We start from the raw sequence: 56,079 nt of genomic DNA on the forward strand, positions 1-56,079 counted from the left end.
CCACTCCTCGCGACCGAAGCGCGACTGGTAGCTCATCAGCCAGGCGTCGTCCTCCAGCCCCAGCGCCTCGGCCAGCGCCCGGCTGGTGGCCGCGCACTGCTGGGGGTAGGGGTCGCCCGACTCGGCATAGCGCTTGGGAATGCCGTGATAGGACATCAGCAGCCGCCCCCGCTGGCCGCCCTGGCTCGCCCAGTGCTCGCGCACGCTGGCCGCCAGCGCCTCGATGTAGGCCGGATGAGCGTGATAGTCGTTGACGAACCGCAGCTCGGGCAGGTGCGGGCAGGGCTTGAGCGCCCGCGCCAGACGGTCGAAGACCGCCGCGGTGGTCGAGCGCGAAAACTGCGGGAACAGCGGCAGCACCAGGATGCGCGACACCCCGGCATCGCGCAGGGCCTGGCCGGCCCGCTCCATGCTCGGGTTGCCGTAGGTCATCGCCAGCTCCACGGGAATCGTCTCGCCGAAGCGCTCGGCGAGACGCTCGGCCAGGGCGCGCTGCTGGCGGCGGCCGATCGCCAGCAGCGGCGAGCCCTCGTCCTGCCAGACCGCGGCATAGTTGCGGGCCACCCGCCCCGGGCGCACGCGCAGGATCACGCCGTGCAGGATCAGCCACCACAGCGGCCGCGAGACATCCACCACCCGTTCGTCCCACAGGAACTCCGCCAGATAGCGGCGCACCGCCGCCGGGGTCGGCGCATCGGGGGTACCGAGGTTGGCCAGCAGGACGCCGAAGCGGGGCTGAGACATGAACGACTCTCCTTGAACGCAAGCAGGTGACAGTCCGGGCAGTCTACCAAGCCCCCGGCTCGCCGGGGGAATGAAGCGTGACTATCTCGGCCATTTGTACAACGATTGAACAACTGGACACCGGGGCAGCACGCCTGCCCGGCAACGTCTCGGAGGACGCATGACCTCACCCGCCACCGCCCGAGCGCCGCTGACGATGCTCTACGACGGCGACTGCCCGATCTGCCGACGTCAGGTCGCCTGGATCCACCGGCAACGCCATCGCGAGCGCATCCGCTGCGTGAACATCCGTGCAGCGGAGTTCTCGCCGGCGGCCTGGGGGCGCGACTGGGAGGAGCTGCTGGGGCGCATGTTCGCCCGCGACGGGCGAGGCGAGTGGTTCGCGGGAATGGAGGCGGTTCGGGCGATGCTCGCCCTGCTGGGCTATCGCCGGCTGGTATGGCTGTCACACCGGCCGGGGCTGAAGGGGATTCTCGATCGGGGCTACCTGTGGGTGGCGCGGCACCGCTTCACCCTGGGCCGGCTGCTGCCGACCCGGTACTGACCCTCAGAAGACCAGCGGCATGCGCGAGGCCAGCGGCTCGTGATAGTGGGCCTCGTGGCCGATCATCTCGTCGTGGGCGACGAACTGGACCAGATAGGCGCGGTGGATGCCGGCCCGCTTGAGCTCCAGGTAGACGTCGTCCAGCGCGCGGAACAGCATCGGCTTGCCCTGCCGGGTCAGCAGGTGACGCTGGCCCTCGAGGTCCTCGAGCTCGACCTGGTAGAAACGGCTGCCGGCGTGGCTGATGACGCGAACTTCGAAATTGTCGTGCTCGTGCACGTAGTGCTTGAGTGCGTGAAGCTCCATGAGGCTCCCTCCTTGTGCTTGTCGATCCATTGGCGGGCCTGCTTATCCAGTCAGGCTAGCCATCGGGTGTGACAGGTCCATGTCAGCGGTCAATCTTTGCAGACCACGCAACGCATCTGAAGTTCACGCCGGGTAACGGGCCACCACGCGCCCCGTGGCGTCGCGCTTGGCCTGCGCCTTGAGGCTGCGCCAGCAGTCCCCGAAACTCGCCGGCCGGCGCGTACCGGAGAGCATCAGCGCGGCGATGGACAGCCGCGGCAGGCCGAAGACGCGACGCTGGCCGAAGCGGTCCACCCCGTCGAAGCCGTCGGCCCGGACGATGGCTTCGGGCATCAGCGCCTCGCAGGCGCGTCGGAAGCGTCGCTGGATGTCGGCCAGGCGGGCGTGGCGATCGCGAGGGTCGTCGAGCAGCAGCACGAAGTCGTCGCCGCCTAGATGCCCCAGGAAGTCGCCATCGCGCAGCGACTCGCCGAGCAGCTCGGCCAGCGTCAGCAGCAGGCGGTCGCCGAGGGCATAGCCGAAGCGGTCGTTGAACGGCTTGAAGTGGTCCAGATCCAGATAGGCGGCGATGAAGGGCCGGGCGCGCCCGGCGAAGCGGTCCAGGGCGGCGCGGATCGGCGCATTGCCGGGCAGTTGGGTCAGGGGGTTGGCCTGGCGGGCGATCTCGACGCGCTGCTCGGTGATGACCTGCAGCAGGTCGACCACCCGCCCCATGCCGCGATAGCGCCCCGCCTCGGTGATCACGAAGTCCTCGTCGCGCAGGTCGCGCTCGCGCCCGGTGACCTTGCGCGAGACCTGGTCGAGCGAGGCGCTGCCCTCCACGCACAAGGGAGCGTGGCGCATCACCCGGGTGACCCGCTGACGCCCGTGGAGGTCGAAGCCGAAACGCTTGCCGAGCAGCGCCAGGATCCGCTGGCGATCGAGCACGCCGATGGGGACGGCCTGCTCGTCGACTACCGCCAGGCAGCGCGAGTCGGGCTCGGCGGCGAAGCGTTCGCTGGCCTCGGCCACGCTGGCGTCCGCCGGCAGCGGCGTCACCGCGGTGCAGAGCCGCTCGATGATCACCGCCTCCAGCGGCCGACGGTGGCGTCGCGTCAGGGTCGCGAGCCGCTCGTCCAGTGCCGGCCGCCGCCGGGCCGGGTCCGGCGCCGGATGGGCGAAGAGCCAGCCCTGGCAGTAGTCGGCGCCCAGCTCCCCCAGGCAGGCCAGCTCCGCCTCCCGCTCGACGCCCTCGGCGATTACCTGCGAGCCCATGCTGTGGGCGATGTCGATGATCGCCCGCACGAAGCGACGCTTGACCGGGTCGCCGTCGAGCCCGCTGACGAAATGCCGATCGAGCTTGACGAAATCCGGGGCGATCTCCGACCACAGGCGCAGCCCGGCATAGCCCTCGCCGAGATCGTCCAGGGCGATGGCGAAGCCCATCGACTGGTAGTGGCGCACCGCCTCGGCCATCAGCGTCGGGTCGATCCCCGGCGACTGCTCGGTCAGCTCGATCACCACACGGTGGGGCGGCAGCCCCAGGGTCTCGAGCAGGCGGCGTGTCTCGCCGCTGCGATGCTTCGGATCCAGCAGCACTTCCGGCGAAACATTGATGAACAGCCGCTCGTCGAGACCCTCGCCGACCCAGCGGGTCATGGCCCGTTCGCGACACACCGCCTCCAGCGGCGCCAGCAACCGGCGTTCCCGGGCGGCCCGGAAGAGCGCCAGCGGCGGCTCGAGCGCCGTGCCGGCCGGCCCGCGGGACAGGGCTTCATAGGCGAAGACATGCCCGGAATGCACCGACACGATCGGCTGAAAATGGACCGCGATGGCCGACGTGTCGATGAAGCTGTCCAGGGCGGAAATGGGCGAGATGCAGGCTGTATCGAGAGTCATGCCGCCATTGAGCGACACGATGATGACATCCTTGTGACAGGCAGCGCCCGCCGGCGACGCCGGCCCTCAGGCGTCAGGCTGGTAGGTCGAGGGGTCGATGGCGATGCCCAGCGAGTTGCGGTCGACCCAGTTGCCGGCCTTGGTCTGCTTGTAGCGAAACACCACGTAGTCGCCCTCGCCGACCGGCAGCTCGGCATCCTCGGTCTGGTAGCTGTAGGTCTCGCCGTCGACCACCAGCGTATAGCGGTACAGGTCGGGCATGCCCAGCCATTCCTGAAAGGGACCCTCGCGCTCGATGCTCTCGAGCGTGCCGCGTGCCTCCAGCTTGGGTGCGCGCTTGCGATAGCCGCGACGATATCCGCCCGCCATGCGTCTCTCCTCTGTCGTCTGTGCCGTCGATGGTCGGCCCGGGGCCGGTTGACGCCCGAGGGGCGGCATTATACGGCCGCACCGCCCGGCCTCAACCCCGGACTATTCGCCGAAGTGCTGGCCGTAGCTGTCGGGGGCGAGGTCCTCGAAGCGCGTGTACTTGCCGATGAAGGCCAGATGCACGGTGCCGATCGGCCCGTTACGCTGCTTGCCGATGACCAGTTCGGCCAGCCCCTTGTTGTCGGGATTATCCGGATTGTAGACCTCATCACGATAGACGAAGGTGATCAGGTCGGCGTCCTGCTCGATGGCGCCGGACTCGCGCAGGTCCGACATCACCGGGCGCTTGTTGGGCCGCTGTTCCAGCGAGCGGTTGAGCTGCGACAGGGCGATCACCGGGCAGCCGAACTCCTTGGCCAGCCCCTTCAACGAGCGCGAGATCTCGGAGATCTCGCCGGTGCGGTTCTCGGAAAAGCCGGGAATCTGCATCAGCTGCAGGTAGTCGATCATGATCAGGCCGAGGTTGCCGTGCTCGCGGACGATGCGGCGGATGCGCGAGCGCATCTCGTTGGGCGACAGCGCCGCCGTGTCGTCGATGAACAGCTGCTTGTCCTTGAGCAGGTTGACCGCCGAGGTCAGCCGCGGCCAGTCCTCATCCTCGAGCTGGCCGGTACGCACCCGGGTCTGGTCGATCCGCCCCAGCGAGGAGAGCATGCGCAGCATCAGTGCCTCGGCGGGCATCTCCATCGAGAACACCATCACCGGCTTGTCGCTGGAGATCACCGCATGCTCGACGACGTTCATTGCGAAGGTGGTCTTGCCCATCGACGGGCGTCCGGCAATGATCACCAGGTCGGAGGGCTGCAGGCCCGAGGTCATGTCATCCAGGTCGCGGAAGCCGGTGGACAGCCCGGTCATCTGCCCCTGCATGTTGAACAGCTCGTCGATGCGATCCACCGCCTTGGTGAGCAGGTCGCTCATGCCGACCGGCCCACCCATCTTGGGGCGCGACTCGCTGATCTGGAAGACCAGCCGCTCGGCCTCGTTGACCAGCTCGTCGGCCGGGCGCCCCTGGGGAGCGAACGCGCCGTCGGCGATCTGGCTGGCGGCCTGGATCAGCTTGCGCAGCGTGGCGCGCTCGCGAACGATGTCGGCATAGGCGCGAATGTTGCTGGCCGAGGGCGTGTTGCGGGCCAGCTCGGCGAGGTACGCCAGCCCACCCACGGTGTCGAGCTGGTCACGGGACTCCAGCGCCTCGGACAGCGTCACCACGTCGAGCGGGTGCGCGCTCTCGGCCAGCTGGATCATCACGTTGAAGACCAGGCGATGCTCGTAGCGGTAGAAGTCATCCGCCACCAGGCGCTCGGAGACGGTATCCCAGGCAGCGTTGTCGAGCATCAGGCCACCCAGCACCGACTGCTCGGCCTCCAGCGAATGCGGGGGCACCTTGAGGGCGGCCGCTTCCGGATCCAGTTCCAGGGAGTCACTCATGGGCTCGTTCCGACATCGGGGGCATGGCGGCCGCAACGACCGCCGCGCCATTCTAGCCTATCTCGTCTCGCCGCGCCGCCGACCCGAACGCCGACGCGCGCGCAAAAGAAAGCGCGACCCCCCGGAAGGCGTCGCGCTGTTTCTCGACCGGCCGGGCCGGCCGTGGCGGGGCGTGTTACTCGGCCACCACCACGATACGCACGGTGGCGTCGACTTCCGCGTGCAGGTGCAGCTGGACGTCGTACTCGCCGGTCGCGCGGATCGGCCCTTCGGGCATGCGGACTTCGCTCTTGGCGACGTCGAGACCGGCCTGGGTCAGGGCATCGGCCAGGTCGCGCGGCCCGATGGAACCGAACAGCTTGCCTTCGTCGCCGGCCTTGGCGACCAGCGACAGCTCGATGTCGTTGAGCTGCTCGGCGCGCTCCTCGGCTTCACGCTGGCGCTCGACGGCCTGGGCTTCGAGCTCCGCACGCTGCGCCTCGAAGGCGGCGACGTTGTCCTTGGTCGCCGGCACGGCCAGGCCGTAGGGGACCAGATAGTTGCGGCCGTAACCGGGCTTGACGGTGACCTTGTCACCCAGCGCACCCAGCTTGCCGATCTTGTCGAGCAGAATGACTTCCATCTCGTTAACCTCTTGTCATTGGCTGCGGGCCAGCCGGCCGCGGAAATCCGCGAAGGTATCGACCAGGCCCAGCAGCAGCACGATCAGAATCATGGGCCAGGTGGTCAGCAGCAGCGCATAGAAGGCGACCAGCCATAACCCGTTCATCCCTTTGAGACCAATCAGGCCGTGAATCAACGCAATGCCACCGATCAGCAGCGGCACCCAGCTCATGAACACCAGCGCCGGCCAGGTCACCAGACCACCGACGATGGCCATGGCGAACAGCCCCAGCAGTTCCCGGCGGGTCAGGCGCAGGCCGTGAAACTCGCTGCGGAAGCCGCCCGGGTTGTAGAGCCCGGCCTGCCAGCTGCGGGCCAGCGCCAGGCAGGCCACGCTGGCCAGCATGACGATCAGCCCGGTGATGCCACCGATCAGCAGCGTGGCCAGCCGTTCGGTGGACACCCCCTGGGCGGCCAGCTCGTCGAGCATGCGGGCGAACTCCGGCGAGCTCTGGCGCAGCGTCTCGAGCAGCGGATCGACGCCGCCCGGCGGCAGGAACACGCCCAGCTGCACCATGACGGCCGCGGCCAGCGCACCGACGATCAGCGTCTCGCTCCACCGACGGCGTGCACGCAGCACGACCGCCATCAGCGTCACCAGCAGCAGCGTGGCCAGCGGGATGCTGTCGCCCCGCGTCCACCACCAGCCGGTGGGCAGTGCGGCGGCGATGATCACCGGCATGGCCGGCGCCAGGCCGCGGCGCAGCGTCACCAGCGAGGCGATCGCGGCGCTCAGCCAGAACAGCCACGGCACGAGGGCGGCGGCGGCAGCGGCACCCGCGGCATGCGGCGTGCCGCGCATGACCCAGCGAGCCAGGGGTAGCATTGCGTGGTATCGGCTTACTGGTGGCTATCGGTGTACGGCAGCAGCGCCAGGTAGCGGGCCCGCTTGATGGCGGTGGACAGCTGACGCTGGTACCGCGCACGGGTGCCGGTGATGCGGCTGGGAACGATCTTGCCGGTCTCGGTGATGTAGGCCTTGAGCGTATCGATATCCTTGTAATCGATATACTTCACGCCTTCAGCGGTGAAGCGGCAGAACTTGCGGCGACGGAAAAAGCGTGCCATGGATTATCCTCCTGGACGGGCAGCGATTCAGTTGGCGGCGGCTTCGGTGCGCTCGGCGCGGGGCTTGTCGGACTTCTCGTCGCGACGACGGCCCTTGTCCTCGGCGGCCTTCATCATCGGCGACGCCTCGGTCACGGCTTCCTTGCAGCGCACCACCAGGCTGCGGATGATGGCATCGTTGAAGCGGAAGATGTTCTCGATTTCCTCGAGAGTCTCGCCGCGGCACTCGATGTTCATCAGCACGTAGTGGGCCTTGTGAATCTTGTTGATCGGGTAGGCCAGATGACGGCGCCCCCAATCCTCGAGACGATGCACGGTGCCGCCGTTGTCGGTGACGAGGCTGGTGTAGCGCTCGACCATCGCCGGAACCTGCTCGCTCTGATCCGGGTGGACCATGAACACGATTTCGTAATGACGCATGGTATCTCCTTTCGGTTTGACAGCTTCCCGATGGCGACAGTGGAACCGGCCATGCGGAAGCAAGGAGTCTTGAGTACGGGGTGAGGGTGTTCAAAGAACCGCACAATTGTAGTGATGCACCCTACCCCATGCAAGCGGCGTTCAGCCGCCGGCCGCCCCGCGGCGCTGGCGCACGGCCTCGAACAGGCACACGCCGGTGGCCACCGAGACGTTGAGGCTGGAGACGCTGCCCGCCATGGGCAGCTTGATGAGGGTGTCGCAGGCCTCGCGGGTGAGCCGCCGCAGCCCCTTGCCCTCGGCACCCATCACCAGCGCCACGGGGCGGACGAAGTCGGCCGCGAAGACGTCGTCGGTCGCCTCGCCGGCGGTGCCCAGCACCCAGACGCCGGCGTCCTTGAGCCGGCCCAGGGCGCGCGCCAGGTTGGTGACGCGATAGACCGGCACGCTCTCGGCGGCCCCGCAGGCCACCTTGCGCACGGTGGCGTTGAGCGGCGCCGACTTGTCCTTGGGCACCACCACGCCGTGCACGCCGGCGGCGTCGGCACTGCGCAGGCAGGCGCCCAGGTTGTGCACGTCGGTGACGCCGTCGAGCACCAGCAGCAGCGGCGGCTCGGCATGCGGCCAGCCGCCGAGGCGATGCCACAGCGTCTCCTCGCTCTGCGCCTCGAGCGGCGGACAGAAGGCGATCACCCCCTGATGACTGGCGCCCTGGGCCAGGCCGTCGAGCACCTCGCGGGGCTGGGCGACGAGCCGCGCACCCGCCTCGCCGGCGCGGGCGAGCAGCTCGCCGAGCCGGCGCTCGGCCGCGCCCTCCTGATACCAGAGTTCGCGGGGAGACTCGCCGCGATCGAGCAGCGCCTCGACGGCATGCACGCCGAACACGCCGTCCAGCCCGGGCGGGGTCGCAATGCGCGGCGCCTTCGCCGGCCCGCGCCCGCGGCCCTTGCCGCCGGCGGGCGCGCGGGCCTGACGACGACTCACGACGACTCCCCGCCGCGACGCTCGCGCTTGCCGGGCCGCGACTTGCGCCGCGAGCGCTTGCGCCCGCTGCTGTCGTCGCCGCCACCACTGCCGCGCGGCCCGCCGGCCTTGCGCGGCGGCTTCTGGCGGCGCGGGTGCTCGTCGACCAGCTCGAAGTCGATCTTGCGCTCGTCGAGGTCGACCCGGGCCACCTGAACGGTGACGCCGTCGCCCAGGCGGTAGGCGAAGCCGCCCCGCTCGCCCTTGAGACGATGCTTCTCGGGCTCGTAGTGGTAGTAGTCGGAGGGCAGCGAGGTGACGTGCACCAGCCCCTCCACATAGACGTCATCGAGACGCACGAAGATGCCGAACTGGGTCACCGAGGCGATGGTGCCGTCGAAGGTGTCGCCGACCTTGTCGGACATGAACTCGCACTTCAGCCAGTCGGTGACGTCGCGGGTCGCGTCATCGGCGCGGCGCTCGGTCATCGAGCAGTGCTCGCCGAGCTCGATCATCTGCTCGAAGGTGTACGGGCACCAGGTGGAAGGCTTCTCCACCGGCGTCCCTTCGGCGCGCAGCACGTTGCTGGTCTGGCGCGGCCCGCGGATCACCGAACGGATCGCGCGGTGCACCAGCAGGTCCGGGTAGCGGCGGATCGGCGAAGTGAAGTGCGCATAGGCCTGGTAGGCCAGGCCGAAGTGACCCTCGTTGTGCGGCGAATAGACCGCCTGGCTCATGGTGCGCAGCATCACCGTCTGGATGATGTCGGCGTCGGGACGGTCCTTGATCGTCTCGCGCAGGGTCTGGAAGTCCTGCGGCGTGGGCTCGTCGCCGCCCGGCAGGGTCAGGCCCAGCTCGTTGAGGAACAGCCGCAGCTTGTCGAGGCGCTCGGCGGCCGGCGGCTGGTGGATGCGATACAGCGCCGGCAGGTCGTGCTTGTCGAGGAAGCGCGCGGTGGCCACGTTGGCGGCCAGCATGCACTCCTCGATCAGCTTGTGGGCGTCGTTGCGCGAACGCGGCACGATGGTCTCGATCTTGCGCTCGGCGTTGAACAGGATCTCGGTCTCGGTGGTCTCGAAATCGATGGCGCCGCGCTCCTCGCGGGACTGGCGCAGCAGCTTGTAGAGGGCGTGCAGGTTGTGCAGCGAGGGCAGCAGGTGGTGATAGCGCTGGCAGAGCTCCTGGCCCAGCGGGCTGTCGGGGGCTTCGAGCATCTCGCCGACCTGGGTATAGGTCAGCCGGGCGTGCGAGCGGATCACCGCCTCGTAGAAGCGATGGCGGCTGATCGCCCCGGTCTTGGAGATGTTCATCTCGCAGACCAGCGTCAGGCGGTCGACCTCGGGGTTGAGCGAGCACAGCCCGTTGGAGAGCAGCTCGGGCAGCATCGGCACCACCTGGCCGGGGAAGTACACCGAGTTGCCGCGGACGTGCGCCTCCTGATCGAGCGCCGAGCCGGGACGCACGTAGTGCGAGACGTCGGCGATCGCCACGAGCAGCTTCCAGCTGCCCGACTTGGTCTTCCACGCGCAGACCGCGTCGTCGAAGTCCTTGGCGTCCTCGCCGTCGATGGTCACCAGCGGGGTGTCACGCAGGTCGATGCGATGGTGCTTGTCGGCCTCGGCCACCTGATCCGACATGCCGTCGATCTGGGCCTCGACCTCGGGCGGGAAGGCATCGGGGATCTCGTAGCTGCGGATGGCGATGTCGATCTCCATCCCCGGGTCCATGCGCTCGCCGAGCACCTCGGTCACCTCGCCCACCGGCTGCACGCGGGTCTCGGGCTGCTGGGTGATGCGTACCGACACCACCTGGCCGTCCCGGGCGCCGCCGGTGGCGCTGTTGGGAACGATCACCTCCTGGGTGATGCGGGTGTTCTCGGGGATCAGCACGCCGAACTCGCTCGAGCGCTCGCGGAACACGCCGACCAGCGACTGAGTGTTGCGGGACAGCACCTCGACGATGGTCGCCTCGTCGCGGCCGCGGCGGTCACGGCCGCTGATGCGCACCAGCACGTGGTCGCCGTGGAACACCCGGCGCATCTGGCGCGGCGGCAGCACCAGGTCGGGCTTCTTGCCGTCGTCGCGGAGGAGGAAACCGATGCCGTCACGATGGCCCAGCACCTTGCCCTTGATGAGGTCGAGCTTGTCGATCAGCGCGTAGGCGCCGCGACGGTTGCGCAGGATCTGGCCGTCACGCTCCATGGCCGCCAGGCGGCGACGCACGGCCTCGACCTGATCGTCGTCGGTCAGGCCGAGCATGCGGCTCATGTTCTCGTCGGTGATCGGCTTTCCGTATTCCTCGAGCCGGGCCAGCAGGTATTCGCGGCTGGGTACCGGCTTGTCGTATTTCTCGGCTTCGCGCGCGGCGTGCGGATCGTCATTTAACGTCCAGTGATTCATGTTGTTGCTTCCTTGATTGTCGTTGCGGGCGATGACGGACGCGGCGCGGCTGATAAGGGGCTTGTCATGCGCGCAGTATAGCGCCGTGCGCAAGGCGACCCAACCACCGGCCGGCAACCCGCGCCCGGCATCCACCCGAAGAATTGTCGCCGAGGGACTTGCATTCGCGTCAGGAATCGGTATGATTCGTGGCCACTTGCCCCGGCCCAGGTGGCGGAATTGGTAGACGCGCTAGCTTCAGGTGCTAGTGTCCTTACGGACGTGGAGGTTCAAGTCCTCTCCTGGGCACCATCGGCATGTCGGCGACAGCGGCATGAAGGTGGCATTCTCGAGGCAGGTATCGGCAGGTTTTCGCCCAGGTGGCGGAATTGGTAGACGCGCTAGCTTCAGGTGCTAGTGTCCTTACGGACGTGGAGGTTCAAGTCCTCTCCTGGGCACCACGCGAAAACCGCCGAACGACATGATGCGCCCAGGTGGCGGAATTGGTAGACGCGCTAGCTTCAGGTGCTAGTGTCCTTACGGACGTGGAGGTTCAAGTCCTCTCCTGGGCACCATCCGCATCATGCTCTCCCATCTCGTGATTTCCCGAATTTACTGATCTCGCATCATGGCTTTGCCCATGCCCGTGCGATGCCGACATGTGGCCCGAACACGCCTCACCACCGAAGCCTTCCCGCTTTCGCTTCTCAGCTTCCTTGGGCCTCAACTATTACCGACCTCGATTCGCCAGCTCGCATCTCTTGCGCACTTCAGTAGCGCGGCGGCTGGTCGGCGACACGCGCCAGCGCCCAGCCCTGCGTGCTGACACGCGACTCCAGCGCATGCTCCACCGGCCCCGGCAACTGCGGGAAGAAATCCAGCCCCGTCAGCGCCTCGATGCGATCGATGGTCACCAGGTAGCGATCCAGCGGCTCGCTGCCCTGCACCCGCTGCGGCATCAGGAAGGCCAGCGCCCGAGGCTGCGGGCCCGGCACGACGATGATCTTGTAGAACATCGTCGGCACCTGCACGTAACCCACCCGGTTCAGCAGTGCCCCCCAGCCCGGCGAAAACACCGGCCCGGTGATCACCTGCAGGGTGCCGAAACGCGGCGCGAAGTCATCGATGACCACTTCCTCGAGCCGCTGCCACAGGCGTCGGTTGAGATTGGGCCGCTGGGGCGTGATGTTCGACATCAGGAAGGTGTCGCGCTGCGCGCTGCGGCCGTAGTTGGCGGCGATCGCATAGTTGGGCGCCAGATGCCCACGGTCATAGCCGCTGCGCAGGTAGTCATCGGGCGCCACCGGCCACAGCGTGCGCCAGTCACGCTGAAAGTCCGGGCGCTCGCCGATGTGCGTGCCCTTGGCGACAGGATGTAACTGGTAGCCGACCCACAGCGGGCTCGCCCGCAGGTCCGACCAGCCCAGCAGGACCCCCTGGTTGCGCAGCACCCGATGCAGCGCCAGCCAGTCGGTGGCCTGCCGCTCGGGCAGCCCCATCCACACCAGGCGCTCGCGAACATCGCGCTCCTGCCAGTACCACAGGCCGCTGGCCACGACCACGAAGACCAGCGAGACGGCGAGGCGCCGGGCACCCCGCCCGGCCCAGTCGAGAACGTCGTCGATCACGCGGCGGCCTCGGACGACGGCATCATCCTGTTACGGTGCATCGCCTCAGAGCCCCACGCTGAACATCGTCTCCAGATCGTGGCGCGAATGTACCTGCAGCGCGTTGAGGGTCTCGGTCTCGCGAACGCCCTCGACCTGGGTCAGGCGCCCGGTGACCAGCTCGGCCAGCGTCTCGAAGTCCCGGGTCCGGGCGATGGCCACCAGATCGTAGCGGCCACAGGTGGAATAGACTTCACTGATCCCCGGAACCTCGGCCAGACGCTCGGCGACGGCCTTGATGCGGCCCTTTTCGGCGTTGATCAGAATCACGGCGTTCTGCATGGCTCTCCTCCCTGCCTGAATGCGACCGGTGAGCCGACGGCTCACGTTGGCGGCAGTATATCAGCGCAGATCACCCCGCGGCAGCGTCGCCGGCCTCCAGCGCCAGCAACCGACGCTTGAGCGATGCACCACCCGGCCAGCTACCCGGGCCGCCGGTGGTCACCAGGCGATGGCAAGGCACCAGCAACGGCAGGGGATTGGCCGCCACCGCCCGGGTCACCGTGATGACCGCCACGTCGTCGCCCAGCCGTCGCGCCAGCTCGCCATAGGTTCGCGTCGTGCCGTAGGGAATGCGCCGCACCGCCGCCCAGACCTCACGTTGCGCCTGACTGCCATGGGGCGCAATATCGACACTGAACTGACGCCGCCGCCCGGCCAGATAGGCCAGTATTTCATCGCGCGCCCTGGCCAGAGCCGTATCGTCGTGCTCCCACCCCGGCTCGATACGCTCGGTATCGAAGCGCAGGTGGCGAATGCCGGCCTCGTCGCCGGCCAGCAGCAGATCGCCGAGCGGGCTGGAAAATGTCGTGAAACGCATGAGGCCTCCTGTTCCTCCGGCAACCGCCCGCTCTCGGGCAATGGCGCATGACTCGCCAAAAGTGTATACACTTTTGCCAGGAAAAATGTATACACTTTGACTAGGGTATGAAGAAGGAGGCCTGAACCTCCCCCGCAGTTCGGCATCCCGGCTGCGTAAAAAACGACAGGCGCCCCGCGCCAGGCACGTGACCGCCTTCCGCTCGCACCGGGCGGGAAAACATTCGGCAACCCTAACGCTGACCAACGAGGAGCTACCATGGCCGACCAAAATCGCCGCGACTTCATCCGCCACAGCCTGCTCGGCCTCGCCGCCCTGCCACTGGGCGCCGGCATTCTGTCACAACGGGCTCTCGCCCAGGAACTGCCGCCTCTGGACCCGAGCAACCCGCAGGCCAAGGCGCTCAACTATGTCACCGTGGCCAGTCAGGCCAGCGACAACCCCGCCTACTCGAAGGGCGAGAAGTGCGCCAACTGCATGTTCTTCAAGGAGGCCAACAACGGCTGCCAGCTGTTCCCGCAGAACAGCGTCGCCCCGGGTGGCTGGTGCCAATCCTGGACCAAGAAGGGCTGAACCTCGCCGGGGCGCCGCCATGGCGCCCCGGCACTCACTCGTCATATCAGCCGCGACCTTCAAGGTCGGCCGGCAGCGGCCACTGGTAGCGGCGCACCACTTCCTCGCCTTCCATCGACAGCAGCTTGACCGGGAAGCCCCACAACTGATGCAGGTGACGCAGCACCGGGTAGACGCTCTTGGCCAGCGGCCGCCGCCGATCCTGCACATGGTGCAGCGTCAGGGAGCGGTCACCTCGAATGTCGGCCTCCCAGACCTGAATATTGGGCTCGCGCACCGATAGCGCGTACTGGGTCGACAGCGCCTCGCGGATACGCCGGTAGCCACGCTCGTTGTGGATCGCCTCGATGGTCAGCATCTCATCCTGGTCGTCGTCGACCAGAGTGAACAGCTTGAGATCGCGGATCACCTTGGGCGACAGGAACTGCTGGATGAACGACTCGTCCTTGAAGTTGCGCATGGCGAAGTGCAGCGTCTCCAGCCAGTCGCTGCCGGCGATGTCGGGGAACCACTCGCGGTCCTCGGCGGTGGGCTCCTGACAGATGCGCTTGATGTCGCTGTACATCGCGAAGCCCAGCGCATAGGGGTTGATGCCGTTGAAGTAGGGGCTGTCGAAGCTTTGCTGGCTGACCACCGCGGTGTGCGACTGCAGGAATTCGAGGATCACGCCCTCGTCGACCAGCCCCTCGTCATACAGCCGGTTCATGAGCGTGTAGTGCCAGAAGGTCGCCCAGCCCTCGTTCATCACCTGGGTCTGGCGCTGCGGGTAGAAGTACTGGGCGAGCTTGCGGACGATACGCACGATCTCGCGCTGCCAGGGCTCGAGCAGTGGCGCGTTCTTCTCGATGAAGTAGAGCAGGTTCTCCTGGGGCTCGGCCGGGTAGCGCCCGTACTGATGCAGGCCGAGCGGATCCTCCTCGTCATGCTCCGGGCCATGCGCGGGGCGATGCTCGGGAATCGTGCTCCACAGCAGGTTGACCTGCGACTGCAAGTACTCGGCACGCTCGGCCTGACGCCGCGCTTCCTCCTCGGCGGAAATCGGTGACGGGCGCTTGTAGCGATCGACGCCATAGTTCTGCAGCGCATGGCAGGCATCGAGCAGTTGCTCCACGGCGGCAACGCCGTGGCGCTCCTCGCATTCGGAAACGTACCGGCGGGCGAACACCAGATAGTCGACGATCGCCGAGGCGTCGGTCCAGGTACGGAACAGGTAGTTGCCCTTGAAGAAGGAATTGTGGCCATAGCAGGCATGCGCCATGACCAGCACCTGCATCATCAGGGTGTTCTCTTCCATGAGATAGGCGATGCAGGGGTCGGAATTGATCACCAGCTCGTAGGCCAGCCCCATCTGGCCGCGCCGATAGGCCTGCTCCACCGCCAGGAACTGCTTGCCGAACGACCAGTGATGATAGCCGATCGGCATGCCCACGCTGGCATAGGCATCCATCATCTGCTCGGAGGTGATGATCTCGATCTGATTGGGATAGGTGTCCAGCCGATACTCGTCGGCCAGGCGGGCGATCTCCCGCTCGTAGGCCGTGAGTGTCTCGAAGTTCCAGTCCGAGCCGGTGGCAATGGGCTTGCGTCGGGTCATGATGCTGCCTCCTGGGCCGAGCTCAGTGCTCGGCGCGACGCCGGAAGAGTTCACGGAACACCGGATAGATGTCCCCTGCCTCGACGATCTGTCGCATGGCGAAACGCTGGGGAAACTCGGCCTGCACGCTCTCGTACTCCTCCCACAGCGCCTGGTGGGCGTGGGGGGTGATCTCCACGTAGGTGAAGTACTGCAGGCGCGGCATCAGGGACTTGACCAGCAGCTCCCGGCAGGTGGTGGAATCGTCGTCCCAGTTGTCGCCGTCCGAGGCCTGGGCGACGTACAGGTTCCACTGGTGCGCCGGATAGCGGTCGCGGATGATCTCGTCGACCAGGGTGAGCGCACTGGAGACGATGGTGCCGCCGGTCTCGCGGGAGTAGAAGAACTCCTCCTCGTCGACCTCCTTGGCCGCGGTGTGGTGGCGCACGAAGACCAGCTCGACCTTCTCGTAGTTGCGCTCGAGAAAGAGGTAGAGCAGCAGGAAGAAGCGCTTGGCGATGTCCTTGTGCGACTGGGTCATCGACCCGGAGACATCCATCACGCAGAACATCACCGCCTTGTTCGACGGCTGCGGCTGGTTGATCAGGTTGTTGTAGCGCAGGTCATAGGTGTCGATGAACGGCACCGCGTCGAGGCGCTTCTCGAGCCGCTCGATCTCGGCCTTGAGCTCGGCGATGCGCGCCGGGTTGCGCAGCACCGGGTCCTTGCGCTCCTCCGCCTCGAGCGCCTCGGTCGCCTCGCGCAGGGCCCGCTTGATCGGCGCCCGCATGGCGATGCGCCGCGCCTGGGCCTCGCGCATCGAGCGCACGATGTTGATGCGCGCCGGCACCCCCTCGCGGGCGATCCCGGCCCGCACCGGGCGCACCTCCTCGAGGTCGAGCAGCGCCTTGCGCTCCAGGTGCGGCAGCTCGAGGCCGTCGAAGACGAAATCGAGGAATTCCTCGCGGGTCAGCGAGAAGGCGAACTCGTCCATGCCCTCGCCCTGGTTCGAGGCGCTGCCCTCGCCGGCCCCGCCACCGCCGCCCCCGCCGGGGCGGCGCAGCCGGTCGCCCTCGACGAATTCCTTGTTGCCGGGGCTGACCACGGTACGCTTGCCGCCGGGACCATGCTGGAAGACCGGCTCGGAGATGTCACGAGCCGGGATGGAGACCTTCTCGCCGCGCTCCATGTCGGTGATCGAGCGCTTGTTGACGGCCTCCTCCACCGAGCGCTTGATGTGGGTGCGATAGCGATCCAGGAAGCGCTGTCGATTGACCTCGCTCTTGTGGCGGTCGTTGAGCCGCCGATCGATGAAATAGCTCATGCCTGCCTCCCTCCGGGAGTCTCGGGGGCACTGGCCGCCGGACATCGCCTGCCGTGTCCGGCCGACCGGACCGCCGGGGCGCGGGTGATACCGCCGTCCGCGCCCCGGGCGGGAAGGCTCAGTGCGACTTGCGCACGCGCAGGTACCATTCGGAGAGCAGGCGCACCTGCTTCTCGGTATAGCCCCGCTCGACCATCCGGGCGACGAAGTCCTCGTGCTTGCGCTTGTCGGCCTCCGAGGCCTTGGCGTTGAACGAGATGACCGGCAGCAGCTCCTCGGTGTTGGCGAACATCTTCTGCTCGATCACGCCCTTGAGCTTCTCGTAGGACTGCCAGCTGGGGTTCATGCCGTTGTTCTGGGCCCGCGCCCGCAGCACGAAGTTGACCACCTCGTGGCGGAAGTCCTTGGGATTGGAGATCCCCGCCGGCTTCTCGATCTTCTCCATCTCCTCGTTGAGGGCCTGACGATCGAACATGTGGCCGGTCTCGGGGTCACGGTACTCCTGGTCCTGGATCCAGAAGTCGGCATAGGTCACGTAGCGGTCGAAGATGTTCTGGCCGTACTCGCTGTAGGACTCGAGGTAGGCGGTCTGGATCTCCTTGCCGATGAAGTCGACGTAGCGCGGCGCCAGGTACTCCTTGATGAAGCGCAGGTAGCGTTCGTGGGTCTCCTTGGGCAGCTGCTCGTGCTCCAGGCGCTGCTCGAGCACGTAGAGCAGGTGCACCGGGTTGGCGGCGACCTCGTGGGTGTCGAAGTTGAACACCTTGGAGAGGATCTTGAAGGCGAAACGCGTGGACAGCCCGTCCATGCCCTCGTCGACCCCGGCGGCATCGCGGTACTCCTGGATCGACTTGGCCTTGGGATCGGTGTCCTTGAGGTTCTCGCCGTCGTAGACCCGCATCTTGGAGTAGATGCTGGAGTTCTCCGGCTCCTTGAGCCGCGAGAGCACCGAGAACTGGGCGAGCAGGCGCAGGGTGTCCGGCGCGCAGGGCGCCTCGGCCAGCGAGGAATGCTCGAGCAGCTTCTGGTAGATCTTGATCTCCTCGGAGACCCGCAGGCAGTAGGGCACCTTGACGATGTAGACGCGGTCCAGGAAGGCCTCGTTGTTGCGATTGTTGCGGAACTGCTGCCACTCGCTCTCGTTGGAGTGGGCGAGGATGACGCCGTCGAAGGGAATCGCCCCCATGCCCTCGGTGGGGTTGTAGTTGCCCTCCTGGGTCGCGGTCAGCAACGGATGTAGCACCTTGATCGGTGCCTTGAACATCTCGACGAATTCCATCAGTCCCTGGTTGGCCTTGCACAGCCCGCCGGAGAAGCTGTAGGCATCCGGGTCATCCTGGGAGTAGAGCTCGAGCTGGCGGATGTCGACCTTGCCGACCAGCGAGGAGATGTCCTGGTTGTTCTCGTCGCCGGGCTCGGTCTTGGAGACCGCGATCTGGTTGAGCCGCGAGGGATGCAGACGCACCACGCGGAACTGCGAGATATCGCCGCCGTACTCCTTGAGGCGCTTGGCCGCCCAGGGCGACATCACGCTCTTCAGGTAGCGCCGCGGAATGCCGTACTCCTTCTCGAGCTGCTCGCCGTCCTCCTCGGGGGAAAACAGCCCCAGCGGCGATTCGAAGACCGGGGACCCCTTGATGGCGTAGAAGGGCACCTTCTCCATCAGCAGCTTGAGCCGCTCGGCCAGCGACGACTTGCCGCCGCCCACCGGGCCCAGCAGGTAGAGGATCTGCTTGCGCTCCTCGAGCCCCTGGGCGGCGTGACGGAAGTAGGCGACGATCTGCTCGATCGCCTCCTCCATGCCGTAGAACTCGAAGAATGCGGGATAGCGACGGATGACCTTGTTGGTGAAGATGCGGGACAGGCGCGGGTCCTTCGACGTGTCGATGACCTCGGGCTCGCCGATGGCTTTCAACATGCGCTCCGCGGCGCTGGCATAGGCACCGGGGTCCGTGCGGCACAGTTCCAGGTACTCCTGAAGACTCATCTCTTCCTGCTGAACCTGCTCGTAGCGGCTCTGCACATGGTCGAAGATACTCATTGAGGCCTCCTTGAATCGCGACACCCGGTCGCCGACAACCGTCTGGGTTTTCCGGGCTGGCGTAATGATCAGCGTAGACGGATAAACGACTGACGATGGAGAGCTTGCCATGAGGTCTTTCAACGCAACCGCGCGGTGCTCCTCTTTTCAGGGTATGAGCGCGAACGCCGCGATTGGTTCGATCACGGCGCGGAAAAAACTCGCGAACGGCATCGATCTGTCAGCGATCGAGCGCCATCCGGATATCGCTCAGCAGGCCGTCGAGCAGTTCGGTGGTGGTGTTCCAGGCGCACACGAAGCGCGCCCCGCCGGCTCCGATGAAGGTATAGAAGGTCCAGCCCCGGTCCCGCAGGTGCTTGAGGACCGCCGGCGGCAACTCCACGAACACGCTGTTGGCCTGGGCGGGGAACATCAGGCGCGCGCCGGGCAGCCCCTCGAGACCGTCCGCCAGGTAACGGGCCATGGCGTTGGCGTGAACGGCATTGTCGAGCCAAGCCCCGGACTCCAGCAGCCCCAGCCAGGGTGCGGCAATGAACCGCATCTTGGAGGCCAGCTGGCCGGCCTGCTTGCAGCGGTAGTCGAAGTCCTCGGCCAGCTCGCGATTGAAGAACACCACCGCCTCGCCCATCGGCAGGCCGTTCTTGGTGCCGGAAAAGCACAACACGTCGACGCCGGCCTGCCAGGTCAGCTCGGCCGGCGAGGCCTCGAGCGCGGCACAGGCGTTGGCGAAGCGCGCGCCGTCCATGTGCAGGCGCAGGTCGTGCTTGTCGGCCATGGCGCGGATGCCGAGCAGCTCATCGCGGGTGTAGACAGTCCCCACCTCGGTGGCCTGGGTGATCGACACCACCTTCGGCTTGGGGTAGTGGATGTCGCGGCGCCGGGTGACCAGGCGCTCGATGCCCTCGGGCGCCAGCTTGCCGTGCTCGCCGCTGGCGGTGAGCAGCTTGGCACCGTTGGAGAAGAACTCCGGGCCGCCGCACTCGTCGGTCTCGATGTGCGCCAGCTCGTGACAGATCACGCTGTGATAGCTCCGGCCCATGGCGGCCAGGGCCAGCGAGTTGGCCGCCGTGCCGTTGAAGACGAAGAAGACGTCGCAGTCGTAATCGAACAGGGTGCGGAAGCGGTCGGCCGCCCGCTGGGTCCAGGCATCGTTGCCGTAGGCGAGATCATCGCAGCGGTTGGCATCGAGCAGGTATTCCAGCGCCTCCGGGCAGATGCCGGAGGTGTTGTCGCTGGCCAGGAAACGCGGCGAGCAGTCGGGGGGCATGGCGGGGTCCTCTCGCGAGACTGTTGTTGTTGGCGAACGCGACCGGGTGCCATCGCGTCCGGCTGTCGGCGTGGATCGCACGCCGTTGGGGCCCGTTGAGACTCCCCCGCGAGCCGCGCCGGGAATCTCAACAGGCCCCAGTCTAGCACCCCGCCCGACGGGAAAAAGCGCGCCGTCAGAGGATGGCGGCGAGGCGCGTTCCCTGGTCGATGGCGCGCTTGGCATCCAGCTCGGCGGCCTTCTCGGCCCCGCCGATCACGTGCACCTCGGTGCCGGCCCCGTGCAGCGGCGCGAGCAGCTCGACCACCGACTCCTGACCGGCACAGATCACCACGCTGTCGACGGCCAGCAACCGTTCCTCGCCGGCAACGCGCAGGCGCAGGCCGCCGTCCTCGATGCCCCGATACTCGCAGCCGGCGAGCATCTCGACGCCGCGATGACGCAAGGCCGCCCGATGCACCCAGCCGGTGGTGGTGCCCAGGCCCTTGCCGGGCTTCGAGGTCTTGCGCTGCAGCAGGGTGACCCGACGCGGCACCGCCGGCGCCACCGGCGGCTGCAGCCCGCCCGGCTCGCTGACGGCGAGATCCACGCCCCACTCCGCGCACCATGCCTCGCGGTCGAGCGCCGGGTGTCCGGCATGGGTCAGCAGCTCGGCGACGTCGAAGCCGATGCCCCCGGCGCCGATGATCGCCACACGCCGGCCGACACGCTCGGGGTGGCGGATTGCGGTCGGGTAGTCGAGCACCATCGGGTGATCGATGCCCGGCAGGTCGAGCGCGCGCGGACGCACGCCGGTGGCCAGCACCACGGCATCGAAACCCGCCAGCCGTTCCGCCTCGACCGGAGTGTTCAGGCACAGCTCGACGCCGTGGCGCTCGAGCATCACCCGGTAGTAGCGCAGCGTCTCGGCGAACTCCTCCTTGCCGGGAATGCGCCGGGCGAAATTGAACTGGCCGCCGATCTCGTCCTCGCGCTCGAAGAGCGTGACACGATGGCCGCGCTGCGCGGCGCTCACCGCGCAGGCCAGCCCCGCCGGTCCGGCCCCGACCACGGCGATCGCGCGCGGCGTCGTCACCGGCGTCAGGTTCAGTTCCGTCTCGTGACAGGCACGCGGGTTGACCAGGCACGAGGTGAGCCGGCCCTGGAAGGTATGCTCGAGACATGCCTGGTTGCAGGCGATGCAGGTATTGATCGCCCCGTCATCGCCCTGCCCGGCCTTGGCCAGCCATTCGGGATCGGCCAGGAAGGGACGCGCCATCGACACCATGTCGGCGACGCCCTCGGCGAGCAGGCGCTCGGCGACATCGGGCATGTTGATGCGGTTGGTGGTGATCAGGGGAATCGTCAGCTCGGCCTTCATGCGCTGGGTGACCTCGCTGAACACGGCGCGCGGCACGCTGGTAACGATGGTCGGCACCCGCGCCTCGTGCCAGCCGATGCCGGTGTTGATCAGGTTCGCCCCCGCCGTCTCGATGGCGCGACCCAGCGCCACCACCTCCTGCCAGGTACTGCCCTCCTCGACCAGATCGATCATCGACAGCCGGAAGATGACCAGGAAGTCCGGACCCAGCGCCGCGCGAATGCGCTCGACGATCGCCACCGGGAAGCGGATGCGGTTGGCGAAGTCGCCGCCCCATTCGTCGTCGCGCTGATTGGTGCGCCGACAGATGAACTGGTTGATCAGGTAGCCTTCGGAGCCCATCACCTCGACGCCGTCGTAGCCGGCCTCGCGGGCCAGCCGGGCGCAGTTGACGTAATCGTCGATGGTCCGCTCCACCTCCTCGGCGGTCAGCGCCCGCGGCGGATAGGGGTTGATCGGTGCCTGGATCGGCGAGGGCGCGACCAGTGCCGGCGAGTAGGCGTAGCGCCCGGCATGCAGGATCTGCAGGCAGATGTGCCCGCCCTCGGCATGCACGGCCTCGGTCACCCCGCGGTGCCGGTCGATCTCCGCGGCATCGGTGAGCCTGGCCGCGCCGTGGAAGACCGCGCCCTCGGCATTGGGCGCGATGCCGCCGGTGACGATCAGCGACACCCCGGCCCGCGCGCGCTCGGCATAGAAGGTCGCCAGCCGTGCGAAGCCCTCCGGCGCTTCCTCCAGGTTGGTGTGCATGGACCCCATCAGCACCCGGTTGGGCAGGGTCAGCGGGCCGACGGCGAGCGGCCGAAAGAGATACGGGTAGCGGGCGGTCACGGCGGAGCCTCCGAAACATCGGTGATCGGGCAGATTCCAAACAATCGTTTGAACGAGTGTACTCCGTCACTCGAATCACGCAACGTCGAAGGCCGCCTCGACCAGCCGTGCCGCCATGCCGATTCCACTCGGACACGCACCCGCGAACCGATACCGACGCCACAGACGCAGCCGACGGGCGACGGGCGACGGGCGACGGGCGACGGGCGACGGGCGACGAAAACAGGATCGAACGAGGGTCAGGATGCAGGAAACGCAAACACGCCAAAGCCCGGACGAGGGTGGCGACAGGCGAAAAGCCAGCAGACGGGAAAGGCGAAGAGGGGGACCCGGAAAGGGAATGGCGGACCGGACGGGACTCGAACCCGCGACCTCCGGCGTGACAGGCCGGCATTCTAACCGACTGAACTACCGGTCCGCATTGGTGGGTGGTACAGGACTCGAACCTGTGACCCCCAGCATGTGAGGCTGGTGCTCTAACCAACTGAGCTAACCACCCGGATCCCGATGAAGCGCTGCAGCAGACAAGTGGCGGACCGGACGGGACTCGAACCCGCGACCTCCGGCGTGACAGGCCGGCATTCTAACCGACTGAACTACCGGTCCACATAACGTATCCAAGGTTATCAACCCAAAGCACGCTTACCTGACTGATGCGACAATCCAAGGATTGTCTGGATGAAAAAGACTGGCGGACCGGACGGGACTCGAACCCGCGACCTCCGGCGTGACAGGCCGGCATTCTAACCGACTGAACTACCGGTCCGCATCTTTTTCTACGTGATTGGTGGGTGGTACTGGGTTCGAACCAGTGACCCCCAGCTTGTAAGGCTGGTGCTCTCCCAACTGAGCTAACCACCCGGTCACGTGGCGCTGCATTCTACAGGCCACCCGAGGAATGTCAACGCCTTTTGCGACCCACTCCCAAGCTATCGTCGTTAGTGTTGTCGCCAAGGGCTGATCCGTCGACAGGTCTATGAGGGGGCGCTGTGAACCCATCCATGGACGCTACCTACGCCATCCATGGCGTAGGACCCCCTCTTCGACCTATCCCCGGCGCCCTTTGCTAGAGCCAGCCGCAATTGCTTTGCGACCTGCACCGGCTCGGTTGTCGACGCGAAAGCTCGCCGGCGGGACAACCCCGCATTATCGCCCGACCCTCGCCATGGCAGGGACCACCCGATCCGCCGCCTCGTCGATCAGCGCCTGCCGGGTGCGCCCCGAGGCCTTGCGCGGGCGCCAGTCGTGCTCGCCGTCGGCGAGAAAGTGCACCTCGGCGCAGTCCGGCAGCGCATAGTCCTCGACCTCGTCACGCCGGCCGAACGGGTCCCGGTCGCCCTGCAGCACCAGGGTCGGGCAGGCCAGCCGCGGCCAGTGCGCGAGCCGTGTCCGCTCCGGCTTGCCGGGCGGATGAAAGGGATAGCTGCACAGCACCAGCCCTGGCGCGCCGTCCTCCGCCGCCAGCAGGCTGGCCACCCGGGCGCCCAGGGACTTGCCGCCCAACCACAGCGGGGCCTCGCCGAGCGGAGCCACTGCCGCACGCCAGGCGCGAAACTCTTCGACCAGCCGCTCGGCACGCGGCGGCGGCCGGCGGCGCTGCTCCGTGCGCATGCGCTGCAGGTAGGCGAACTCGAAGGCCAGCACCTGCACACCCCGCCCGGCCAGCGCCTCGCGCAGCGCGACCAGCATGGGGGCATCGTGACCGGCCCCGGCACCGTGTGCCAGCAGCAGGCGGCCGTGGCGCGGCTCGCCGCGGACGATCAGCGGCCCCAGCCCTGCGATGTGCTCCACCCGCTCTCCGGGCTCCTGCGGCGTGGAGGCCGTCGCCTCAGCCTGCTCCGTTTTCATACTGTATCCATTTGTTGTATACATAAAGTGTAGACAGCCACTATACTGGCGTGAGCGTATCCTCGCCCCACCGTCATCGCCGGGCTTGACGGAGATCAGCGCAGGCGCCGAGCGTGCCGGGCATGCTCCGCGTCCGGGTACGCCACCACCGCGCCAGATGGAAACCGACATGAGCCAAGCACTGGAACACCCAACCTACAACTACAAGGTCGTTCGCCAGTTCGCGATCATGACCGTGGTGTGGGGCATCCTGGGCATGAGCCTGGGCGTGCTCATCGCCGCCCAGCTGATCTGGCCCGAGCTCAACCTGGGGCTGCCCTGGACGAGTTTCGGCCGCCTGCGTCCCATGCACACCAACACCGTGGTCTTCGCCTTCTCCGGCTCCGCGCTGATGGCCACCTCCTACTACGTGGTGCAGCGTACCTGCCAGGCGCGGCTGGTCTCCGACCGCCTGGCGGCCTTCACCTTCTGGGGCTGGCAGGCGGTGATCGTCTCCGGCCTGGTGACGCTCAACCTGGGCTGGAACACCTCCAAGGAGTACGCCGAGTTCGAATGGCCCATCGACCTGCTGCTGGCCGCGGTGTGGATCGCCTACGCCGCCGTCTTCCTGGGCACCATTCGCCGGCGCCGCACCTCGCACATCTACGTCGCCAACTGGTTCTATGCCGGGTTCATCCTCACCATCGGCGTGCTGCACATCGTCAACTCGGCCGAGATCCCGGTGTCGCTGTCCAAGTCCTACTCGGCCTACGCCGGCGCGGTCGATGCCATGGCCCAGTGGTGGTACGGCCACAACGCCGTGGGCTTCCTGCTCACCGCCGGCTTCCTGGGCATGATGTACTACTTCGTGCCCAAGCAGGCCGGGCGGCCGATCTACTCCTACCGGCTGTCGATCGTGCACTTCTGGGCGCTGATCACCACCTACATGTGGGCCGGCGCCCACCACCTGCACTATACCGCACTGCCCGACTGGGCCCAGTCGCTGGGCATGGTGATGTCGATCATCCTGCTGGCGCCCTCGTGGGGCGGCATGATCAACGGCATGATGACGCTCTCCGGCGCCTGGCATAAGCTGCGCACCGATCCCATCCTGCGCTTTCTGGTCGTCGCCCTGTCGTTCTACGGCATGTCGACCTTCGAGGGCCCGATGATGGCGGTGAAGACCGTCAACGCCCTGTCCCACTACACCGACTGGACCATCGGCCATGTCCACTCCGGCGCCCTGGGCTGGGTGGCGATGATCACCATCGGCTCGCTCTATCATCTGTTCCCGCGCCTCTACGGGCAGCAGGAAATGTACTCGGTGAAGCTGATCGCTGTGCACTTCTGGATGGCGACCATCGGCACGGTGCTCTACATCACCGCGATGTGGGTCAACGGCGTCCTGCAGGGGCTGATGTGGCGCGCCGTCAACGACGACGGCACGCTGATGTACACCTTCATCGACACGCTCGAGGCCAGCCATGCCGGCTACGTGGTGCGCTGGATCGGCGGCGGCTTCTTCCTCGGCGGCATGCTGCTGATGGCCTACAACGTCGCCATGACCGTCCGCGGCGCCGCTCGCGACGCCCAGCCCGCCGCTCGAACCGCCTGAACCAACGGGGACGCCGAGACGCATGAAACACGAGATCGTTGAAAAGAACGTCGGCCTGCTCGCCGTGCTGATCCTGGTGGTGATCAGCCTCGGCGGCCTGGCCGAGATCGTCCCGCTGCTCTTCCAGAAGGAGACGACCCAGCCCGTGGAGGGGCTCGAGCCGCTGCCCGCCCTGGCGCTGGAGGGCCGCGACATCTACATCCGCGAAGGCTGCAACAACTGCCACTCGCAGATGATCCGCCCGTTCCGCGCCGAGACCGAGCGCTACGGCCACTACAGCGTGGCCGGCGAGTTCGTCTACGATCACCCCTTCCTGTGGGGCTCCAAGCGCACCGGGCCGGACCTGGCGCGGGTCGGCGGCCGCTACAGCGACGAGTGGCATCGTGCGCATCTCTACAACCCGCGCGACGTGGTGCCCGAATCGATCATGCCGGCCTACCCCTGGCTGTTCGACGACACCCTGGATGGCGCGCACACCGCCGACAAGATGCGCGCCCTGCGCGAGCTCGGCGTGCCCTACCGCGACGCGCAGATCGCCGGGGCGCGGGAGGCCGTGCAGGGCAAGAAGGAGATCACCGCGCTGGTGGCCTACCTCCAGCAACTGGGTACCGTCATCGAGGACAGGCGCTGAGTCATGGATATCGGAACCTTCCGCGGCGTGATGACGCTGCTGATCATGATCGCCTTCCTGGGCGTGGTGGCCTGGGCCTTCTCCCGGCGCCGCAGGGACGACTTCGACGAAGCCAGCCGGCTGCCCTTCGCCGATGACGACGAAGAACCGCCCCGGGCACGGGACAAGCAGGAGGACAACGACGCATGAACGACCTGTGGGGCAACGCCCTGTCCGACTTCTGGAGCGGCTGGATCATCGTCATTACCCTGGGCACCATCGCCTTCTGTGCCTGGGTGCTGTTCGGCAACCGCAAGACCGACAAGCGCCCCGACGCCCAGGGCAACGTCGAGACCACCGGCCACAGCGCCGACGGCATCGACGAGTACGACAACCCGCTGCCGCGCTGGTGGTTCATCCTGTTCATCGGCACCCTGATCTTCGCGCTGGGCTACCTGGCGCTCTACCCGGGGCTGGGCAACTTCCGCGGCCTGCTGGGCTGGACCCAGGAAGGCCAGTGGCAGGCCGAGATGGACCGCGCCGAGGCGCGCTACGCACCGATCTTCGAACGCTACCGGCAGACCGCGATTCCCGAGCTGGCCGAGGATAACGAGGCCATGCGCATCGCCGAGCGGCTCTATCTCAACAACTGCGCCGCCTGCCACGGCTCCGACGCCAAGGGCGGCTTCGGCTACCCGGACCACACCGACGATGCCTGGCTCTACGGCGGCTCGCCCCAGGCGATCACCCAAAGCATCGCCCAGGGGCGCGGCGGCGTGATGCCGGCCTGGAACCAGCTCGGCGACGCCAACCTGCGCAACCTGGCCAACTATGTCGCCAGCCTGTCCGGCGCCGAGCATGACGCCCCCCGCGCCGCCAAGGGCAAGGCGCTGTTCTCGGCGACCTGCATCGGCTGCCACGGCGTCGACGCCACCGGCAATCCCGCCCTCGGCGCGCCGGATCTCACCGATGATGCCTGGCTCTACCGCCACCCCGGCCAGCCGGTACGCGAGGCCGTGCTGGCGACCCTGCACCAGGGGCGCAAGGGACGCATGCCGGCGCAGGCGCCGTTCCTCGGCCAGGACAAGGTGCACCTGGTGGCCGCGTACATCTACAGCCTGACCCACTGAGCGAACGGCCGGGTCATCCCGGCCGATGCCTCCAGAGTCGAGGGGGTTTCATGACCGACCGGATACCGCTCCACGACACCACGACCCGCGTCTCGCTCTATGCCAAGCGCGAGCCGATCCACGTGCGGGCTGTCAAGGGCCGCTTCCAGCGGCTGCGGCGCGGTCTCGACTGGCTGCTGCTGGCGCTCTACGCGGGCCTGCCCTGGCTGACCTGGGATGGCCGCCAGGCGGTGTGGTTCGACATCCCCGCGCGCCAGTTCCACATCTTCGCCACCACCTTCTACCCCCAGGACGCCACCCTGCTCGCCTGGCTGCTGATCCTCGGCGCCTTCGGCCTGTTCCTGGTCACGGTGATCGCCGGACGGGTCTGGTGCGGCTACGCCTGCCCGCAGAGTGTCTGGACCTGGCTGTTCATCTGGGTCGAGCAGCGCCTGGAGGGCTCGCGCCATCGCCGCATCCGCCAGGCCGCCGGTCCGCCGGATGCCGCCGTCCGCGCGCGCAAGCTCGCCAAGCACGTCATCTGGCTGCTCATCGCCCTGGCCACCGGGGTGAGCTTCGTCGGCTACTTCACGCCGATCCGCGAGCTGGTCGCCGACCTGGCGACGCTCTCGGCGGGGGGCTGGGCGCTGTTCTGGACCGGGTTCTTCACGCTGTTCACCTACCTCAACGCCGGCTGGCTGCGCGAGCAGGTCTGCCTCTACATGTGCCCCTACGCCCGCTTCCAGTCGGTGATGTTCGACAAGGACACGCTGATCGTCTCCTACGACGCCGCCCGGGGCGAGCCACGCACGGCCGGCCGGCGCCGCGCCTCCACCGCGGACACGACGCCGGGCGACTGCATCGACTGCCGGCGCTGCGTGCAGGTCTGTCCCACCGGCATCGACATCCGCGACGGTCTGCAGTACGCCTGCCTGGGCTGCGCGGCCTGCATCGATGCCTGCGACGACGTCATGGACCAGCTGGGCCGGCCCCGCGGGCTGGTCCGTTACACCACCGAGCACGCCCTCGAGGGGCGCCCCACACGCTGGCTGCGCCCGCGCCTGATCGGCTACCTGGCGGCGCTGCTGGCCATGGTCGCGCTGCTGGCCTGGCAGCTGGCCGAGCGGGTGCCGCTCGACGCCGACCTCGAGCGCGACCGCCACCAGCTCTACGACGTCACCGCCGAGGGCGGCATCCGCAACGCCTACACGCTCCGGGTGCGCAACATGGACGCCCGCGCCCACCGCTACCGGCTGACGCTGCGCGGCATCGACGGTCTGCGCCTGAGCGACACCCAGCGCCTCACGCTCGCCCCCGGTGCCGGGCGCAGTCTGGCACTGTCGATCATCGCCCCCGCCGAGTCGCTGGACGCGCCCAGCCAGGCGTTTATCCTCGCGATCACCGCCATCGACGCCCCACGCATCCATCTGGCCAAGGAAGCCCGCTTCCTGGGGCCGGCAAGGAGATGACCATGCAACCTCCGGCACGCCCCTGGTACAAGGAATTCTGGCCCTGGTTCCTGCTCGGCATCCTGGCCATGGCGGTGGTCATGGGCACCACCACCCTGGTGCTGTCGATCACCAGCTTCGACGGCATGGTGGTGGACAACTATTACAAGAAGGGCCTGGCCATCAACCGGGTGCTGGAGCAGGACAAGAGGGCGCGCGAGCTGGGCCAGCGCGCTCGGCTGCGCATCGACGACGTCACCGGCGACGTCACCGTGACCCTCGAGGGCGACGCCCGCCCCGAGCGCCTGCGTCTCGCCCTGTTGTTCCCCACCCAGGACGGCCGTGACCGGCACATCACGCTGCGCCGGCTGCGCGGCGGCCAGTACAGCGGGCAGCTGCCCAGCGCGCTGCGCTATCGCTGGTACGTGCAGCTGCACCCGGACGTCCCCGAGCCCGCCTGGCGGCTCACCGGCGAGATCCACCTGCCGCAGACCCGGGCACAGTGGCTGGCCCCGCATGCGGAGTCGCCATGACCGGGGCGACAGCCACGCCCTGTTTTCACTGCGGTGCGCCGGTCCCGGCCGGCGCCCCCTGGCGGGTCAACGTCGACGACACGCCGCAGCCACTGTGCTGTCCCGGCTGCGAGGCCGTCGCCGGGGCCATCGTCGCCGGCGGCCTGGATGGCTACTACCGCTTTCGTACTCGGCTGCCCGAGCGCCCCGACACCGGCCGCCGCGCCCGGCCGGAGACCTGGCGGGTCTTCGACGACCCCGAGCTGCAGGCCGATTTCCTGCACCCCCTCGACGACGAACGGGCGGCCGTCACCCTGGCGGTGGAGGGCATCACCTGCGCGGCCTGCGCCTGGCTGATCGAGCACCGCCTCAACGCCCTCGACGGCGTGACGCGCAGCGCGGTCAATCTCAGCAACCATCGTCTGTACCTGGAGTGGGATCGCCGCCATCTGGCATTGTCGCGGATCCTCGCCGAACTCGCGGCGATCGGCTATCCGGCCCAGCCCTACGTGCCCGACGCGGCCCAGCAGCACCAGCAGCGCGAGGAGCGCCGGGCGGCGCGGCGGCTGATCGTCGCCGCCATCGCCATGATGCAGGTGATGATGTTCTCGATCCCGCATTACCTCCCCGGCGACGGCGGCATGAGCCCGCGCTTCCAAGCGCTCTTCCACGCCCTCTCGCTGGCCCTGGCCACGCTGGTGGTGGGCTACTGCGCCCAACCCTTCCTGCGTGGCGCCTGCCGCGACCTGCGCAGCCGCCACCTGGGCATGGACGTGCCGGTCACCCTGGCCATCCTCGCGGCCTACCTGGCCAGCGCCTACGGCGTCGCCACCGGCGGACCGGTCTACTTCGACTCGGTGACCATGTTCACGGCACTGCTGCTGGGCAGCCGCTATCTCGAGATGCGCGCCCGTCATCGCCACGGCCGCAGCGGCAATGCCCTGGCCGGCGTGCTGCCACGCAGCGCCCTGCGTCTCGATGCCGGCGGCCACGAGCAGGTCGTGCCCGCCACGCGGCTCGTGCCCGATGATCGCATCCGCGTGCTCCCCGGCGAGAGCGTGCCGGTCGATGGCGTGATTCTCGACGGCGCCTCGAGCCTCGACGAGGCCCTGCTGACCGGCGAGTCGCAGCCCGTGCCCCGGGGGCCGGGCGAGGCCGTCACCGGCGGCAGCCTCAACCTCGACACCACCCTAACCGTACGCGTCACCCGTACCGCCCGCGCCTCGCGGGCCGCCGAGATCCTCGCCCTCACCGATCGCGCGTTCAGCGAACGCCCGCGCCTGCTGGACACCGCCGCCCGACTGGCGCACCGCTTCGTCATCGGCGTGCTGCTGACCGCCCTGGGCGTGGCCCTGGCCTGGCTGGCGATCGACCCGTCGCGGGCGCTGTGGGTGACGATCTCGGTACTGGTGGTCACCTGCCCCTGCGCCCTGGCGCTGGCCATGCCCGCCGCCCTGTCCGCCTGCCATGGGCGGCTGCGCCGGCGGGGGGTGCTGCTCACCCGGGCCGATGCCATCGAGCATCTGGCCGACGCCACACGGGTCATCTTCGACAAGACCGGCACCCTGACCCGGGGCCGCCCGCGACTGGCCGAGACACACCCCCTCACTGCCGGGATCGACGCCGCCCGAGCGCGGACGCTGGCCGCCGCGCTGGAGGCCCACTCTGAACACCCCATCGCCCACGCCTTCGCCCCCTATCGCGTTCCCGGCATCACGGCGTGCAATGTCACTCGCCAGACAATGGGCAGCTTGAGCGGCGAGGTGGCGGGCCGCGCCCTGCGGCTGGGGCGTGCCGATGCCGTCATGAGCGCCCCGCCCGCACCGCCGCCCGGCGACGGCCAATGGCTGCTGCTGGCCGAGGCGACGACCCCGCTGGCCTGGTTCCGGCTCGAGGACACCCTGCGCGACGGCGCCGAGCAGGCCGTCGCCGCGCTCCGGGAGGCCGGGCTTGCCGTGGAACTGCTCTCCGGCGACGATACCCCCGCCGTGGCCGCCCTGGCCCGCCGGCTGAGCGTGACCGACTGGCAGGCCCGGGCCACCCCGGAGGCCAAGCTGGCCCATGTGCAGGCCCTGCAGGCCACCGGCGAGCGAGTGATCATGGTCGGCGACGGCATCAACGATGCCCCGGTGCTCGCCGCCGCCGATGTCTCGCTGGCGATGAACGAGGCCACCGACCTCGCCCGCACCCGCGCCGATGGCGTGCTGCTCGCCCCGCGGCTGGGGCGGCTGGCCGAGGCCGTGACGCTGGCGCGCCGGACCCGGCGCCTGATCCGCCAGAACCTCGCCTGGGCGCTGGGCTACAATCTCTGCGCGCTGCCGCTGGCCGCCACCGGCCTGGTGCCGCCCTGGGCGGCGGCACTGGGCATGGCGGGCAGCTCGCTGGTGGTGGTGGGCAATGCCCTGCGCCTCGGCCGTGACGCCGCCACATCGCTCCCCGATCCCGAGGAGACCGCACCATGAGCATCCTGTACCTGCTGATTCCGCTGTCGCTGCTGCTGCTGGGGCTGGCCGTGTGGGCGTTCTTCTGGGCGGTACGCTCGGGCCAGTTCGATGACCTGGAAGGTCCCGCCCATCGCATCCTGTTCGACGATGACGAGGGCGACCTGCCGGCCGCCCGCCAGCGCCGCCGCGACGGCACGTCCGACCCGGCGCCGGAGGAGGATGACACCCGCCGGGGACCGCGTCAGGGTCCGCCGCCATGATGCCCGCGGCCGTCCCCGACCTGCCGCCACTCGCCGCCGCCTTCGTGGTGGGGCTGCTCGGCGGCGCCCACTGCATCGGCATGTGCGGCGGCATCATGAGCGCACTGAGCTTCGCCGTGCCGCCCAGCCTGCGCAGCCCGCTGCGCCTGGGCGGGCTGCTGTTCGGCTACAACCTGGGGCGCATCGCCAGCTACATGCTCGCCGGGGCGCTGGTCGCCACGCTGGGCGGCTGGGTCGGTGACGGCGTCCCCCGGGCCCGCTTCGTGCTGCAGGGCCTGGCCATCGTGCTGCTGGTGATGATGGCCCTCTACCTGGCCGGCTGGTGGCGCGGGCTGACCCGCCTGGAAGCCGGCGGGCGCCACCTGTGGCGCCACCTGGAGCCCATCGGCCGGCGCCTGATGCCGGTGGTGCATGTCCCCCGGGCCGTGGCGCTGGGCGCGATCTGGGGCTGGCTGCCCTGCGGGCTGGTCTATTCGATGCTGGCCTGGAGCCTGGCCGCCGGCGGCGGCTGGCACGGCGCCCTGCTGATGGGCGCCTTCGGGCTGGGCACCCTGCCGGCGCTGCTGGTCACCGGCGCCGCCGCCCACCGGCTGACCCGGCTGGTCCGCCACCCGCTGGGCCGCACCCTGGCCGCGCTGCTGCTGCTGGGCTTCGCGCTGTGGCAGCTGTGGGGGCTTGTCGCCGTCATGGCGGGCCACCATGCGCCCCCCGCTTGACGCAGGTCAGACGCCCGACGGGTGCGGCGGCGTAGCATGAGACTGTCGTTTCCGGTTCGAGAGTCCGTCATGTCCGCCACCGCCGTCGATCCCCCCGTTGCTGCCGCCCCCGATCCGCGCGAAGCCGAGCTGATTCGCCGTTACGCGCACACGGGGCCGCGCTACACGTCCTATCCGACCGCGCTGGACTTCTCGCCGTCGTTCGGCGCCGAGGATTACACTGCGGCCCTGAAACGCAGCAATGCCGCGCGGCGGCCGCTGTCGCTCTACGTTCATATCCCGTTCTGCCGCAAGATCTGCTTCTACTGCGCCTGCAACAAGATCGCCACCAAGGACACGTCGCTGAGCGTAGGCTACCTCAGCCGCCTGGACCGCGAGATGGTGCTGACCTCGCGCCACCTCGATACCGGCCGCGAGGTGCGCCAGCTGCACTGGGGCGGCGGCACGCCGACCTTCCTGACCCTGGACCAGATGAGCGATCTGATCGACCGCCTGCATGCCCGCTTTGGGCTGTCCAGTGCGTCCGACCGTGACTATGCCATCGAGATCGACCCGCGCGAGGCCGATGTCCTCACCCTGCGCCACCTGCAGGCGCTGGGCTTCAATCGCATCAGCCTCGGCGTGCAGGACCTGGACCCCGAGGTGCAGCGCGCCATCAACCGCGTCCAGCCCCGCCAGCTGACCGAAAGCCTGGTCGAGGAGGCGCACCGGCTGGGGTTCCGCTCGCTCAACCTCGATTTGATTCTCGGCCTGCCGCACCAGACCCGCACCACCTTCGCCGAGACCCTGGAGCAGGTCATCGCCATGGCTCCGGCGCGGCTGTCGATCTTCAACTACGCTCACCTGCCGGAGCGCTTCAAGCCCCAGCGGCGCATCGATGCCGGCGCCCTGCCGGCGCCCGAGGAGAAGCTGGCCATGCTCATGGACACCCGGGAGCGCCTCGATGCGGCCGGCTACGTGCACATCGGCCTGGACCATTTCGCCCGTCCCGACGACAGCCTCGTTGTCGCCCAGCGCGAGGGGCGGCTGCACCGCAACTTCCAGGGCTACACCACCCACGGCGAATGCGACCTGGTGGGGCTGGGCGTCTCGGCGATCAGCCATCTCGACGACTGCTACGCTCAGAATCCGGTGCGCCTGGACGACTACGAGGCCGCCCTGGACGCCGGCCGCCTGCCCACCGCCCGGGGCCTGCGCCGCACCGCGGACGACCGCCTGCGCGCCTTCGTGATTCAGCGCCTGATGTGCGACCTGGCGCTCGACCTGGACGCCGTCGGCGAGCATTTCGGCCTCGACGCCGCGGCCTACCTGGCCGACTCGCTGCGCGCCCTGGAGCCGGCCGAGCGCGACGGCCTGATCACGCGGCACGGCAACCGGCTCGAGGTCACGCCGCTGGGTCGGCTGCTGGTGCGTCATCTGGCGATGGCCTTCGATACCCGCACCAGCGGTCATCGGGGTCGCCACTCCCGAATTCTCTAACAGTAAACTTTAATGAATCCCTCATCGCTTATTGCCCCGCATAGGGACTACCATAGGGAACGAGTCTTGATCGTTCGGGAGACCAACATGGCGAGTCACGCCCTTCATGCCGGCCGCCCCCGGCTGCAGGAAGCCCGCTGCCAGACCTGCAGCCTGAGTTCCCTGTGCCTGCCGCTCGCGCTGGAGTTCAATCAGATGGATCGCTTCGAGGCGATCATCCAGCGCCGTGCGCCACTCAAGAAGGGGGAGGCGCTGCTGCGCCAGGGGGATGCCTTCACCAGCGTCTTCGCGGTGCGCTCGGGGAGTCTCAAGCAGATTACCAGCGAGGGTGACGGCGAGGACCAGCTGACCAACTTCTACCTGCCCAGCGAGCTCGTGGGGCTCGACGGCATCGACGAGAAGCACTATCCCGGCAGCATCGTCGCGCTGGAGACCACCACGGTCTGCGAAATCCCCTTCGACCGTCTCGACCAGCTCTCCGAGACCCTGCCGGAGCTGCGCAACCAGCTCTATCGCAGCATGAGCAAGGAACTGCGCGACGACCGTCGCATGCTGCGCCTGCTGTCGCGCAAGACCGCCGACGAGCGCCTGGCCAGCTTCATCGTCAACCTGTCGTCACGCTTCCGCCGCCGCGGCTACTCGCCCTACAGCTTCCGGCTGTCGATGGCCCGCGCCGATATCGGCAACTACCTGGGCCTGGCCGTGGAAACCGTCAGCCGCATCATCGGCCGTTTCCAGCAGCACAAGCTGGTGGATGTGCAGGGCCGCGAGGTGCATATCCTCGACCTCGACGCCCTGGAAGCCCTGGCGGAAGGCGACCACGAGCACTGATCCGGCGCGCATCGCGCGCCGGCGGTTCAGGCCTCCCGGGCCAGCAGGTCCAGCGCGTCGATGCGTGAGGCGTTCAGTCGCTGCTGCTTCGCCTCGAGCCCCGCGAAGTCGAACAGTTCGCGATCGGCCAGCTGCGACGGCGCGACGTTGGTCACCGCCTTGAACATCGTCTCCAGCCGGCCGGGGTGCTTCTTCTCCCACTCGGCCAGCATCTCCTTGACCACCTGACGCTGCAGATTGGGCTGCGAACCGCATAGATTGCAGGGGATGATCGGGAATTCCATCAGTCGCGCGAACTCGGCGATGTCCGCTTCGCGGCAGTAGGCGAGCGGGCGGATGACGATGTTCTTGCCGTCGTCGGAGAGCAGCTTGGGCGGCATCGCCTTGAGGCTGCCGCCGTAGAACATGTTGAGGAACAGCGTCTCGAGGATATCCTCGCGATGGTGGCCCAGCGCCACCTTGGTCGCACCGATCTCTTCGGCGAAGCCGTACAGCGAACCGCGCCGCAGCCGCGAGCACAGGGCACAGGTGGTCTTGCCCTCCGGCGTCTTCTCCTTGACCACCGAATAGGTATCACGCTCGAGGATGTGGTAGTCGACGCCGATACCGTCGAGGTATTCCGGCAGAACATGCTCGGGAAAGCCGGGCTGCTTCTGGTCCAGATTGACCGCCACCAGCGAGAAGTTCACCGGCGCATTGCGCTGCAGGTTGCGCAGGATTTCCAGCATGGTGTAGGAATCCTTGCCGCCCGACAGGCAGACCATCACCTTGTCGCCCTCGCCGATCATGTTGTAATCGATGATGGCGTTGCCGACCTGGCGACGCAGGCGTTTCTGCAGCTTGTTGAACTCGCGTTTCTGGGTACCAGTAAGTGCTTGCATGGGAAAGGCGACACGCGGGGAAATGGAAGGCGCGCCTATGCTACCACCCCCTCCGGTGAGTTGCGACGCCCACGACCCGGCGTCACAGCCCCTGCAGCACCATCAGATAGCGCAACGCCACGCCGAGCGACAGCAGCAGCACCCCCGCCCGTTGCAGGTGAGTTTCCTGGCGGGTCAGTACCAGCCGGCGTTCCCAGAACAGCACCACGCTGCGCAGCTCCTGCGTGCGACGGGCGTACCTTGCACACACGAACAACATCAGGCCCAGCCCCGCGATCAGACACAGATTCTGCAATTCCAGCACCCTGGCTCTCCTCCTCATTGTTGGCATTGTCGCCGGGTTCACGCCCGGGCATCAGACCGCGTCACAGGCGCCCTGTTTCAGACGCACGTACATCAGTGCGGTGGTCACCGCATCCCCCAGCGCGGTATGGCGCTGCATCAGCGGCACCTTGAGCGACCGGGCCACGCTCTCGAAGGCCATGTGCGGCTCGACCTGCGGCTGGGTGCGGCGCATCCGGCGACGATACTCCTGCGCCAGATCGACGGTGGCGTTGGGCAGGTCGAAGCCGAAGCGTGGGCGCAGGTGGCGGTTGATCACCGCGATGTCGAAGTCCACGCACCAGCCCAGCAGCGGCCGATTACCGATGAAGTCGAGCAGCGCCTCCAGCGCCTCGCCCACCGGCAGGCCGTCGTTGAGATCAACGCCGCGCAGTCCGTGAATCTTGATCGAATCGGCACCGAGACTGTCCGGGCGCTGCAGGCGCAGGTCCAGCGCCCCGCTGGTCAGCACCCGGTCGCCCTTGATGCAGACGGCCGCCAGCGACACCAGCTCGGCGGTGCGCGGATCCAGACCGGTGGTCTCGCAGTCGATGGCCACCAGCTCGTCGCCGGTGTACGGGTTGAACAGCCACCCGTAGCGCCCGTTGATCTGGCGACGGCGATCGGCCGCCCGGCGCAGGGATCGCAGCATCACGAATACTCCAGATGAAAGCGGTACGACAGGCGCTGCTTGAACTCCTTGACCAGATGCAGCGCCTCGCGCAACAGGTCGCGCTCCAGTGTCGACAGTCGCTGGACCACCACCAGGTTGGCGTCGTCACCGGGCTGGCCGGCCTCTTCGAGGCGGGCCAGCTGCTGGTTGAGGCGCAGCTCGGCGAACAGCGACAGCGCCTCGCCGAGATCCGCGGCGAAGGCGGCTTCCAGGCGGCCGTCAGCCACCAGGGCGTCGAGCCGGGCCAGCGTCGAGGTGGGTCGGATACGCCGCTCGAGCGCCAGGGTTCGCACCCCGTGGACGATCGGAAAGATGCCGCCCTTCTTGATGTCGATGCCGTGGGTCGGCCGCTTGAGCGAGCCGAACAGCGTCAGGGGCGTGGAGAAGCTCAGCACGGCGCGGGCGAAGTAGGACAGCAGCAGCTCGTCGTGGGAGCAGCGCGCGAACAGCGCCTCGCGCAACGTCTCGAGCAGCGCCGGGTTGCCGCCCACGGCATGGGCGTCGAGCAGGATGGTCAGGTTCATCAGCGCAGGGCCGTCGCGCTGCTCGGCCCAGCGGTCGATACGCTGCCGCCAGCCTTCGAGGCCGTCCACCCACTGCGGGTTGCTGACCATGATGTTGCCCGGACAACGCGGATAGCCCAGCGTCAGCAGCCGTTCGGTGAACCGGTCCATCTGCTCGGCCCGCTCGGGCCAGTCGGCCCCGTCGGCGAGGATCAGGCCGTTGTCCTGGTCGGTCTTGAGAATCTGTTCGCCACGCCCCTCGCTGCCCATCACCATCAGACAACAGTCACGCCGGTGCTCGGCCGGCACGGTCAGATCGAAGGTCTTGCTGATGATCCGCCCGTTGAGCGCTGCCAGCAGCTCCATGGCGAAGCGCAGCTTGACGCCCTGAGCCATGAGCGACCGGACCAGCCCCGGCAGACGCGCACTGGCGCGGGCCAGGGCCTCGAGATCCTCGGCCTGCTCCAGTTCGAGGCTGACCGTGTAGGAGCGGCTGGAGAAGAAGCTCAGCACATCGGTCAGCTCGACCACCCCCACCGGCTGCTCGCCTTCGACCACCACCACCCGCTCCACTTCGTGACGGGTCATGGCGATCAGTGCCTGGAACAGATAGTCGTCGGGGCGCACGGTGATCAGCGGAAAGTGGGCGATGCCCAGCACGGGGGCGGCGCGATCGAGCGACTGGACGATCAGCGCATCGAGCAGATCTGTCTTGGTCAGCATGCCGTGACGCCCGGCCGCCGCCACCAGCAGGCTGTCGGCGCCGATCTCGCGCAGGCGCAATGCCGCCTCGGCAATGCTGGTGTCGCCGTCGATCAGCCGGGGCGCTCGCATGCACTCGGCGACTCGCGCCAGCATGAACCCGGCCATGGTGACACCCCCCGTGGTGCGCCGCTCGGCGAGCAGGCGCGTCTTGTCGGCCAGGTTCTGCCGAAAGTAGTCGGCGAAGGCCGGATACTCGCTGCACAGTGTTTCGAACAGCGAGCGCGGTAGCAGATAGCACAGGCTTTCCTGCTCCGCGATGAAACGATAGCGGCTCTGGCCGTTGAGAATGCTGATCGCGCCGAACAGATCGCCGGCGGTGTAGTGGCCGATGCGCTCGGAGGTGGCCGTGTCCAGCTCGGCGACTTCCCCCTTGTGGATGAGGAAGACGTATTCGCCGGGCTGGCCGGCATCGAGGATGATCTCGTCGGTGTCATAGTAGGCCAGGTCCACGCCGCGACGGACACGTTGCCGCCCTGCCTCGTCGAGCAGCGAGAACGGTGCCTGCGAGAGATCGATGTCGACCATCATGTCGCCCTCGTCGTGACAGCCTCGCCTGCCCGGCAACCCCGGACAGACGAGCCCTTGAATCAATTACCCTGGCCTTCATCGATACCGGGACTGCCTCGACAGGCTTCCGACACAACGAGGCCTCGGAAGGGCGAGCGGGGAATGCCGGCGTCACCGCCACCCGGGTCTCGACAGGGCCGCCGCAAGTTCATGGCATCTTCAGAACGTATCGCGACATCCACGACACCCAACCTAGAATACCAGCTTATCGTCTTTCAAATGAACATAGACCAATGTTCTATCAGCACCTTGCGTTAGACTATTTGCCTACCCCGAAACGGCTATACCATCGTTCTATGCTCAGCCCCCTTTCAAAGACCCACCGCCGAAAACGACACCCAACCATTTGATAAAAAACAGAAAATTGAAAACGTTTTTTCACCCTTTCATTTTATAATACCAAAGTATGGGATTTTATTTTTTCCGACTGTTGACCACTATTGCCTACGCAACCGGACACCGCGACCCTTTCCGAGTTCCATGAAAAACACAGGTTTCATGACAGCGGAAAACGCTTCCCGTCGCGACAATAAACAAGACCGCCAGGGAGACCTTTTCTTGGCATGAATCGTCACTATTCTGACGCTCCATTGCCATCCAATGGTCGAGAGCAAATGGCATGACGAGCAAGGAGAGCCAGGTTCCCCGCCGGACCTGAATTCCCCTCGAGGCCATATCTTCCTAATTACAAGCACGCGGAGAGCACCACCATGGCAGAAGAAAAAAGCAACGCGGAGGCCTACTGGAAGGCCAACCTTCGCCTGATCACCGGCTGCCTGATCGTCTGGGCACTGGTGTCCTACGGCTTCGCCATCCTGCTGCGCCCCATGCTGGCCGGCATCCCTGTCGGCGGCACCGACCTGGGCTTCTGGTTCGCCCAGCAGGGTTCCATCCTGACGTTCATTGGCCTGATCTTCTTCTACGCCTGGAAGATGAACCGGCTGGACAAGCAATACGGACTCGGGGAGTAAGCCAGCATGAGTCAGTTCGCGATCAACGTTCTCTTCGTCGGCGCTTCCTTTGCCCTCTACATCGGCATCGCCATCTGGGCCAAGGCCGGGTCGACCAAGGACTTCTACGTCGCTGGGGGCGGGGTGCACCCGGTCACCAACGGCATGGCGATCGGCGCCGACTGGATGTCGGCGGCCTCGTTCATCTCCATGGCCGGCCTCATCGCCGCCGGCGGCTACGCCAACTCCACCTTCCTGATGGGCTGGACGGGCGGCTACGTGCTGCTGGCCATGCTGCTGGCCCCCTACCTGCGCAAGTTCGGCAAGTTCACGGTGCCGGAATTCATCGGTGACCGCTTCTACAGCCGCACGGCGCGCATGGTGGCGGTGGTCTGCCTGATCGTGGCCTCGGTGACCTATGTCATCGGCCAGATGGCCGGTGCCGGCGTGGCCTTCTCGCGCTTCCTGGAAGTCGACGCGACCACCGGCCTGATCATCGCCGCCATCGTGGTGTTCTTCTATTCGGTGCTGGGCGGCATGAAGGGCATCACCTACACCCAGGTGGCCCAGTACATCGTGTTGATCATCGCCTACACCATCCCGGCGGTGTTCATCTCGCTGCAACTGACCGACAACCCGATACCGGCCCTGGGCCTGTTCTCCGACCACACCGCCTCCGGCGAGCCGCTGCTGTCCAAGCTCAACGAGGTGGTCACCGCGCTGGGCTTCAACTCCTACACGGGCATGGTCGACAACAAGCTCAACATGGTGCTGTTCACCCTGTCGCTGATGATCGGTACCGCCGGCCTGCCCCACGTCATCATGCGCTTCTTCACCGTGCCCAAGGTGGCCGATGCGCGCTGGTCCGCCGGCTGGGCGCTGGTGTTCATCGGTCTGCTCTACCTGACCGCACCGGCCGTGGCCTCCATGGCACGCCTGAACCTGATGACCACCATCTACCCGGACATGGCCGGCCAGGTCGAGAACTACGACGCCGCGGCCGCCGACTCCATCGCCTATGCGGATCGCCCCAACTGGATCCGTACCTGGGAGGAAACCGGGCTGATCACCTTCGAGGACAAGAACAACGACGGCAAGATCCAGTTCTACAACCCCTCCGCCGACTTCTCCGATCGCGGCTGGAAGGGCAACGAACTGACCGTCAACAATGACATCCTGGTGCTGGCCAACCCGGAAATCGCCAACCTGCCCGGCTGGGTGATCGGCCTGATCGCCGCGGGCGGCCTGGCAGCGGCGCTGTCCACCGCCGCCGGTCTGCTGCTGGCAATCTCCTCGGCGATCAGCCACGACCTGATCAAGGGGGCCATCAACCCCAACATCACCGAAAAGGGCGAACTGCTGGCGGCGCGCATCTCGATGTCGGTAGCCATCGTCGTCGCCACCTATCTCGGTGCCAACCCGCCGGGGTTCGCCGCCCAGGTGGTGGCCCTGGCCTTCGGCATCGCCGCCGCCTCGCTGTTCCCGGTGCTGATGATGGGGATCTTCTCCAAGCGGGTGAACAACAAGGGGGCCATCGCCGGCATGCTTTCCGGCCTGATCTTCACCCTGGTGTACATCTTCGTCTACAAGGGCTGGTTCTTCATTCCGGGCACCAACAACCTGGCAGACACCCCGGCCAACTGGGTGATGGGCATCTCGCCGCTGTCGATCGGTGCCGTGGGGGCGATCATCAACTTCGCCGTGGCCTACGCCGTCTCCAACGCGAGCGAGCAACCGCCGCAGGAGATCCAGGACCTGGTGGAAAGCGTGCGCTATCCCAAGGGTGCTGGTGGGGCCGTCGACCACTGAGCCATAATGGCCCTTCGGCCCGGCTGGCCCGGGCCGCGGGATCACACTTCATCGGGCTTCCTGCGGGAAGCCCGTTTGCGTCTTGACAAGGGAACGACATGCTTTGGCAACTGATCGCGGCGATCTTCGCCGGTCTCGGCGCCGCGGGGATCGGCCTGATCCTGCGACAACTCAGCGGCAAGCGCCTGCCGCGCTGGATCGTGCCGGCGCTGGGCGGGCTGGGGATGCTCGCCTACCAGATCCACTACGAATACACCTGGTTCGACAACAAGCAGGCCCGACTGCCGGCATCCGCACAGGTGGTCTCGAAGCAGAAGGAGCGGATGTTCTGGCGCCCCTGGACCTACATCGCCCCCCTGACCACCGGCTTCGACGTCATCGACCGCGACAATCTCGTCACCCGGCATGCAGACGGCGAGCGCCTCGTCGAGTTCATTCTCTACCACTTCGAGCGCCAGCCTGCCGACCAGGTCTCGCACCATGGCTACCTGCTCAACTGCGACGCCCGGGACCTGGTGCCGCTGGCCGACAAGACACAGCAGCCGCAGACGCAGTCGATGCGTCACCTCGAGACCTCGGCACCGCTCTACCGGGCCCTCTGCGCCGGCAGCTGAGGCGCTTCTCCACGCATACCGCGAACCCGGCACGGCCATGACTGCCCTCGTGCCGGGCATTCCCCTAGAATGGCGGCAAACCAAGGGGGAGTGTCCATGTTTGCTGGCTGGCTGCTGATCGCCGTCTCGCTGTGTTACATCGCCATCCTGTTCCTGATCGCATGGCGTGGCGACCGGCACGCCCGTCGCCACGGCCCGGCCAGCCGCCGTCCGGTGATCTACAGCCTGGCGCTGGCCATCTACTGCACCTCGTGGACCTACTACGGCGCCGTGGGCCAGGCGGCCACGTCCGGCTGGTCGTTCGCCAGCATCTTCATCGGCCCGCTGCTGACCTTCGGGCTATTCTGGCCGGTGCTGGCCAAGATGATCCGCATCGCCAAGCGTCAGAACGTCACCTCGATCGCCGACTTCATCGCCTCGCGCTACGGCAAGACCCAGTCGCTGGCGGCGTTCGCCAGCCTGGTGGCACTGATCGGCACGTTGCCCTACATTGCCCTCCAGCTCAAGGCGGTATCGTCGGCCTTCACGGTGCTGACCGCGTCCACCGACGTCACCCGGGCGCCGCTGTTCGCCGACACGGCCTTCTATGTCGCCGTGGTGATGGCCCTGTTCGCGATTCTCTTCGGCACGCGCCACACCGACGCCACCGAGCACCATGAAGGGCTCATCCACGCCATCGCCTTCGAGTCGGTAGTCAAGCTGGGCGCCTTCCTGGCGCTGGGCGCCTACGTCACCTGGGGGGTGTTCGACGGCCTCAGCGACGTGCTCGGGCGGGCCGACCATTACCTGCAGCTGGAGCGCCAGCTCACCGAGCAGGACTTCGGCCAGAGCTTCTGGGCGCAGACCCTGCTGGCGATGCTGGCGGTCTTCTGCCTGCCCCGCCAGTTTCACGTCACCGTGGTCGAGAACACCCACCGCGACGACGCCGCGCGGGCACGCTGGCTGTTTCCCCTGTATCTGGTGGCCTTCGGCTTCTTCGTTCTGCCGCTGGCCGCCGCCGGGCTCACCCTGTTCCCGGACGGCAGCATCGAGCCGGATACCTTCGTGCTGGCCCTGCCGATCGCCCTGGGCAACGACTGGCTGACCCTGTTCACCTTCATCGGCGGCTTCTCGGCGGCCACCGGCATGGTCATCGTCGCCACCGTGGCGGTGTCGATCATGATCTCCAACGAGATCGTCATCCCGCTGCTGTTCCGGCTGCGCTGGTTCGACACCAAGGCCCGCGACTACGGCCGACTGGTGCTGCGCGCGCGCCGGGTGACCATCGTGGTGATCCTGGCGCTGGCCTACGTCTTCTACCAGCTGATCGCCGAGTTCAGCTCGCTGGCCTCCACCGGCATGCTCTCCTTCGCCGCCGCCGCGCAGTTCGCCCCGGCGCTGATCGGCGGGCTGTACTGGAAGCGCGGCAACCGCCTGGGCGTGATCGTGGGCATGAACCTGGGCTTCGCCATCTGGGCCTACACCCTGCTGCTGCCGGCGCTGATCAAGGCCGGCGTGGTGCCCGGCGACTGGCTGGCCGGCGGCCCCTTCGGCATCGACTGGCTGTCCCCCGCGCAGCTCTTCGGGCTGAGCGTGGGCAGCCCCTTCACCCACGGCGTGATGCTGTCGCTGGGGGCCAACCTGATCGGCTACATCTTCGTCTCGCAGATCACCCCGCAGCGCGTGGTCGAGCGCATCCAGGCCTCGCTGTTCGTCGACAGCGTCGAGACCCGCCAGACGTCGGTCAACCGGCCCTGGACCGGCGCCACCACGGTGGGCGACCTCAAGGTGCTGTGCGAACGCTTCCTGAGTGCCGATCAGGTCGAGCGCGCCTTCGACGACTTCGCGCGGCGCAACGGCAAGACCCTGGACTACAACGCCCGCGCCTCGATCGACGTCATCCAGTTCACCGAGCGCTTTCTGGCCTCGGTGCTGGGTGCCTCCTCGGCGCGTATCGTCGTCAACTCGGCGCTGCAGGGCCGCGGCATCGGCATCTCGGATGTGATCTCGATCGTCGACGAGGCCTCGCAGGTCCTCGAGTTCAACCGCGCCCTGCTGCAGGCCACCATCGAGAACATCAACCAGGGCATCAGCGTGGTCGACCAGAACCTGCGCCTGGTGGTGTGGAACCAGCGCTACCTGGAGCTGTTCCGCTTTCCCGACCACCTGATCCGGGTCGGCGCGCCCTTCGACAAGGTGCTGCGCTACAACGCCCACAACGGCGAGTACGGCCCCGGCGATCCCGAGGAGCACGTCGAGCTGCTGATGGACAACATCCGTCAGGGCCATCCGCACCGCTACGTGCGCTACCGCCAGGACGGCACCGTGCTCGAGGTGCAGGGCAATCCCATGCCCGGCGGCGGCTTCGTCTACACCTACCAGGACATCACCCAGCAGAAGCGCACCGAGGAAGCGCTGATCCGCTCCGAGAACAACATCCGCATCTACACCGACAACGTGCCGGCGCTGATCGCCTACTTCGACAAGGAGTGCCGCTACCTCTTCACCAACCGCGCCTACGAGCAGGTCTTCCACGTCGACCGCAACGACGTGATCGGCAAGCGCGTGGAAAACGTCATGTCGGCGACCGTGGCCCGCGAGCGGGCGCCGTGGATGCGCCGCGCCCTGGAGGGCGAGCGGGTCAGTTTCGAGATCTCCCTGGACGACGGCGACGGCGGCGTCCGCTACATGCTGGTCACCTACACCCCGCACTTCGGCGACAGCGGTTCGATCCTCGGCTTCTTCGCCCTCTACCAGGACATCACCGAGCGCCGCCTGGCCGAGATCGCCCTGAAGGAAACCAACGAGAATCTCGAGGAACGCGTGCGCGAGCGCACCCAGGCGCTGTCGGAGGCCAACGCCGCGCTGCGCCAGGAAAACCGCGTACGCGCCGAGGCCGAGCAGGCCCTGCGCCAGGCCAAGCAGGTCGCCGAGGACGCCAACGCCTCGAAGACCCGCTTCCTCGCCGCGGCCAGCCACGACCTGCTGCAGCCACTCAACGCCGCCCGCCTGTTCACCTCGGCACTCTCCCAGGAGCAGCTCGATGACGATCATCGCCGCACCATCGGCCATATCGACAATTCGCTGCAGGCCGCCGAGGAGCTGCTGGGCACCCTGCTCGACATCTCCAAGCTCGACGCCGGCGCTCTGACGCCGCGGCGCAGCCAGTTCGCCCTGGCCGACATCTTCCGCCCGCTGCGTGCCGAGTTCGAGGTGATGGCCGAAGAGCGCGGGCTCGACCTGGACGTGGTGCCCACCACCTGCTGGGTGGACAGCGACGCCCAGATGCTGCGACGCATCGTGCAGAACTTTCTCTCCAACGCCCTGCGCTACACCCAGCAGGGCCGCGTGCTGCTGGGCTGCCGGCGTCACGGCCGGCGGCTGTCGATCGAGGTCTGGGACACCGGCCCGGGCATCCCCGCCGCCAAGCAGGCGGAGATCTTCCAGGAGTTCCGCCGCCTCGACCAGGCCTCGCGCCACAAGGAGAGCGAGAAGGGGCTGGGGCTGGGGCTGTCGATCGCCGACCGCATGAGCCGCGTGCTCGACCATCCGATCCGGGTGCGCTCCTGGGAGGGCGTGGGTACCGTCTTTTCCGTCGACGTGCCGATGGTCGAGGCCCGGGCGGCGGAGGACGCCCCGAACGAGCCCGTCGCCCGGCGGGCCGGCAACAAGCTCGAGGGCACGCGGATCGTCTGCATCGACAACGAGACGCTGATCCTCGAGGGCATGAAGGCGATGCTCACCGGCTGGGGCTGCGAAGTGTTCACGGCTACCTCGATCGGCGGCGCCAAGTCGATCCTGCGCCACCTCGGCGGCGACCCCGACGCGATTCTCGCCGACTACCACCTCGACAACGAGGTCACCGGCCTGATGGCGCTGGAAGCCCTGCTCGAACGCTGTCAGGGCCCGGTGCCCGGCATCGTGATCACCGCCGACCGCACCGAGGAGGTCGCCGAGACGATCAAGCGCGGCGGCTACCAGCTGCTGCTCAAGCCGGTGCGCCCGGCGGCGCTGCGCGCACTGCTGACCCGCACCCTGCAGGCCAATCGCGCCGCCCGTCAGACGACCTGACGGCCGCCTGCCCGATTGGGCAGGGCGCGCGCCCCCGGTTACCCTGAAGACACCAGGTCAACCGGGGCGGCGGCATGGGTACCACGCTTTCCGACGACACCCTGCGTGCCAGGGCGCGTCGTGCACTGGCCGGCCGGCCCCGGGGATGGGGCTGGACGGTCTTCTTCGGCCCGGCGCTGATCGCCGCGGTCGCCTATATCGATCCCGGCAACTTCGCCACCAACATCGAGGCCGGCTCGCGCTACGGCTATGCCTTGCTGTGGGTGGTGCTCGCCGCCAACCTGATGGCGATGCTGATCCAGTCGCTGTCGGCGCGTCTGGGCCTGGCCACGGGCCGCAACCTGCCCGAGGTGATCCGCGAGCGCTACCCGCGGCCGGTAGTCTGGCTTTACTGGGTCCAGGCGGAGATCGTCGCCATCGCCACCGACCTGGCCGAATTCCTGGGCGCGGCGCTGGCCTTCCACCTGCTCTTCGGCCTGACCCTGCTCGAGGGTGCCCTGCTCACCGGCGCCATCACCTACCTGACGCTGCTGCTCTACCGCTACGGCTTCCGCCTCATGGAGCTGATCATCGGCGCCATGATCCTGGCCGTGGCCAGCGGCTTCCTGCTGGAGATGCTGCTCGGCCGGCCGGCGCCGCGCCCCTTCCTCGAGGGCCTGCTGATTCCCGGCTTCCCCGACGGCTATGCCCTCTACCTGGCGGCCGGCATCCTCGGCGCCACGGTGATGCCCCACGTCATCTACCTGCACTCGGCGCTGCTGCAGCGGCGCATCCCGGCCGACGACGACGACCAGCGCCGTCGCCTGATGCGCTATTCCCGGCTCGATGTCATCGTCGGCATGGCCATCGCCGGGCTGATCAACCTGAGCATCCTGGCGCTGGCCGCGGCGGCCTTTCATGCCCAGGGGCGCACCGGCGTCGCCACCATCCGCGACAGCTACCAGCTGCTGGCCCCGATGCTCGGCCGGGAGCTGGCCAGCCACCTGTTCGGCGCCGCCCTGCTGCTGGCCGGCCTCTCCTCGTCGGTGGTCGGCACCCTCTCCGGCCAGGTGATCATGCAGGGGTTCGTGCGCTTCACCATCCCGCTGTGGCTGCGGCGCGTTGTCACCATGGCCCCGGCAATCGCGGTGATCCTGCTCGGCATCTCGGAGCAGCGCGCCCTGGTGGCCAGCCAGGTGATCCTGAGCTTCGGCATCCCCTTCGCGCTGATTCCGCTGCTGACCTTCACCGCCGACCGCCGGCTGATGGGCAACCTGGTCAACTCGCGGGCGATCACCCTGATCGGTGGCCTGGTCTGTGCGCTGATCATTGCCCTGAACGGCTATGTACTGGTCTTTTCCCTGCTGCCGCACTGACACGACGCCGTTACCCCCGGGCCACAAACGACGACGCCGCCCCGGAGGGCGGCGTGCGCAGGACGACGAACCGATGGCGAGGCGTCAGGACTCGACCTTGGGCGGCTCCACCTCGAGCTTCTGGGCGGCGATCACCGCCTGGGTGCGCGAGTGGACCCCCAGCTTGCGGAGGATGGCCGTGACGTGCGCCTTGATGGTCGCCTCGCTGACGTTGAGCTCGAAGGCGATCTGCTTGTTGAGCAGCCCCTCGGTGAGCATGTTGAGCACCCGGAACTGCTGCGGGGTCAGCGACGCGATCGCCTCGGCGAAGCGGGTGTCCTCCTCGTCGGACTCGCCGATCGCCTTGGCGAGGTCTTCGGGCAGCCAGATCTCGCCGTCGAGGATCTCGCCGACCGCCTCGGCGATGACCGTCAGCGAGGCCGACTTGGGAATGAAGCCCGAGGCGCCGTAATCGATGGCGCGCCGCACCACATGCGGCTCGTCGCTGCCGGAGATCACCGCCACGGGGATTTCCGGGGTCTGACCACGCAGCTGGATCAGTCCCGAAAAGCCATGCGCGCCCGGCATGTGCAGATCGAGCAGGATCAGGTCGGCATCGGGATGCCGGGTCACTACCTCGGTGGTCGCTTCCATGGTATCGGATTCGACAATCTCGGCCTGCGGGGCAACTTGTCGCAACGCCTGGGTCAGGGCTGCTCGGAACAGCGGGTGATCATCGGCGACGATGAATTTCTGGGCAAAGGCCATTGAGTCTCCTCCGGATCCTCCTGCAGCGAGCTGCCACGCCGACGGGTCGACCCCACCGGCGCCAGGCTTGCCGCCTTTTTCGTGTCTGGCATGTTACCCCATGCCCGTGCCGTTTCCCAAGCGCCGTCATCCCTCGAGACGAATACCGTTGACGCCACGAAAAAGCCGGCCATGAAGGCCGGCGTGAAGCTCCGGTGTCGGCGTGCCGCTGGCGTGCGCTCCCGAACGCCGAGACAGGCAGGCGAACGGGAAGAACACCGACACCGGCGGGACAATCAATCCCGGTTGGCGCGATTCTCGATCAGGTCCTCCACCACGCTGGGATCGGCCAGCGTGCTGGTGTCGCCCAGCCCCTCGGTCTCGTTGGCGGCGATCTTGCGCAGGATGCGGCGCATGATCTTGCCCGAGCGGGTCTTGGGCAGGCTGGGCGCCCACTGGATCACGTCCGGCGAGGCGATGGGCCCGATGTCCTTGCGCACCCACTGGGTGAGCTCCTTCTTGAGCGCGTCGCTGGGCTCGTAGTCATCGCCCAGGGTGACGTAGATGTAGATGCCCTGCCCCTTGATGTCGTGCGGGTAGCCGACCACGGCGGCCTCGGCCACCGCCTCGTGGGCGACCAGCGACGACTCGATCTCGGCGGTGCCCATGCGGTGCCCGGAGACGTTGATGACGTCGTCGACGCGGCCGGTGATCCAGTAGTAGCCGTCCTCGTCGCGACGGCAACCGTCACCGGTGAAGTACATGCCCTTGTAGGTGGAGAAGTAGGTCTGGATGAAGCGGTCGTGGTTCTTCCAGATCGACCGTGCCTGCCCCGGCCAGGAGTCGAGGATCACCAGGTTGCCCTCGGTCGCCCCCTCGAGAATATTGCCCTCGCTGTCGACCAGAGCCGGCAGCACACCGAAGAACGGCCGGGTGGCGGAGCCGGGCTTGAGATCGATGGCGCCGGGCAGCGGCGCGATCATGATGCCGCCGGTCTCGGTCTGCCACCAGGTGTCGACGATCGGGCATTTCGAGTTGCCAATCACCCGATGGAACCACTCCCAGGCCTCGGGGTTGATGGGTTCGCCCACCGAGCCCAGCACCCGCAGGCTGTCGCGCTTGCTGGAATCCATGACGTCGTCGCCGTGGGCCATCAGGGCCCGGATGGCGGTGGGCGAGGTGTAGAGGATCGCCACGTTGTGCTTGTCGATCACCTCGCCGAGGCGGCCGTGACTCGGATAACTGGGCACGCCCTCGAACATCAGCGTGGTCGCGCCGTTGGCCAGCGGCCCGTAGACGATGTAGCTGTGGCCGGTCACCCAACCGACGTCCGCGCTGCACCAGTAGACCTCGCCATCCTTGTAGTCGAAGACATACTGATGGGTCATCGCCGCATGCAGCAGATAGCCGCCGGAGGTGTGCTTGAGCCCCTTGGGCGTGCCGGTGGAGCCGGAGGTGTAGAGGATAAACAGCGGATCCTCGGCGTTCATGGTCTCGGCCGGGCACGTCTCGGCCTGGCCGTCGACCGTTTCGTGATACCAGACGTCGCGGCCGTCGTGCCAGTCGATGTCGCCGCCGGTGCGCTTGACCACCAGCACGTTGTCGACCACGTCGGTGCCATCACGGGTCAGGGCGGCATCGACGTTGTCCTTGAGCGGCACCCGCTTGCCACCGCGTACCGACTCGTCGGCGGTGATGACCAGCTTGGACTGGGCATCGATCACCCGCTGGGCCAGGGCATCCGGCGAGAAGCCGCCGAACACCACCGAGTGGATCGCGCCGATCCGCGCACAGGCCAGCATCGCCATGGCCGCCTCGGGGATCATCGGCATGTAGAGGGTGACGGTGTCGCCCTTCTTGACGCCGAGTTCCTTGAGGGCGTTGGCCAGCTGGCAGGTGCGGTCGTGCAGTTCGCGATAGGTGTAGGTCTTGCTCTCGTTGGGGTCGTCGCCTTCCCAGATGATCGCTGGCTGATCGCCGCGCGAGGCCAGGTGGCGGTCCAGGCAGTTGGCGCTGACGTTGAGCTCGCCGTCCTCGAACCAGCGTATATCCACGCTGTGGGTGTCGAAGACGGTATGCTTGATCTTGGTCGGGGCCTTGATCCAGTCGAGCCGCTTGGCCTGCTCCGCCCAGAAGCCTTCCGGGTCGTCGACCGACTGCTGATACATCGACAGATACTTTTCCTTGTCCGCCCAGGCATTGGCGGCGAAGGATTCGCTCACCGGATGGACGCGCTGCTGTTCGGTCATGTCGACCCCCTGTCCTGGAAACTGCGATGGTCGTGATTCGGACCTTGGCGGCCGCGTGGCCGGTGACCCGAGATCGGCGAATAAAAATGGTCCTTTCAGCATATACCCACAGCGGGCGGGGCTCCCAATTAGACATTGGTAGCAGCAATTTTCATTGCCATTTCAGAAACTTACCCGACCCTTAAGCACTCTCGTCCGAGACCGGCCGCAACCACTGTCGACAGTGTCGACAATAGTAGCGCTGGCCGGCGACGATCCGGGCATGGCGTCGCACACCAAGATGATGCTCGCGACAGTCGCAAGTGTAGCGGTAGGGCGCCGGGCTGGCCCGGCGGGTATCGAAGCCGTGGGTGACACGCGGATCGAGGCCGTAGAGACGACGCATCACCGTGCGCCACTCGTGACCGTGGGGGCGCACCCGGCGGCCCTCCTCCAGGTGACGTACCAGCCAGTGCGCCATCTCGTGGGGGATGATCTCGACGAAGAACGCCTGGCGGTTTTCCTCGAGCAGCACCCGGTTGAGCCGCAGCCCGCCACGACCGAAATGTGCCTGACCGGCACTCTGGCCGCGCAGGTCGAACCACAGCGCCGGGCGCGGAAGCGCCGGGAAGACCTCCCGGGCCAGCCGCCAGGCGGCCTCGGTCCGCTCGGTGGCGGCCGCCTCGAGGGCGTCGCGGGACAATGAATCCAGCCAGGCGGCATCGGGAGCGGGGAGAGTCGGACGGGACATGGGATGCTAGAATGCCGCCCACGCCCGTGCGCGTCCAGCACACGCCGCCCGACTGGAGGAAACGACCCCGATGCCCGAAGCGCTACCGCCCACCCCCCTGCTCGATGACGACGAACTGGACCTGCTCGACGATTTCCTCGATTCCGAGCGCGCCGGCGAGGACGCCCTCGACCTCATCGGCGCTCACGGTTTTCTCGTCGCCCTGGCCGTGGCCCCCCGCGAGGTGCCGGCGACCCGCTGGGTCGGCGAGCTGTTCCACGGCGAGCCCGCCTTCGCCGATACCCCAGAACGCGACACCATCCTCGGCCTGCTCGAGCGCCTGCGCGACAACGCCATGGCCGCCCTCGAGCGCGGCCAGCTGCCGGAGCTGCCCTTCGAGCTGACCCTCGACGGCATCGCCTCGGAGGAGACGCCCATCGGCGACTGGTGCGCCGGCTTCATGGAAGGCGTGTTCCTCGACGAGAGCGCCTGGTTCGAGGCCGACGAGGAAGCCGCGGCCACCCTGCTGCTGCCGTTCATGGCGCTGTCCGGGCTGTTCGACGACGAGCCCGACATGGCCGAGTTCATTCGCCGCCCGGCCGACGCCGAACGGCTGGTCGCACAGCTGCCGGAACTGGTGCTCGACCTCTACCTGCACTATCGCGTGCCGCCCGAGACACCCAAGCCGAAGCCGCGCCCCAAGAAGCCCGCCGGGCGTGGCGGAAAGCGCCGTCGCTGAACCAGCGTCTCTCAGCGCAACCGGGTTACCCAGGCGTCCAGCGTCCCGTAGAGCCACTCGCGCAGACGCTGGCGGCGCGAACGCCGGGCCCACTGCTCGGGGCGTATCTCGACGCTCTGGCTGAAATTTTCCTCGAACAGTGACGCCAGCGCACCGGCGAAGCGCGGATCGACAATCTCCTGGTTGGCCTCCAGGTTCCACTGCAGGCTCCAGTGGTCGAAGTTGCACGAGCCGATGCTGGCCCAGTCGTCGGCCAGCGAGAACTTGGCATGGATGAAGCGTGGCTGGAACTCGAAGATGCGCACCCCGGCGCGCAGCAGCCGGCCGTAGAAGCGCTGTCCGGCATAGCGGATGCCGGGGTGATCGTGGGCATCGCCGGGCAGCAGCAGGCGCACGTCGACCCCGCGCCGCGCCGCCCTGACCAGCCGACGCCGCAGGCTCAGGGTGGGCACGAAGTACGGAGTGCACAGCCAGATGCGCCGCTGGGCGTGGCCAAGCTGCTGATGCAGCGACAGGCGAATCGCCTGATAGCGGTAGCCCTGCCCCCAGACCACCCGCCCGCGCATGCCCTGATAGTCGGCCACCCGCGTAACATCCAGCCTGAGCCGCTGCACCAGGCGCGGGTCGCCGGCGCCCCGCGACAACGGTGAGTCCCACAGCCGCGAGAACAGCCGCACCCAGTCCGCCACCACCGGCCCCTCGATGCGCACCGCGATGTCGAACCAGGCGTCGAGGAATTCGTCACTGGCCCCGAAGCCGCCGGTGAAGGCCACCCGGCCGTCGATCAGCAGCAGCTTGCGATGGTCGCGGGTCAGGTTCTTGCCCAGCCGGTACCAGACCAGCGGATTGAAGAAGCGCATCGCCACGCCGCCGGCCTCGAGCCGCCGGCGATCCGCGCTCGACAGCTTCATGGCACCGTAACCGTCGAGCAGCATCAGCACCGTCACGCCCCGCGCCGCCGCGGCCAGCAGGGCGTCGATCAACTGCGCGGCCAGCGCCCCCGACTCCATGAGATACAACTCGAGCAGAATCGATTCCTGCGCGGCGGCCACGGCCTCGGTCATGGCCGGCAGGAAACAGCGGCTCTCCGGCAGCAGGGCGAACCGGTTGCCGTCTCGCCAGACTCCCCGCATCACACCTCCCGGTGTCCGGTTGGGCCATCCCCCGACAAGGGGCCGAATCGCTATAATGCCCCAACATGTCCCGAATCGGCATCCGGATGGCCCTGTTCTCGTCGCTGTTGTCCCCTCTGCGCCCGCTTCTGCGCCGCCTGCTGGCCGGCTGGGTCGAGCTGCGCCTGAGCGAGCCCGCGCCCGAGCGGCTCGCCCTCGACCCCGAGCGCCCCACGCTCTACGTGCTGCCGCGCCCGTCGTTCTCCGACCGCCTGCTGCTGGAAATCGTCTGCCGACGCCACGGCCTGCCCGTGCCCTCGCCCCGCTGGCGCCCGGGCTCGTTGCGCCATAACGGCTGTGTGGCGTTGCCCGATTACAAGCGCCACCGGTGGCCCCGGCGGCGCCCGGACCACGCCCCCTTCGCGCCGCTCATCGACGCCCTGCGCGAAGCCCCCGACGCCGACGTGCAGCTGGTGCCGGTCAGCGTGTTCTGGGGCCGCGCGCCGGGCAAGGAATTCGGCTTCTGGAAGCTGCTCGCCGCTGACAGCTGGCAGCTCACCGGCCGCCTGCGCCGGGCGGTGTCGATACTGGTCAACGGCCGCAACATCGAGCTGTACTGGGGGGAGCCAGTGTCGCTGCGCGGTCAGCTCGCCGAGCGGCCCCCGGAACTGGCGCGACGCCGGATCGCCCGGGTGCTGCGGGTGCATTTCCGGCGCATCCGTACCCGCGTGCTGGGGCCGGACCTGTCGCACCGGCGCACCCTGATCCATGGGCTGCTGCAGGAACCCGAGCTGCAGCGCATCATCGCTGAAACCGCTCAGGCCCGGGGGCAGTCGCAGCGTCGCATCGAGCGTCGGGCGCGCCGCTACGGCCGCGAGATCGCCTCGCACATGAGTTATCCGATCCTGCGCCTGCTAGACCGGCTGCTGCATCGGCTGTGGAACCGGCTCTACGCCGGGGTGGACGTGCACGGGCTGGAGCGCGTCAAGCAACTGGCCGGCGATCACACCCTGATCTATGTGCCCTGCCACCGCAGCCACATCGACTACCTGCTGCTCTCCTACGTGCTGTTCCGCGAAGGGCTGATGCCACCGCACATCGCCGCCGGGCGCAACCTCGACATGCCGCTGATCGGCCCGCTGCTGCGCCGCGGCGGGGCCTTCTTCCTGCGCCGCAGCTTTCGCGACAATCGGCTCTACGGCGCGGTGTTCAATGCCTACCTGCACCGCCTGCTGACCCGCGGCCACCCGATCGAATACTTCATCGAGGGCGGCCGCTCGCGCAGCGGACGGATGCTCACACCACGCCCGGGCATGCTGGCGATGACCCTGCGCTCCTGCCTGCGCGACACATCGCGTGCGGTGACCTTCGTGCCGGTCTACATCGGTTACGAGAAGGTGCTGGAAAGCACTAGCTACCTCCGCGAACTGCGTGGCGCGCGCAAGCGCAAGGAGTCGCCGCTGGGCCTGCTGCGCGTGCTCGGCCGGCTGCGCCAGCCCTTCGGGCGGGTCCAGGTGGCCATCGGCGAGCCGCTGGATCTCAATGCCTTCCTGACCCGCAGCGTGCCCGACTGGCGCGAGAGTCGCCATGATCCGCGCCCGTCCTGGCTGACCCGAGCCGTTCCCGAGCTGGGCCGCGAGCTGGCGCGGCGCATCAACGCGGTGGCGACCCTCAATCCGGTCAACCTGGTGGCGCTGACCCTGCTGGCCACACCGCACCGCGCCATCGAGGCGGAGCTGCTCAAGCGCCAGATGGCGCTGCTCGTGGTCCTGGACCCGGACACGCCGAGCCCCCCGGCCGGCACACCCGACGACTGGCTGGCCGAGGCCGCCGGACTGGGCTTCATCGAGCGTCGAGCGCAGGCGCTCGGCGAGCTGGTGCTGGCCGACGGCGAACGCGCCACCCTGCTCACCTGGTATCGCAACAATGTCCAGCATCGCTTCGCCCTGCCGGCACTGGTGGCCTTCGCCTTCCGCAACAGCGCCCACAATGACCTGGCCACGCTCGACGCCCGCCTCGCCCCGGCCTGGCCGCTGATCGCCCAGGAACAGTTCATCGCCCTGCCCGCCGCCGACTTCCGCAACGCCCTGGAAGCGACCCTCACTCAGCTGGTCGAACAGGGCCTCCTCGAGACCCGCGCCGACGGCTGGCAGCGCCCGCCCGGCCATACCCTGGCCCACGAGCAGCTGCAGTTGCTGGGCAGCCTGATCCAGCCGACCCTGGAGCGCGGCTTCCTGCTGCTGGCGGCGCTGCTGGCCCAGCCCAGCGGCAGCCTGACCCGCGACGACCTCGAGGAGCGCAGCCGCGGGCTGGCCGAGCGACTCACCCTGCTGTCGGGCCTCAATGCCCCGGAGTTCTTCGACCGTCGGCTGTTCAGCGGCCTGCTCGACGCCCTGCTGGCCGAGGGCTGGATCTGGGAGACAGAGGGGCACCTGGCCTTCGATGCCCTGCTCGGAGAAGCCCTCGCCCGCAGCCGCAGCCTCTTCGACCCGACGCTGCGCCGTCGCCTGTGGCAGATCGCCCAGCCCGCCGCCGGGGACGCCCCGAGCGCCGGGCCTCAGGCTCGCAGCGAGCGGTGCACGTAGAGGTCGTAGCGGCTGGTCCTGGCCTCGAGCTGGTGCGACGGCTTGGGCCCCTCGATGGGTGGCGCCTTGCGCGGGCGCTTGACCGCCACGCGGTGCGTCGCCACGTCGAGCGCCGCTTCCAGCAGGCGCGGCGCATCGGCATCGTCACCGGCCAGTTCGCGGAACACGCGCATCTCCTTCTTGACCAGCGCCGACTTGTCGCGGTGGGGAAACATCGGATCGAGATGGATGACGTCGGCAGGAAAGTCGGCCGCGGCGACCGTCGCCGCCAGGGCATCGGCGGCATCCGCCCGGCACAGCGTCAACCGCGCGATGATCGGGGCGACGTCGGCATCCTCGCGGG

At 67.7% G+C, this 56,079-nt stretch carries 49 protein-coding genes and 8 tRNA genes (2 of these 57 running past the window's edge); 23 read left to right on the forward strand and 34 right to left on the reverse strand.

Translation table 11 applies throughout. The annotated features are described in order from the left end of the window. Window positions 1–744: the 5' portion of a ferrochelatase gene (gene hemH, locus ACTCB7_RS00775; RefSeq protein WP_163648273.1), read on the reverse strand. It extends 246 nt beyond the left edge of the window; only the first 744 of its 990 coding nucleotides appear in the window; its start codon is at window positions 742–744; the stop codon falls past the left edge of the window. A 160-nt stretch (window positions 745–904) separates the two neighbouring features. Here hemH and ACTCB7_RS00780 point away from each other — a divergent pair, with 160 nt between their 5' ends. Next, window positions 905–1,288, forward strand: coding sequence for a thiol-disulfide oxidoreductase DCC family protein (locus ACTCB7_RS00780; RefSeq protein ID WP_163648272.1), 384 nt, complete (start codon window positions 905–907; stop codon window positions 1,286–1,288). Window positions 1,289–1,291: 3 nt separating this feature from the next. On the opposite strand, the gene ACTCB7_RS00785 is transcribed toward ACTCB7_RS00780, so the two are convergent. From ACTCB7_RS00785 to rnr, 10 genes are all read right to left on the reverse strand, one after another. Next, entirely contained in the window at window positions 1,292–1,594 is a 303-nt protein-coding gene (locus ACTCB7_RS00785) for a DUF6482 family protein (RefSeq protein ID WP_163648271.1), read from the reverse strand. A gap of 123 nt (window positions 1,595–1,717) precedes the next feature. Continuing rightward, the gene (locus ACTCB7_RS00790; protein WP_463005215.1) at window positions 1,718–3,490 is read right to left on the reverse strand and encodes an EAL domain-containing protein; all 1,773 of its coding nucleotides are present in this window, start codon (window positions 3,488–3,490) and stop codon (window positions 1,718–1,720) included. Between the two features lie 48 nt (window positions 3,491–3,538). After that, window positions 3,539–3,841: a hypothetical protein gene (locus ACTCB7_RS00795; RefSeq protein WP_463005216.1), complete on the reverse strand. Its 303-nt coding sequence runs from the start codon at window positions 3,839–3,841 to the stop codon at window positions 3,539–3,541. 102 nt (window positions 3,842–3,943) lie between these two features. Continuing rightward, on the reverse strand, window positions 3,944–5,332 hold the full coding sequence (gene dnaB, locus ACTCB7_RS00800) for a replicative DNA helicase (RefSeq protein ID WP_463005217.1): 1,389 nt from the start codon (window positions 5,330–5,332) through the stop codon (window positions 3,944–3,946). 175 nt (window positions 5,333–5,507) lie between these two features. Further along, complete coding sequence (rplI, locus tag ACTCB7_RS00805) at window positions 5,508–5,954, reverse strand: 50S ribosomal protein L9 (protein ID WP_224415788.1); 447 nt, start codon at window positions 5,952–5,954, stop codon at window positions 5,508–5,510. Between the two features lie 15 nt (window positions 5,955–5,969). Continuing rightward, on the reverse strand, window positions 5,970–6,821 hold the full coding sequence (locus ACTCB7_RS00810; RefSeq protein ID WP_224415789.1) for a hypothetical protein: 852 nt from the start codon (window positions 6,819–6,821) through the stop codon (window positions 5,970–5,972). A gap of 14 nt (window positions 6,822–6,835) precedes the next feature. Then, window positions 6,836–7,063: a 30S ribosomal protein S18 gene (gene rpsR, locus ACTCB7_RS00815; RefSeq protein WP_031382360.1), complete on the reverse strand. Its 228-nt coding sequence runs from the start codon at window positions 7,061–7,063 to the stop codon at window positions 6,836–6,838. A gap of 27 nt (window positions 7,064–7,090) precedes the next feature. Then, a complete protein-coding gene (rpsF, locus tag ACTCB7_RS00820) occupies window positions 7,091–7,483 on the reverse strand; it encodes a 30S ribosomal protein S6 (protein WP_163648265.1) in 393 nt (130 codons plus the stop codon). 141 nt (window positions 7,484–7,624) lie between these two features. After that, window positions 7,625–8,356 (reverse strand): 23S rRNA (guanosine(2251)-2'-O)-methyltransferase RlmB, encoded by a 732-nt coding sequence (gene rlmB / locus ACTCB7_RS00825; protein ID WP_463005340.1) that lies wholly within the window; start codon window positions 8,354–8,356, stop codon window positions 7,625–7,627. 104 nt (window positions 8,357–8,460) lie between these two features. After that, window positions 8,461–10,842 (reverse strand): ribonuclease R, encoded by a 2,382-nt coding sequence (rnr, locus tag ACTCB7_RS00830; protein WP_463005218.1) that lies wholly within the window; start codon window positions 10,840–10,842, stop codon window positions 8,461–8,463. A 204-nt stretch (window positions 10,843–11,046) separates the two neighbouring features. Between rnr and ACTCB7_RS00835 the strand changes: the two genes are divergently transcribed. The 3 genes from ACTCB7_RS00835 to ACTCB7_RS00845 all read left to right on the forward strand — a co-directional run bounded on the left by ACTCB7_RS00835 (window position 11,047) and on the right by ACTCB7_RS00845 (window position 11,396). Continuing rightward, window positions 11,047–11,133: transfer RNA gene (locus tag ACTCB7_RS00835), tRNA-Leu, on the forward strand. A gap of 62 nt (window positions 11,134–11,195) precedes the next feature. After that, window positions 11,196–11,282, forward strand: a tRNA-Leu gene (locus ACTCB7_RS00840). Between the two features lie 27 nt (window positions 11,283–11,309). After that, window positions 11,310–11,396: transfer RNA gene (locus ACTCB7_RS00845), tRNA-Leu, on the forward strand. Between the two features lie 195 nt (window positions 11,397–11,591). Here the strand turns inward: ACTCB7_RS00845 and ACTCB7_RS00850 are convergent. From ACTCB7_RS00850 to ACTCB7_RS00860, 3 genes are all read right to left on the reverse strand, one after another. Further along, window positions 11,592–12,449: a DNA/RNA non-specific endonuclease gene (locus tag ACTCB7_RS00850; RefSeq protein ID WP_463005219.1), complete on the reverse strand. Its 858-nt coding sequence runs from the start codon at window positions 12,447–12,449 to the stop codon at window positions 11,592–11,594. A 45-nt stretch (window positions 12,450–12,494) separates the two neighbouring features. Next, entirely contained in the window at window positions 12,495–12,770 is a 276-nt protein-coding gene (locus ACTCB7_RS00855; protein WP_224415791.1) for an Lrp/AsnC family transcriptional regulator, read from the reverse strand. 70 nt (window positions 12,771–12,840) lie between these two features. After that, window positions 12,841–13,308, reverse strand: a complete 468-nt coding sequence (locus ACTCB7_RS00860) for a methylated-DNA--[protein]-cysteine S-methyltransferase (RefSeq protein WP_163648261.1) — start codon at window positions 13,306–13,308, stop codon at window positions 12,841–12,843. Window positions 13,309–13,566: 258 nt separating this feature from the next. Here ACTCB7_RS00860 and ACTCB7_RS00865 point away from each other — a divergent pair, with 258 nt between their 5' ends. Continuing rightward, on the forward strand, window positions 13,567–13,881 hold the full coding sequence (locus tag ACTCB7_RS00865) for a high-potential iron-sulfur protein (RefSeq protein ID WP_463005220.1): 315 nt from the start codon (window positions 13,567–13,569) through the stop codon (window positions 13,879–13,881). Window positions 13,882–13,927: 46 nt separating this feature from the next. Here ACTCB7_RS00865 and ACTCB7_RS00870 read toward each other — a convergent pair whose 3' ends face one another. The 11 genes from ACTCB7_RS00870 to ACTCB7_RS00920 all read right to left on the reverse strand — a co-directional run bounded on the left by ACTCB7_RS00870 (window position 13,928) and on the right by ACTCB7_RS00920 (window position 24,125). After that, complete coding sequence (locus tag ACTCB7_RS00870) at window positions 13,928–15,475, reverse strand: SpoVR family protein (RefSeq protein ID WP_163648259.1); 1,548 nt, start codon at window positions 15,473–15,475, stop codon at window positions 13,928–13,930. Between the two features lie 22 nt (window positions 15,476–15,497). Further along, complete coding sequence (locus ACTCB7_RS00875; protein ID WP_163648258.1) at window positions 15,498–16,778, reverse strand: YeaH/YhbH family protein; 1,281 nt, start codon at window positions 16,776–16,778, stop codon at window positions 15,498–15,500. A 118-nt stretch (window positions 16,779–16,896) separates the two neighbouring features. Then, the gene (locus ACTCB7_RS00880) at window positions 16,897–18,819 is read right to left on the reverse strand and encodes a PrkA family serine protein kinase (RefSeq protein WP_163648257.1); all 1,923 of its coding nucleotides are present in this window, start codon (window positions 18,817–18,819) and stop codon (window positions 16,897–16,899) included. A 220-nt stretch (window positions 18,820–19,039) separates the two neighbouring features. After that, window positions 19,040–20,086: a threonine aldolase family protein gene (locus ACTCB7_RS00885; RefSeq protein WP_463005221.1), complete on the reverse strand. Its 1,047-nt coding sequence runs from the start codon at window positions 20,084–20,086 to the stop codon at window positions 19,040–19,042. Window positions 20,087–20,261: 175 nt separating this feature from the next. Further along, window positions 20,262–22,277, reverse strand: coding sequence for an FAD-dependent oxidoreductase (locus ACTCB7_RS00890; protein ID WP_463005222.1), 2,016 nt, complete (start codon window positions 22,275–22,277; stop codon window positions 20,262–20,264). A 341-nt stretch (window positions 22,278–22,618) separates the two neighbouring features. After that, window positions 22,619–22,695, reverse strand: a tRNA-Asp gene (locus ACTCB7_RS00895). A 4-nt stretch (window positions 22,696–22,699) separates the two neighbouring features. Then, window positions 22,700–22,776 (reverse strand) — tRNA-Val (locus ACTCB7_RS00900). Window positions 22,777–22,806: 30 nt separating this feature from the next. Next, window positions 22,807–22,883: transfer RNA gene (locus tag ACTCB7_RS00905), tRNA-Asp, on the reverse strand. An 83-nt stretch (window positions 22,884–22,966) separates the two neighbouring features. Continuing rightward, window positions 22,967–23,043 (reverse strand) — tRNA-Asp (locus tag ACTCB7_RS00910). Window positions 23,044–23,062: 19 nt separating this feature from the next. Continuing rightward, window positions 23,063–23,138 (reverse strand) — tRNA-Val (locus tag ACTCB7_RS00915). Between the two features lie 285 nt (window positions 23,139–23,423). After that, entirely contained in the window at window positions 23,424–24,125 is a 702-nt protein-coding gene (locus ACTCB7_RS00920; RefSeq protein WP_224415798.1) for an alpha/beta family hydrolase, read from the reverse strand. Between the two features lie 169 nt (window positions 24,126–24,294). On the opposite strand from ACTCB7_RS00920, the gene ccoN reads away from it, so the two are divergent. The 11 genes from ccoN (at window position 24,295) to fnr (ending at window position 35,128) form a co-directional block, all read left to right on the forward strand. Further along, window positions 24,295–25,719: a cytochrome-c oxidase, cbb3-type subunit I gene (gene ccoN / locus ACTCB7_RS00925; protein ID WP_463005223.1), complete on the forward strand. Its 1,425-nt coding sequence runs from the start codon at window positions 24,295–24,297 to the stop codon at window positions 25,717–25,719. A 22-nt stretch (window positions 25,720–25,741) separates the two neighbouring features. Beyond that, a complete protein-coding gene (gene ccoO, locus ACTCB7_RS00930) occupies window positions 25,742–26,350 on the forward strand; it encodes a cytochrome-c oxidase, cbb3-type subunit II (protein WP_463005224.1) in 609 nt (202 codons plus the stop codon). Between the two features lie 3 nt (window positions 26,351–26,353). Further along, window positions 26,354–26,539, forward strand: a complete 186-nt coding sequence (locus tag ACTCB7_RS00935) for a cbb3-type cytochrome oxidase subunit 3 (protein WP_463005225.1) — start codon at window positions 26,354–26,356, stop codon at window positions 26,537–26,539. Continuing rightward, window positions 26,536–27,459, forward strand: a complete 924-nt coding sequence (gene ccoP, locus ACTCB7_RS00940) for a cytochrome-c oxidase, cbb3-type subunit III (protein ID WP_463005226.1) — start codon at window positions 26,536–26,538, stop codon at window positions 27,457–27,459. The genes ACTCB7_RS00935 and ccoP overlap by 4 nt, the downstream gene beginning before the upstream one ends. A gap of 50 nt (window positions 27,460–27,509) precedes the next feature. Then, window positions 27,510–28,907 carry a cytochrome c oxidase accessory protein CcoG gene (ccoG, locus tag ACTCB7_RS00945; RefSeq protein ID WP_463005227.1) on the forward strand — a complete coding sequence of 466 codons (1,398 nt, stop codon included), beginning with the start codon at window positions 27,510–27,512 and terminating at the stop codon, window positions 28,905–28,907. A gap of 2 nt (window positions 28,908–28,909) precedes the next feature. Then, window positions 28,910–29,419 (forward strand): FixH family protein, encoded by a 510-nt coding sequence (locus tag ACTCB7_RS00950; protein WP_224415804.1) that lies wholly within the window; start codon window positions 28,910–28,912, stop codon window positions 29,417–29,419. Next, window positions 29,416–31,860, forward strand: coding sequence for a heavy metal translocating P-type ATPase (locus tag ACTCB7_RS00955; protein WP_463005228.1), 2,445 nt, complete (start codon window positions 29,416–29,418; stop codon window positions 31,858–31,860). The genes ACTCB7_RS00950 and ACTCB7_RS00955 overlap by 4 nt, the downstream gene beginning before the upstream one ends. After that, a complete protein-coding gene (gene ccoS, locus ACTCB7_RS00960) occupies window positions 31,857–32,102 on the forward strand; it encodes a cbb3-type cytochrome oxidase assembly protein CcoS (RefSeq protein ID WP_463005229.1) in 246 nt (81 codons plus the stop codon). Before ACTCB7_RS00955 ends, ccoS begins: the two co-directional genes overlap by 4 nt. After that, window positions 32,102–32,818: a sulfite exporter TauE/SafE family protein gene (locus tag ACTCB7_RS00965; RefSeq protein WP_463005341.1), complete on the forward strand. Its 717-nt coding sequence runs from the start codon at window positions 32,102–32,104 to the stop codon at window positions 32,816–32,818. Before ccoS ends, ACTCB7_RS00965 begins: the two co-directional genes overlap by 1 nt. Before the next feature lie 69 nt (window positions 32,819–32,887). Further along, window positions 32,888–34,297, forward strand: a complete 1,410-nt coding sequence (gene hemN, locus ACTCB7_RS00970; protein ID WP_463005230.1) for an oxygen-independent coproporphyrinogen III oxidase — start codon at window positions 32,888–32,890, stop codon at window positions 34,295–34,297. 87 nt (window positions 34,298–34,384) lie between these two features. Continuing rightward, entirely contained in the window at window positions 34,385–35,128 is a 744-nt protein-coding gene (fnr, locus tag ACTCB7_RS00975; protein WP_463005231.1) for a fumarate/nitrate reduction transcriptional regulator Fnr, read from the forward strand. A gap of 26 nt (window positions 35,129–35,154) precedes the next feature. Here fnr and ttcA read toward each other — a convergent pair whose 3' ends face one another. From ttcA to ACTCB7_RS00995, 4 genes are all read right to left on the reverse strand, one after another. Continuing rightward, a complete protein-coding gene (gene ttcA / locus ACTCB7_RS00980; RefSeq protein ID WP_224420585.1) occupies window positions 35,155–36,009 on the reverse strand; it encodes a tRNA 2-thiocytidine(32) synthetase TtcA in 855 nt (284 codons plus the stop codon). Window positions 36,010–36,091: 82 nt separating this feature from the next. Continuing rightward, window positions 36,092–36,313 carry a hypothetical protein gene (locus ACTCB7_RS00985; RefSeq protein ID WP_224415809.1) on the reverse strand — a complete coding sequence of 74 codons (222 nt, stop codon included), beginning with the start codon at window positions 36,311–36,313 and terminating at the stop codon, window positions 36,092–36,094. Between the two features lie 51 nt (window positions 36,314–36,364). Next, complete coding sequence (locus ACTCB7_RS00990; RefSeq protein ID WP_224416809.1) at window positions 36,365–36,982, reverse strand: 3'-5' exonuclease; 618 nt, start codon at window positions 36,980–36,982, stop codon at window positions 36,365–36,367. Then, on the reverse strand, window positions 36,982–38,796 hold the full coding sequence (locus tag ACTCB7_RS00995) for a DUF294 nucleotidyltransferase-like domain-containing protein (RefSeq protein WP_463005342.1): 1,815 nt from the start codon (window positions 38,794–38,796) through the stop codon (window positions 36,982–36,984). Before ACTCB7_RS00995 ends, ACTCB7_RS00990 begins: the two co-directional genes overlap by 1 nt. Window positions 38,797–39,548: 752 nt before the next feature. On the opposite strand from ACTCB7_RS00995, the gene ACTCB7_RS01000 reads away from it, so the two are divergent. The 5 genes from ACTCB7_RS01000 (at window position 39,549) to ACTCB7_RS01020 (ending at window position 47,616) form a co-directional block, all read left to right on the forward strand. Continuing rightward, on the forward strand, window positions 39,549–39,809 hold the full coding sequence (locus ACTCB7_RS01000) for a DUF4212 domain-containing protein (protein ID WP_163648244.1): 261 nt from the start codon (window positions 39,549–39,551) through the stop codon (window positions 39,807–39,809). 6 nt (window positions 39,810–39,815) lie between these two features. Continuing rightward, window positions 39,816–41,597: a sodium:solute symporter family protein gene (locus ACTCB7_RS01005; RefSeq protein ID WP_463005232.1), complete on the forward strand. Its 1,782-nt coding sequence runs from the start codon at window positions 39,816–39,818 to the stop codon at window positions 41,595–41,597. 98 nt (window positions 41,598–41,695) lie between these two features. After that, window positions 41,696–42,211 (forward strand): hypothetical protein, encoded by a 516-nt coding sequence (locus ACTCB7_RS01010; protein WP_224420582.1) that lies wholly within the window; start codon window positions 41,696–41,698, stop codon window positions 42,209–42,211. 96 nt (window positions 42,212–42,307) lie between these two features. After that, window positions 42,308–46,261, forward strand: a complete 3,954-nt coding sequence (locus ACTCB7_RS01015; protein ID WP_463005233.1) for a hybrid sensor histidine kinase/response regulator — start codon at window positions 42,308–42,310, stop codon at window positions 46,259–46,261. 74 nt (window positions 46,262–46,335) lie between these two features. Continuing rightward, window positions 46,336–47,616, forward strand: coding sequence for an Nramp family divalent metal transporter (locus ACTCB7_RS01020; RefSeq protein ID WP_463005234.1), 1,281 nt, complete (start codon window positions 46,336–46,338; stop codon window positions 47,614–47,616). An 84-nt stretch (window positions 47,617–47,700) separates the two neighbouring features. Here the strand turns inward: ACTCB7_RS01020 and ACTCB7_RS01025 are convergent, their stop codons facing one another. The 3 genes from ACTCB7_RS01025 to ACTCB7_RS01035 all read right to left on the reverse strand — a co-directional run bounded on the left by ACTCB7_RS01025 (window position 47,701) and on the right by ACTCB7_RS01035 (window position 51,321). Further along, the gene (locus tag ACTCB7_RS01025) at window positions 47,701–48,363 is read right to left on the reverse strand and encodes a response regulator (RefSeq protein WP_463005235.1); all 663 of its coding nucleotides are present in this window, start codon (window positions 48,361–48,363) and stop codon (window positions 47,701–47,703) included. Window positions 48,364–48,638: 275 nt separating this feature from the next. After that, window positions 48,639–50,591 carry an acetate--CoA ligase gene (acs, locus tag ACTCB7_RS01030; protein ID WP_463005236.1) on the reverse strand — a complete coding sequence of 651 codons (1,953 nt, stop codon included), beginning with the start codon at window positions 50,589–50,591 and terminating at the stop codon, window positions 48,639–48,641. A 181-nt stretch (window positions 50,592–50,772) separates the two neighbouring features. Then, entirely contained in the window at window positions 50,773–51,321 is a 549-nt protein-coding gene (locus ACTCB7_RS01035) for a SprT family zinc-dependent metalloprotease (RefSeq protein WP_463005237.1), read from the reverse strand. A 70-nt stretch (window positions 51,322–51,391) separates the two neighbouring features. Between ACTCB7_RS01035 and ACTCB7_RS01040 the strand changes: the two genes are divergently transcribed. Beyond that, window positions 51,392–52,039, forward strand: a complete 648-nt coding sequence (locus tag ACTCB7_RS01040) for a YecA/YgfB family protein (RefSeq protein ID WP_463005238.1) — start codon at window positions 51,392–51,394, stop codon at window positions 52,037–52,039. An 11-nt stretch (window positions 52,040–52,050) separates the two neighbouring features. Here the strand turns inward: ACTCB7_RS01040 and ACTCB7_RS01045 are convergent, their stop codons facing one another. Further along, a complete protein-coding gene (locus ACTCB7_RS01045; protein WP_463005239.1) occupies window positions 52,051–53,172 on the reverse strand; it encodes a phospholipase D-like domain-containing protein in 1,122 nt (373 codons plus the stop codon). Window positions 53,173–53,237: 65 nt separating this feature from the next. Between ACTCB7_RS01045 and plsB the strand changes: the two genes are divergently transcribed. Further along, window positions 53,238–55,736 (forward strand): glycerol-3-phosphate 1-O-acyltransferase PlsB, encoded by a 2,499-nt coding sequence (gene plsB, locus ACTCB7_RS01050; RefSeq protein ID WP_463005240.1) that lies wholly within the window; start codon window positions 53,238–53,240, stop codon window positions 55,734–55,736. Here the strand turns inward: plsB and ACTCB7_RS01055 are convergent. After that, a protein-coding gene (locus tag ACTCB7_RS01055; protein WP_463005343.1) for a class I SAM-dependent methyltransferase crosses the window boundary here: on the reverse strand, window positions 55,709–56,079 show its 3' portion. Its footprint extends 325 nt past the window's final position; only the last 371 of its 696 coding nucleotides appear in the window; its start codon lies beyond the right edge, outside the window — the gene reads right to left on this strand; the stop codon is at window positions 55,709–55,711. The two genes, plsB and ACTCB7_RS01055, sit on opposite strands and share 28 nt — an antisense overlap.

Source organism: Modicisalibacter sp., assembly GCF_055145905.1.

What these genes read in the sequence shown, in the direction of transcription:
- ACTCB7_RS00880 (WP_163648257.1), bottom strand. Translation starts at nt 18,819, where the DNA reads ATGAGTATCTTCGACCATGTGCAGAGCCGCTACGAGCAGGTTCAGCAG.
- ACTCB7_RS00885 (WP_463005221.1), bottom strand. Translation starts at nt 20,086, where the DNA reads ATGCCCCCCGACTGCTCGCCGCGTTTCCTGGCCAGCGACAACACCTCC.
- dnaB (WP_463005217.1), bottom strand. Translation starts at nt 5,332, where the DNA reads ATGAGTGACTCCCTGGAACTGGATCCGGAAGCGGCCGCCCTCAAGGTG.
- acs (WP_463005236.1), bottom strand. Translation starts at nt 50,591, where the DNA reads ATGACCGAACAGCAGCGCGTCCATCCGGTGAGCGAATCCTTCGCCGCC.
- ccoP (WP_463005226.1), top strand. Translation starts at nt 26,536, where the DNA reads ATGAACGACCTGTGGGGCAACGCCCTGTCCGACTTCTGGAGCGGCTGG.
- hemN (WP_463005230.1), top strand. Translation starts at nt 32,888, where the DNA reads ATGTCCGCCACCGCCGTCGATCCCCCCGTTGCTGCCGCCCCCGATCCG.
- ACTCB7_RS01010 (WP_224420582.1), top strand. Translation starts at nt 41,696, where the DNA reads ATGCTTTGGCAACTGATCGCGGCGATCTTCGCCGGTCTCGGCGCCGCG.
- ACTCB7_RS00965 (WP_463005341.1), top strand. Translation starts at nt 32,102, where the DNA reads ATGCCCGCGGCCGTCCCCGACCTGCCGCCACTCGCCGCCGCCTTCGTG.
- plsB (WP_463005240.1), top strand. Translation starts at nt 53,238, where the DNA reads ATGTCCCGAATCGGCATCCGGATGGCCCTGTTCTCGTCGCTGTTGTCC.
- ttcA (WP_224420585.1), bottom strand. Translation starts at nt 36,009, where the DNA reads ATGCAAGCACTTACTGGTACCCAGAAACGCGAGTTCAACAAGCTGCAG.
- ACTCB7_RS00860 (WP_163648261.1), bottom strand. Translation starts at nt 13,308, where the DNA reads ATGCGTTTCACGACATTTTCCAGCCCGCTCGGCGATCTGCTGCTGGCC.
- rnr (WP_463005218.1), bottom strand. Translation starts at nt 10,842, where the DNA reads ATGAATCACTGGACGTTAAATGACGATCCGCACGCCGCGCGCGAAGCC.
- ACTCB7_RS00875 (WP_163648258.1), bottom strand. Translation starts at nt 16,778, where the DNA reads ATGAGCTATTTCATCGATCGGCGGCTCAACGACCGCCACAAGAGCGAG.
- rpsF (WP_163648265.1), bottom strand. Translation starts at nt 7,483, where the DNA reads ATGCGTCATTACGAAATCGTGTTCATGGTCCACCCGGATCAGAGCGAG.
- rplI (WP_224415788.1), bottom strand. Translation starts at nt 5,954, where the DNA reads ATGGAAGTCATTCTGCTCGACAAGATCGGCAAGCTGGGTGCGCTGGGT.
- rpsR (WP_031382360.1), bottom strand. Translation starts at nt 7,063, where the DNA reads ATGGCACGCTTTTTCCGTCGCCGCAAGTTCTGCCGCTTCACCGCTGAA.
- ccoO (WP_463005224.1), top strand. Translation starts at nt 25,742, where the DNA reads ATGAAACACGAGATCGTTGAAAAGAACGTCGGCCTGCTCGCCGTGCTG.
- ACTCB7_RS00855 (WP_224415791.1), bottom strand. Translation starts at nt 12,770, where the DNA reads ATGCAGAACGCCGTGATTCTGATCAACGCCGAAAAGGGCCGCATCAAG.
- ccoG (WP_463005227.1), top strand. Translation starts at nt 27,510, where the DNA reads ATGACCGACCGGATACCGCTCCACGACACCACGACCCGCGTCTCGCTC.
- ACTCB7_RS01000 (WP_163648244.1), top strand. Translation starts at nt 39,549, where the DNA reads ATGGCAGAAGAAAAAAGCAACGCGGAGGCCTACTGGAAGGCCAACCTT.
- ccoS (WP_463005229.1), top strand. Translation starts at nt 31,857, where the DNA reads ATGAGCATCCTGTACCTGCTGATTCCGCTGTCGCTGCTGCTGCTGGGG.
- ACTCB7_RS01005 (WP_463005232.1), top strand. Translation starts at nt 39,816, where the DNA reads ATGAGTCAGTTCGCGATCAACGTTCTCTTCGTCGGCGCTTCCTTTGCC.
- ACTCB7_RS01035 (WP_463005237.1), bottom strand. Translation starts at nt 51,321, where the DNA reads ATGTCCCGTCCGACTCTCCCCGCTCCCGATGCCGCCTGGCTGGATTCA.
- ACTCB7_RS00950 (WP_224415804.1), top strand. Translation starts at nt 28,910, where the DNA reads ATGCAACCTCCGGCACGCCCCTGGTACAAGGAATTCTGGCCCTGGTTC.
- ccoN (WP_463005223.1), top strand. Translation starts at nt 24,295, where the DNA reads ATGAGCCAAGCACTGGAACACCCAACCTACAACTACAAGGTCGTTCGC.
- ACTCB7_RS00955 (WP_463005228.1), top strand. Translation starts at nt 29,416, where the DNA reads ATGACCGGGGCGACAGCCACGCCCTGTTTTCACTGCGGTGCGCCGGTC.
- ACTCB7_RS00920 (WP_224415798.1), bottom strand. Translation starts at nt 24,125, where the DNA reads ATGAAAACGGAGCAGGCTGAGGCGACGGCCTCCACGCCGCAGGAGCCC.
- ACTCB7_RS00795 (WP_463005216.1), bottom strand. Translation starts at nt 3,841, where the DNA reads ATGGCGGGCGGATATCGTCGCGGCTATCGCAAGCGCGCACCCAAGCTG.
- ACTCB7_RS00990 (WP_224416809.1), bottom strand. Translation starts at nt 36,982, where the DNA reads ATGCTGCGATCCCTGCGCCGGGCGGCCGATCGCCGTCGCCAGATCAAC.
- ACTCB7_RS00810 (WP_224415789.1), bottom strand. Translation starts at nt 6,821, where the DNA reads ATGCTACCCCTGGCTCGCTGGGTCATGCGCGGCACGCCGCATGCCGCG.
- ACTCB7_RS00865 (WP_463005220.1), top strand. Translation starts at nt 13,567, where the DNA reads ATGGCCGACCAAAATCGCCGCGACTTCATCCGCCACAGCCTGCTCGGC.
- ACTCB7_RS01015 (WP_463005233.1), top strand. Translation starts at nt 42,308, where the DNA reads ATGTTTGCTGGCTGGCTGCTGATCGCCGTCTCGCTGTGTTACATCGCC.
- fnr (WP_463005231.1), top strand. Translation starts at nt 34,385, where the DNA reads ATGGCGAGTCACGCCCTTCATGCCGGCCGCCCCCGGCTGCAGGAAGCC.
- ACTCB7_RS01045 (WP_463005239.1), bottom strand. Translation starts at nt 53,172, where the DNA reads ATGCGGGGAGTCTGGCGAGACGGCAACCGGTTCGCCCTGCTGCCGGAG.
- ACTCB7_RS01020 (WP_463005234.1), top strand. Translation starts at nt 46,336, where the DNA reads ATGGGTACCACGCTTTCCGACGACACCCTGCGTGCCAGGGCGCGTCGT.
- ACTCB7_RS01040 (WP_463005238.1), top strand. Translation starts at nt 51,392, where the DNA reads ATGCCCGAAGCGCTACCGCCCACCCCCCTGCTCGATGACGACGAACTG.
- ACTCB7_RS00785 (WP_163648271.1), bottom strand. Translation starts at nt 1,594, where the DNA reads ATGGAGCTTCACGCACTCAAGCACTACGTGCACGAGCACGACAATTTC.
- ACTCB7_RS00870 (WP_163648259.1), bottom strand. Translation starts at nt 15,475, where the DNA reads ATGACCCGACGCAAGCCCATTGCCACCGGCTCGGACTGGAACTTCGAG.
- ACTCB7_RS01025 (WP_463005235.1), bottom strand. Translation starts at nt 48,363, where the DNA reads ATGGCCTTTGCCCAGAAATTCATCGTCGCCGATGATCACCCGCTGTTC.
- ACTCB7_RS00995 (WP_463005342.1), bottom strand. Translation starts at nt 38,796, where the DNA reads ATGGTCGACATCGATCTCTCGCAGGCACCGTTCTCGCTGCTCGACGAG.
- ACTCB7_RS00780 (WP_163648272.1), top strand. Translation starts at nt 905, where the DNA reads ATGACCTCACCCGCCACCGCCCGAGCGCCGCTGACGATGCTCTACGAC.
- ACTCB7_RS00935 (WP_463005225.1), top strand. Translation starts at nt 26,354, where the DNA reads ATGGATATCGGAACCTTCCGCGGCGTGATGACGCTGCTGATCATGATC.